Raw genomic sequence first — 57,671 nt, 5'->3', positions numbered from 1 at the left:
CAACATGGTGATCATCTACTCGGCGCTCCAGGGCGTGCCCCGTGAGCTCTTCGAGGCCGCGCGTCTGGACGGCGCCTCGGAGCTGCGGATCGCGCTGAGCATCAAGGTCCCCTTCGTGCGCGGCGCGCTCGTCCTGACCGCTCTGCTGTCGATCATCCAGATGCTGCAGATCTTCAACGAGCCCGCACTGTTCCGGAACGTGACCCCGCAGACGGTCAGCGACAGCTTCACCCCGATCATGATCATCTACAACCAGGCGTTCAACGCCGCCAACTACCACTACGCCGCTGCCCTGTCGGTGCTGCTCGCCGTGATCCTCGGTGTCGCGTCCTTCCTCTTCTACCGGCTGACCTCGAGGGAGGCGGACTGATGGCGCTGACAGACAACCGTAAGGAAAACGGCACGGAGACAGCCGCCGTGCCACCCCGCGGGCGCACCGTGCGGCGGCGTACCCGTCCGGACCCGGCCGCGCGTTCAAGGGGCGGCCAGCGCTTCGTTCTTCTCGGCCTGGTCCTGGCCAGCGTCTACAGCCTGTTCCCGGTGTACTGGCTGATCATCGCCGCGACCAAGGACCGCGTCGGGCTGTACCAGAGCAACGGGCTGTGGTTCTCCGACTTCCACCTGTGGGACAACCTGCAGCAGGTGTTCACGTACGAGGACGGCATCTTCCTGCGCTGGACCGCCAACTCGTTCCTGTACGCGGGGGTCGGCTCCCTCGGCGGCACCCTCATCGCCCTCGCCACGGGCTACGGGCTGGCCCGCTTCGACTTCCCCGGGCGGGGCGTGGTGTTCGCGGCCGTGGTGGGCTCCTTCCTCATCCCGATCGCGCTGCTCACCCTGCCGCTGTATCTGATGTTCTCGGCGATTGGCCTGGTCGACACCCCCTGGGCGATGCTGATCCCCTGCCTGATCAACCCGTTCAGCGTGTATCTGGCCAAGGTCTACACCGAGGCCACGATCCCCTTCGAGCTTCTGGAGGCCGCCCGCATCGACGGCGCCGGTGAGCTGCGGATCTTCGTCAGCATCGTGCTCCGGATGATGACCACGGGCGGCGCCACGGTGTTCCTGCTCGCCTTCGTGAACACCTGGAACGCGTTCTTCCTCCCGCTGACCGTGCTGCGCGGCGAGGAGAACTGGACGCTCAACCTGGGCCTGTACAACTGGACGGGCAAGCGTCTGGAGTCGGGCGTGGACCTGACCAGCCTGGTCCTGACCGGTGCACTGCTGTCCATCGTGCCGATGGCCGTCATGATGGTCGCCATGCGCCGCTACTGGCGGACCGGCGTCACGCTGGGAGCCCTCAAGTGACCCTGGACCGCAACCCGTTTCATGGCCGGCCCTGCCGGGCCGTAGGCGAAGCCTTGGTTGTTCGAGGTTTCGAAGCCTCGGTACGGGCGCAACCCTGTGAATTCCCTCTTCTTCACGCGGAGTTGAGGCGGGTTTAGTGTAGGTAGCGGTTGCTACGCGGCGCGTGTGTCCGCCGCGCGAGCGACGCGTTCGACGATTCGCCGGCCCTCGGGACGGGGCCTGGGAGGTGGAACCGCGATGGTGCGTGGCGGGAGCACGACGACCGGGCCGACGTTGGCGGTCGTGGCCCGCGAGGCCGGGGTGTCGGTGCCGACCGCGTCCAAGGTCGTCAACGGCCGGGAGGACGTGGCGCCCGAGACGCGTCGCCGGGTCACCGAGGCGCTCGACCGGCTCGGCTATGTGCGCAGACCCCGGCTGGACACGACGAAGTCACCCGGCATGGTCGACCTCGTCGTGCACTCGCTGGAGAGCTCCTGGTCCGCCGCGGTACTGCACGGCGTGGCGGAGGCGGCGCGCGACGCGAGCCTGGAGGTGGTGGTCTCGGCGGACCTGACCCGCACCTGGGGCAGGCGGCCGGAGCGCGGCTGGCTGGACAGGATCACCGCCCGCGGCTCGTCCGGGGTGCTCTTCAACCTCGCCGAGCTGCCCCCGTCCCAGCATGCGTGGCTCGAGCAGCACCGCATCCCGTTCGTGATGATCGAGCCGGTCCTCGAGCCGCCTCCCGGTGTGGTGTCGGTGGGCGCGGCCAACCGGGACGGCGGCGTCATGGCCACCGAACACCTCCTCTCCCTCGGGCATGAGCGCATCGCCGTCATCGGCGGCTACCAGCGCAAACTGTGCAGCAGCGCGCGTGTCGCCGGCTACCGCTCCGCGCTCGCGGCGGCGGGCGTGTGCCACCGTCCCGAGTACGTCCGCTACGGCGACTTCGACGAGGTCGTCGCCCGGCACCGGATGCTCGAGCTCCTCGACCTGCCCGAACCGCCGACCGCCGTCTTCGTCTGCTCGGACAAGATGGCTCTCGGTGTGTACGAGGCGCTGGCCCTGCGCGGTCTGCGGGTTCCGGACGACATCAGCGTGGTCGGCTTCGACGACCTCCCCGAGGCGCGCTGGGCGACGCCGGCCCTCACCACGGTGCGCCAGCCGTTCTCGGAGATGGCCGCCACGGCGGTACGCCTCCTGGTGCGGCTGATGGCGGGCGAGCACCCGGAGAGCCCGCGCACGGAGCTGCCGACGCGGCTGGTGCGGCGCGCGAGCACGGCTCCGCCTCGCACGGGGTCCGAGCCGCGTCGCGGCTGATGCGGGCGTCTCACTCCACGCTGGCCGCAGTGCCATGACTCCAGGGTGCAGGGCGGGCGTTGACTCTGCAGCAACCGGTTTCTAGATTGAGCCCGTGTCACGGCTGCCCGACGATTCGGCGACCGGGGCCCGGCGAAAGGACGCGTATGTCTTCGGGGCAGATTCACCACTCGCCTTCGAGGCAGATTCACAACCCGGTGCTGCCCGGATTCCATCCGGACCCGAGCATCCTGCGGGTCGGCGCGGAGTACTTCCTGGCCACGTCGACCTTCGAGTGGTACCCGGGGGTGCCCGTGCACCGCTCGACCGACCTCGTGAACTGGGAGCCGATCGGTCACGTCCTGGACCGCCCGGATCTGCTCGACCTGCGCGGAGTCGCCGACTCGGCCGGGGTGTGGGCGCCCTCGCTGTCGTACCACGACGGCCGTTTCTGGCTCGTCTACACGATCGTGCGGACCGTCGGCAGCCCGTACAAGGACGTCGACAACTACCTGATCACCGCGCCCTCCATCGAGGGCCCCTGGTCCGAGCCGGTCTTCCTGAACTCCTCCGGATTCGACCCGTCCCTCTTCCACGACGAGGACGGCCGGACCTGGCTGCTGAACATGCACTGGGACCACCGTGACGGGCACCCGTCCTTCGCGGGGATCCTGCTCCAAGAGTACGACTCCCACAAGAAGGCCCTGATCGGGCAGCCGCGCACGATCCTCACCCACGACGAACTCATCGAGGGTCCCAACATCTACCGCCGCGACGGCTGGTATTACCTGATGCTCGCCGAGGGCGGCACCGGCTGGAACCACGGCATCCTGATGGCGCGCTCACGCGAGCTGACCGGTCCCTATGAACTCGATCCCCAGGGCTCGCTGCTCACGACCCGGGACGTTCCGGACTGGCCGCTGCAGAAGGCGGGACACGGGGAGCTGGTCGAGACACCGGACGGTGAGTGGTACCTCGTCCACCTGGCATCCCGCCCGGTGCAGACGCCCGACGGACCCCGCTGCGTCCTCGGCCGCGAGAGCTGCCTGCAGCGCGTGACCTGGACGGACGACGGGTGGTTGCGGCTCGCCCACGGCGACAACCGGCCGCAGGTGGAGGTTCCGGCGCCCACGGGGGTGGAGCCGGGACCGGTCGTCGCGCCCGCCGTGCGCGACGACTTCGACACCCCGGCTCTCGGAGTGGAGTGGAGCACTCTGCGCGTCCCCGCCGACGACTCCTGGCTGAGCCTGACGGAGCGCCCCGGGTGGCTGCGGCTGCGCGGCCGGCAGAGCCTCCACTCGCGTTTCGACCAGAGCCTCGTCGCCCGGCGGCTCACCTCGGTGCACTGCGAGGCCACCACGGCCGTCGGCTTCCGCCCGTCGCACTTCTCGCAGCTCGCGGGCCTGATCTGCTGGTACGACACCACCACCCACTACTACTTGCGGATCACCCACGCGGAAGGGCGCGGACGCGTTCTCGGGATCACCGTGACCGACGACGGCCGATACCACGAGATACCCGACGCCGGCATCGATATCGACGCATGGCCGCAGGTCCATCTGCGGGCCTGCTTCGACGGTGCCGAACTGCGGTTCTCCGCCTCGCCCGATGGGTCCGTGTGGCAGCGGATCGGCCCGGTCCTGGATGCCACCAAGCTGTCCGACGACTACGGTGACCGGCTCAGGTTCACGGGCGCGTTCGTCGGCGTCTGCGCCCAGGACCTCGGCGGCACCCGCACCGAGGCGGACTTCGACTTCTTCGAGCTGCGGGACCTCCCGTGAGAACCCGAGCCACGTCGGCTCTTTCAAGGAACAGTGAGGCCATGTACCGGGACCCCGTACACGACGGAGCGACCGACCCCACGCTCATCCGGCACCGTGCGACCGGCGAGTGGTGGATGTTCTACACCGCGCGCCGCCCGGATCTGGAGTGCGACGGTGCCGAATGGGTGCACGGCACCGACATCGGCATCGCGACCAGCACGGACGGCGGCCGCAGCTGGACGTATCGCGGAACGGCCGAGGGCCTGGAGTTCGAGCCGGGCCGCAACACGTACTGGGCGCCGGAAGTCCTGTGGCACGACGGGACGTACCACATGTTCGTCTCCTACCTGAGCGGCGTACGGTCCGACTGGAGCGGCGACGCGCAGATCCTGCACTACACGTCGCAGGACTTGGCCCGGTGGGACCTCGCGTCCGTGCTCGACCTGGGCAGTGAGCGGGTGATCGACGCCGCCGTGTACGGACTGCCCGGCGGCGGCTGGCGGCTGTGGTTCAAGGACGAGCGCGACGGCAGCCGCATCCACGCCGCCGACTCGCCTGATCTGTACTCCTGGAAGCGGCGCCCCGGCCCGGCGGCGGCCGGCGACCAGCCGCAGGAGGGGCCGAGCGTGTTCCGGCTGGCGGGCTCGTACTGGATGGTGACCGACAACTGGTCGGGCCTGTCCGTGTACCGCTCCCAGGACCTCGACACGTGGTCGCGGGAGCCGTACCAGTTGCTCGCGCCCCACGGCCATCACGCCATGGCCGTCGAGCAGGGCGACGATCAGGCGCTTCTGGTCTACTTCAGCCATGTCGGCGACGAGCACGACAGACATGCCGCCGAAGAGCGCCGCTCCGTCGTCCGTGCGAAACCGCTGACCGTCCGCGACGGGCGGCTGGTCTGCGCCCCGGGCACCGCCGCCGACGCCGCCTTCGCCCAGCTGCGAGCGGAGCTCACGCCGCCACTGCGCGGCGGCGCGCGCCCGGGAGCCCAAATGCCTGAGTGGGCGCGGCGCGAGAGCGCGAATGCTTGAGTGGCTGCGGTGCGAGGGCGCGGGATCAGCCGTTGGGCAGGATCACGGCGCGGCCGTTGATCTTGCCCGCGTGCAGCCGTTCGTACGCGAGGGGTGCCTCGTCGAGGGAGAACGTCTCGGTGTGCACGGAGAGGGCGCCCGCCCGGGCCAGTTCGATGACCTCGAAGAGCTCGCCGCGGCTGCCCCAGTAGGGAGCGGTGACGGACACCTCGAAGGGCAGGTGGCCGAAGCCGACGGGAAGCCCGGCCCCGCCGATGCCGACGATGGTCACATCGGACTCGACGGCGGCGACGGCACCGGCGGTCTTCACGGTGGGCTCCACGCCGACGCAGTCGAAGACGGCCTGCGCGCCGACACCACCGGTCAGCTCGCGCACCGTCGCGGCGGCCTGCGCGTCGGACAGTACGGCTTCGTGGGCGCCGACGGTGCGGGCGAGGGCGAGCTTGTCCTCGCTGACGTCCAGGGCGATGACGCGCGCCGCGGTCATGGCGCGCAGCAGCTGGATGGCCACGTGCCCGAGTCCGCCGGTGCCGATGACGACTGCGGTCGAGCCGGGGACCAGCTTCGGCAGCGACCGCTTGATCGCGTGGTACGGGGTCAGTCCGGCATCCGTCAGCGGCACGGTGGCGACCGGGTCGAGACCGCCGATCGGCACCAGGTGCCGCGCGTCGTCGACCAGCATGTACTCGGCCGTCGAACCGGGAGCGCCGAGCCCGGGCGGGAAGAGGCCCAGCTCGCCGGCGCGCAGGCAGTAGTTCTCCTTGCCTTCGGCGCACTTGGCGCAGGTCCCGCAGCCCCACGGGCCGTACACGGCGACGGCGTCGCCCTCCGCGAGCCCGGTCACGCCCGCGCCCAGCGCGGCCACCGTGCCGACGCCCTCATGGCCGAGCGTCATCGGAAGCTCGTACGGGAAGCCCTCGGCGGGCCACTCCATCACCGCGATGTCGGAGTGGCACACGCCCGCAGCGGTGACCTTGAGCAGGACCTGTCCGGGACCCGGCTCGGGGTCGGGGACGGTGACGACCTCCGGGGCCGCGCCTATCTCCCGGTACTGCAGTGCCTTCATGATTCGACCTCTTCGTCCACGGTCAGTTCGTTGTCCGGTCCGCGGTCAGTTCGTTGTCCGCGGTCAGTTCGTTGTCCGCGGTCGGTTGGTTGTCCGCGGTCGGTTGGTTGTCTGCGGTCACTTCGCGATCGGTCGCTCCGGCCGCCTGTGTGATGAGGGCGTCGTAGGCCTGGTTCACCCACGCCGGAAGGCCCCGGGCGTCCTCGTGCTCCTGGCGCGCCCAGGTACGCAGGGCCGCGGTGAGCACTCCTGCGGCCGCGCCCACCACGATGGCGGGGCGCAGGTCCTGGCCGGGATCGGCGCCGAGCCGTTCGGCGATGATCGCCACGGACTCGTCCTGGGCGTCGACCCGGATGCGCTCGTAGGCCGCGAAGAGCGCCGGCTCGGTGTCCGCGAGCCGCAGCAGCGCCTGCCACCGCGCGTAGGGCTGCCCGCCGAGCGTCTCGCGGGCGGCGAGCCACTCCGCGACGGCGTTGCGGTAGGCGACGAACGGGGGCTCTTCGGCCGGGCGGGCGCGCAGGGCGGCGTTGATGTTGTCCCCGTCCGCCCGCGTGAAGTCGAGCGCCGCGTCTTCCTTGCCCTTGAAGTGGCGGCTGAACGTGCGCCGGGTGACGTCGGCGCGTTCGGCGATCGCCTCGACGGTGACGGCCGCGAGGCCGCGCTCGAGGATCAGATCGATGGCCGCGGCGGCCATCGCCTCCCGGGTCTGCCGGGCCTTTCGCTGCCTGCGGTCCTCGACCGGAGGCGTGCCGCCTGTGGTGCGGCTGGAGGGCTTCATCGCCGTCATGCCTCGATCATACTCCCGAATGTCCCAAGGGGACATGAGTCCCCTCAGGACTCGTGTCCCGCCGGGACATCCGCGCGATAGGCTCGAGCACGAAGATCCGACCTCGGGGAAGAGACAACAGAGGAAGAGACTGCTGTGCGCAGCAACAGATTCACCAACCGGGCCGTACTGATCACAGGAGCCGCTTCGGGCCTGGGGCAGGCCACCGCGCTCCAGCTCGCCGACGAGGGCGCACGGCTGGCGCTGGTCGACGTGAACGAGAAGGGGCTCGCCGAGACCGCCGCGGCCGTCGAGAAGTCCTCCCCCGGCACCGAGGTGATCACCGTCACCGCGGACGTGTCCTCAGAGGCGGACGTCGAGCGCTACGTCGCCCAGACCCTGGCCGCCTACGGCCGCATCGACGGCTTCTTCAACAACGCTGGCATCGAGGGCAAGCAGAACCTGACCGAGGACTCCGGCTCGGACGAGTTCGACCGGGTCCTGTCGATCAATCTACGCGGTGTCTTCCTGGGCCTGAAGCACGTCCTCGCCGTCATGAAGAAGCAGGGCTCCGGCAGCGTGGTCAACACCGCCTCCGTCGGCGGCATCCGCGGCGTCGGCAACCAGTCCGGGTACGCCGCGGCCAAGCACGGCGTCGTCGGCCTCACCCGCAACTCGGGCGTCGAGTACGGCCAGTTCGGGGTGTCCGTCAAGGCGATCGCCCCGGGCGCGATCATGACGCCCATGGTGGAGGCGTCGCTTCGGCAGCTCGACCCGGAGAACCCGGAAGAGGCCGGCAAGCAGTTCGTCAGCGTCAACCCGATGAAGCGCTTCGGCAGGCCCGAGGAGGTCGCCCATCTGGTCGCGTTCCTGCTGTCGGACGACGCCCAGTTCATCAACGCGGCGGTCATACCGATCGACGGCGGGCAGTCCTACAAGTACTGAAACATCGGCGTGCGGCGCACAGGAGCAGGACACGCCATATCGAACGTAAACGCAGGGCTCATGGCGGGTATTCGAGCTACCCACCATGAGCCTTTTTGCTTTTAGTCGAGATCCGCCAGCAGCGCGGAGCCGCAAGCCTTTCTCGACGCATATAGGCCGAATCGCTATCCGCCTCCTTTCCGTGAAAGGAGCAGAAATCAGCACGGGGTGACCTGTGGCGTCCCAGCCGACGCCGCCCGCCCCGGCCCACCTCACCGTCGGAGCAGTCCCCCGCGCCACCCGCATGCAGTAATGCGATTCAAGCCCGCCCGCCCTGCACCGAGGCGGCTGCGATGCGAGGAACCCGACGCCGACGTGACCCCGTGTCGCGCCGCGCGGCCGGGTCGAGTGGCACCCCGACCGTGGGCGACGGAAACTGGATGCAATGGTCTCGTGAAGAAATTCACGACCTCGCGGCTTCCGAATTTCTTTATCCGCTCATCGCTCAGCGCGAGGACACCGAGCGTCGGTCACACCGGCCGATGGTGATCGTAATTTCCTCAAGGAGCTTGCATGGTAGAGAAGTCTGCCAGGGTCCTGACGCCCGGGCCGGATGAATCTGCGGTCGTCAAGCACGGGACGACCGGCCCGCTGTCGGACACTGAGAGGGAATTCGCCGAGGTACTGGCCGGCGTCGTGCGCGTCGATCGGGTGCCGGTCGACAGTCATTTCTTCAATGACCTCGGTGCTAATTCGTTGGTTATGGCTCAGTTTTGTGCACGGGTGCGGAAGCGGCCTGATCTGCCGTCCGTCTCGATGAAGGACATCTACCGTCACCCGACGGTCCGAAGCCTGGCAACGGCGCTGGCCGACGCCACTCCTGCCGATGTGGAGCCCGCCCCCGCCAGTTCCTCGGCCCCGGCCCCGTCGGAGGCTGTGGCACCGGCGGGCACGCTGCAGTACACCGTATGCGGAATTCTGCAGCTCCTGCTTTTCCTGGGATATTCCTTCCTCGCCGCGTTTATCGCGACCCGAGGCTACGGCTGGATATCCGACGGCTCGGATGTGACCGAGATCTACCTGCGGTCGGTAGTGGCCGGCGGCGTCGGCTTCGTCGGTCTCTGCACCTTCCCGATCGTGGCCAAATGGATCCTCATCGGCCGGTGGAGAACACGTGAGTTCCCGGTCTGGGGTCTGACCTATGTGCGCTTCTGGACCGTCAAGGTGCTGCTCCACGCCAATCCGATGGTCTTCCTCGTCGGCAATCCCCTGTATGTGCTGTACCTGCGGGCGCTCGGCGCACGGATCGGCAAGGGCGTCACGATCCTCTCCCGCACCGTTCCGGTCTGCACCGACCTGCTCACGATCGGTGCGGGCACGGTGATCCGCAAGGACTCGTTCTTTCTCTGCTACCGGGCGCATGCCGGACGCATCCAGACGGGACCGGTCACGCTCGGCCGGAACGTGTTCATCGGCGAGAAGACCGTGCTCGACATCGACACGTCGATGGGCGACGGGGCGCAGCTCGGCCACACGTCCTCATTGCACAGCGGCCAGGCGGTCCCGGACGGCCAGCGGTGGCACGGCTCCCCGGCACAGCCCACGGAGGTCGACTACGTGAGGATCCCGCCCGCCCGGTGCGGCACGCTCCGCCGGGCCGGCTTCGGCCTCGTCACCCTGCTCCAGCTGTTCCTGCTCGGCGTACCCCTGACGGTCGGCGGTGTGTACATGCTGTTGACACAGGTCCCGGCGCTGAGCGACCGGCTGGGCCCGGGTGCGGCGGGGCTCGCGTCGGCGGATCTCTATCTCGATGCGCTGGTCGTGTCCTCCGTGCTCTTCTTCGGCTTCGTCGTCCTGGGTCTGGTCGCGTTGTTCACCGTCCCGCGCCTTATGAACCTGTTCGTCAAGCCGGACAAGGTCTATCCGCTGTACGGCTTCCACTATTCGACGCACCGGGCGATCGCGCGCATCACCAACATTAAGTTCTTCAAATGGCTCTTCGGTGACAGCTCCTACATCGTCCACTATCTGCGCGGCCTCGGATACGACTTGTCCAAGGTCGAGCAGACCGGGTCCAACTTCGGCACGGAAGTGCAGCATGAGACCCCGTATCTGTCCTCGGTAGGCAGCGGCACGATGATCGCCGATGGCCTCTCCATCGTGAATGCCGACTTCTCGGGCACGTCCTTCCGGGTGTCCCGTGCGTCGATCGGCCCGCACAACTTCCTCGGGAACAACATCGCCTTTCCCTCGGGGGCGAAGACAGGCGAGAACTGCCTCCTCGCGACGAAGGTGATGATTCCGCTCGACGGGGAGGTACGCGAGGGGGTGGGGCTGCTCGGCTCACCGTGCTTCGAGATTCCGCGTTCGGTGGAGCGCGACTCCCGGTTCGACCACATGCGGACGGGCGACGAGTTGCGTCGGAACCTCGCCGCGAAGAACCGCTACAACATCCGGTCGATGGTCTTCTTCCTGCTCGTGCGGTGGTTGTACTTCTTCGTGCTCACGGTGATCGCCCTCGCGGACTTCGATTTCTACGACTCGTTCGGGCACGTACTGATCGCGGCATTCCTGGTGTTCTCCCTCGCGTTCACCCCTCTCTACTTCGTACTGGTGGAGCGCGCCATCCTGGCATTCCGCGGTCTGCGACCACAGTTGTGCTCCATCTACGACCCGTACTTCTGGTGGCACGAGCGCCTGTGGAAGGTGCCCGACGAATACCTCAACGTGTTCAACGGCACCCCCTTCAAGAACGTGATCTGGCGCCTGCTGGGAGTCCGGCTGGGCAGCCGGGTCTTCGACGACGGCTGCTATCTGACGGAGCGGATGCTCACCACCATCGGGGACGACTGCACCCTCAATGCGGGCAGCAAGATCCAGTGCCATTCGCAGGAGGACGGCACCTTCAAATCCGACCACAGCACGATCGGCGACGGCTGCACCCTCGGTGTCGGCTCCCACGTCCACTACGGCGTGACGATGGGCGACGGTGCAGTGCTCGCGGCCGACTCCTTCCTCATGAAGGGCGAGGAAGTCCCACAGCACGCACGGTGGGGTGGGAATCCGGCCGCGGAGATGCGAGACGCCTCCGGTCAGGCTGCAGCACTGATGCGGAAGGGATAGCGGATCCGTCTCGCTCGGCGGGCTCGACTGGCTGGACAGCACGCCCGGCCCGCCCGTTCTGAACGGGAGACGACGACAGCGCAGCCGCCGGATCGGCGGCGACGACAACGGTGGCAACGGTGAGCTGAGAGGGACGGATCGATGGCAACGCGAGTGGATGCTGACCGGGAGTTCTGGCGCGGTGTGCTCCTCGCCGGTGGATCCACCACGATCCCGCGGTGGACACTCCATCCGGTGCCGGGCCTCGGCGAGCACGAGGCCGCCGTCCCGGACGATGTCGCGGCGGCACTGCACCGGCTGGCGGAGGACCTCTCGGTGCCGCTCGGCTCCGTGCTGCTGGCCGCCCACGCCAAGGTGCTCGCCGCGTTGTCCGGCGAGCCCGAGGTCACAACCGGCTACACGGCCGACAGGGGAGGCCGGCCGTTGCCCTGCCGGCTGACCACCGAGGCCGACTCGTGGCGAGCGTTGCTGCTGGACACCCATCGAGTCGCGTCGGAACTGCTGTCGCACAAGGACTTTCCGGTCGATGAACTCCGGCGCGAGCTCGGCCTGACCGAACCGTCGATCGAGACCGTGTTCCAACCGCCTGCGGCCGGAGATACGGGAGATACGACTGCAGCCGGCGGCGATCTCTCCGGCGACGGCCATCTCACCGAAGACGGCGATCTCTCCGGAGACACCGTGCTGTGGGTCGGCTTCTCACACCACAGTGACCGGCCCATGCTGCGCCTGCGGTACCGGACCGACGCCCTCGACGCGGACTGCGCCGCCAGGATCGCCGGCTACCACCTCACCGCGCTCGCACTCATCGCCGCGGATCCCGATGCCGAGCATCGGCGGCAGAACCTGCTCTCCGCCGAGGAACTCCGGTTCCAGATCGAAGGGCTCGCGGGGCCGCGCCGGAGCCTGCCCGACGCCCGGGTGCACGAGCTGTTCGAGCAGCAGGTGCGCGCACACCCGGATGCCGTCGCCGCCCTGCACGGCGACCGGCAGTGGACCTACCAGGAGCTCAACTCCCGTGCCAACCGGCTCGGCCGGGCCCTGCTGGCGCGAGGACTGCGGCGCGAAGGCGTGGTCGCGGTGGTGACCGAGCGGAACCTGGACTGGATGGCCGCCGTCCTCGCCGTCTTCAAGGCCGGGGGCGTCTACCTGCCCATCGAGCCGCATTTCCCGGCCGACCGCATCGCGGCCATGCTGTCCCGCGCCGAGTGCGGGCTCGTGCTGACCGAACCCGGCAGCACGACCTCCCTCGACGAGGCCCTGCACGCGCTGCCGGGCGTCCAGAAGCTCATCATCGGCGCGGCCTACGACGAGGCGCCGCCCGGCCATGCGGACGACGACCTCGACGTCCCTGTCGCGCCGGACCAGCTCGCCTATATCTACTTCACCTCCGGCTCCACCGGTGAGCCGAAGGGCGCGATGTGCGAGCACGCCGGCATGCTCAACCACCTCTACGCCAAGATCGACGACCTGGAGATCGCCAGGGAGCAGGTGGTCGCCCAGACAGCGCCCCAGTGCTTCGACATCTCACTGTGGCAACTGGTCTCCGCGCTCCTCGTCGGCGGGCGGACCCTGATCGTCGAGCAGGAGGTGATCCTCGACGTCGAGCGGTTCGTCGACAAGATCGCCCGCGGCCGGGTCTCCGTGCTCCAGGTCGTGCCGTCGTACCTCGAAGTCGTCCTGACCTACCTGGAGCAGCACCCGCGCGAGCTGCCGGACCTGCGGTGCGTATCGGTCACCGGCGAGGCGCTGAAGAAGGAACTCACGCAGCGCTGGTTCGCCGCCGAGCCCGGCATCAAACTGGTCAACGCGTACGGCCTGACCGAGACATCGGACGACACCAACCACGAGGTCATGGACGGGGTGCCGGACCGGGAACGCGTCCCGCTGGGCCCCCCGGTGAACAACGTGCACGTCTACGTCGTCGACGAGCACCTGAACCCGGTGCCGCTCGGCGCTCCCGGGGAGATCGTCTTCTCCGGCGTCTGCGTGGGCCGCGGGTACGTCAACGACCCCGACCGTACCCAGCAGGCGTTCATGCCCGATCCGCACCGCGAGGGCGCGCGGCTCTACCGCAGCGGCGACCACGGACGCTGGCTGCCCGAGGGCAAGCTGGAGTTCCTCGGCCGCCGCGACACCCAGGTCAAGATCCGGGGCTTCAGGATCGAGATCGGCGAGATCGAGAACACCCTGCTGCAGGTGCCCGGTGTGCGCGACGGTGCGGTGGTGGTCGCCAAGCGGGCCGACCAGAGCAGGCACCTGGTGGCCTTCTACTCCGGCCCGCAGGCGCTCCCCGTCGACGTGCTGCGCGACCGGCTGGGTGAGTCGCTCCCCGAGTACATGGTGCCGTCGGCGTTCCACTGGCGGGAGAGTCTGCCGCTGACCGCCAACGGCAAGATCGACAAGAGGGCGCTGGCGACGCTGGCGGGAGAACTCGACGTCGTGGAGGAGGACCACCAGGCGCCGGGTACGCCGACCGAGCAGCGGCTGGCCGCCGCCTGGGCGACGGTGCTCGGCATCCCGCAGGCGCAGATCGGCCGCCGGGACCATTTCTTCGACCGGGGCGGCACTTCGCTGTCGGCGGTGAAGCTGGCGATCACCCTGGAGCGTGCGGTGTCCCTCAAGGACGTCACCCGTCACCCGGTCCTCGCCGATCTGGCCGCGCTGGTCGACGGCAGGGCGGATACCGATGGCAGGGACCGGCGCTCCGGGCTGCTGCAGTCGCTGTCGGAGCCGGACGGCGCGCCGGCCGGCGCCCTGGTGTGCTTCCCCTACGCCGGCGGCAACGCGGTGAACTTCCAGCCGATGGCCAAGGCGCTGCGGAGCAGCGGGATCGCGGTCTACGCCGTGGAGCTGCCCGGTCACGACGTGGCCGCCGAGAGCGAGCCCTTCGCTTCGATGGCGGACGTGGTGGAGCAGGTCGTCGCCGAGATCACCGAGCGTGGCCTGACCGGGGTCATGCTGTGGGGCCACTCCTCGGGCACCGCCTTCGCCGTGGAGACCGCCAGGCGGCTGCAGGAGCGCGGGGTGGACGTGCAGCGGGTGTTCCTCGGTGCGCAGTTGCCCGGCGATGCCGCCGAGCGGCGCGACGCCATCGCCGAGCTGACGGGGCAGAGCGACACCGAGATCGCCTCGAGGCTGAGCACGGACCGCGGCTACACCGAGCTCCACGAGCTGGATGCGCAGCGCGCCGGGCATATCGGCGCCGCCTACCGGCACGACTGCGTGTCCGCACACCGCTACTTCGCCGACGCCCTCGACTCGCCCCCGGCGGTGAAACTGTCCACGCCGGTCACCGTGGTCGTCGCCGCCGACGACCCGGTCACGGCGGGGTACCCGCGCCGCCACCGCGACTGGCAGCTCCTGGCCGACCACGTCGACCTGCACGAACTCGCCGAGGGCGGCCACTACTTCCTGCGTACCTGTCCGAGCGAGGCGGCACAGGCCGTGCTGCGCACCGCCGACCTGCTGCCTTCTTCCTGAGCGGCACGCTGAAAGGAAACGACGATGTCCTCCACATCCCCGGAGTCGGTGCTCGACGTGGACTTGCACCCGGGCAGACCCCCGATCCTGCGGGCCGACGCCGCCGGCGACGCGCCGGGCTGGGCGGCCGGGCACCGGGACGCCCTGCGCGCCGTCGTCGCCGAGCACGGTGCGGTCCTGGTGCGCGGCCTCGCGCTGCGCGACGCGGCCGGGACCGGTGCCGTCTTCAAGCGGCTGAGCACCGGCCTGATGGCCGAGCGGGAGGCCTTCGCGCCCCGGCGGACCTACGGCGACGGCGTGTACTCCTCGTCGCAGTGGCCGCCGAACCAGCCGATGTGCATGCACCACGAGCTGAGCTACACGCTCGAGTTCCCCGGTCTGATGATGTTCGCGTGTCTCACCGCGCCCAGCGGGGGCGGGGCAACAGGTGTGGCCGACGCGGCGACCGTACTCGACGCGCTGCCCGCCGAGTTGACTGAGCGGTTCGAGCGCGAAGGCTGGCTGCTCACGCGCAGCTACAACGACGAGATCGGGTCGTCCGTCGCCGAGGCGTTCGGCACCGACGACCGCACCGCCGTCGAGGACTACTGCCGCGCTAACGCGATCGACTTCGAGTGGCAGCCCGACGGAACCCTGCGCACGCGCCAGCTCCGCAGCGCCGTGGTGCGCCACCCCGTCACCGGCCGCCGCTGCTGGTTCAACCAGATCGCGTTCCTCAACGAGTGGACGCTGGCCCCCGAGGTCCGCGAGTACCTCGTCGAGGTCTACGGCGCCGACGGGCTGCCGTTCAACACGCGTTTCGGGGGCGGCGATCCGATCGGCGAGGACGTGGTGCAGCTGCTCAACGAGGTCTACGAGGCCAGCACCGCGCGCGAGCCGTGGCAGGCCGGCGACCTGATGCTCGTCGACAACATCCGCACCGCACACAGCCGGGAGCCGTTCGAAGGAGAGCGCGAAGTGCTCGTCGCGATGGCCGACTCGGTACGCCTGTCCGACTGTTCTCCGACCGTCGAGGTGACCGCACGATGACCACCACTGTCCGTCACGCCGCCATGGAGTCCGCCATGCCCGAGCCGCCCCCTGTGCGACCGTTCGCGGTGATCTCCGGTGCCCAGGTCCAGAAGGTGCTGGAGGGCCGCGAGAAACAGCTCGTCGAGCTGGTCGAGGCCACCTACCGGCTGCACGGCGCCGGAGATTCGGTGAACCCGCCGTCGTACTTCCTGCGTTTCCCCGACCGGCCGTCCTCCCGGATCATCGCGCTGCCCGCATCGATCGGCGGGCACATCGGGGTGGACGGACTGAAGTGGATCTCCAGCTTCCCGGAGAACGTACAGGCGGGCATCCCCCGGGCTTCGGCCGTGCTGATCCTCAACGACCGGGACACCGGCTATCCGTTCGCCTGCCTGGAAAGCTCCATCATCAGCGCCACCAGGACGGCCGCGTCGGCGGCGCTGGCCGCGGACCGGCTCACCCGGAACCGCCCTCGGCCCACGCGCGTCGGGTTCTTCGGCGTGGGTCTGATCGCCCGCTACATCCACACGTTCCTGGCCGCGAACGGCTGGTCGTTCGACGACATCGGCGTGTACGACCTGTCCGCCGACAGCGCGGCCGGCTTCCGCTGCTACCTCGAGCAGTCGGGCAGCACAGGCCATATCACCGTGCACGACAGCGCCGAGCAGCTGATCCGCATGAGTGACCTGGTGGTCTTCGCGACCGTCGCCGGCAAGCCGCATGTCACCGACCCCGCATGGTTCTCGCACCATCCCGTGGTCTTGCACGTGTCGCTGCGCGACCTCGCGCCGGAGATCATCCTCGCCTCGGCCAATTTCGTCGACGACGTCGAGCACTGCCTGAAGGCCGAGACGTCGCCGCATCTGGCCGAGCAGCTCACGGGCAACCGGGACTTCCTGCAGGGCACGTTGGACGACGTGATGTCCGGGAAGGCGGAGGTGCCGACGGACCGGCCGGTGGTGTTCTCGCCCTTCGGCCTCGGGGTACTCGACCTCGCGGTCGGCAAGTACGTCTACGACGAGGTGACCCGCTCCGGACAACTGCACGTCGTCGACGACTTCTTCCACGAACTGCGCCGATACGGATGAACGGCCGACGGCCTTCAGCGACAGCTTCGGCGTCCGAAGCGCGGTTCCCGCCTTCACCGACGCGCAGGGCTCCTCCGGCCTGCTCGGTTGGACACAGGTCTCGCCCAGCAAGCGTGACGCCCAACGCCACAGCGGATGGATGTTCGGAAGAGTCCTGCTGCATATGAGGAGGCCATCGTGCCAGTCATATCCGCGCCCCATGCCTTTAACGAATCACAGCTCTATGTCGACCTCCGCCCCATCTTCGGGCGTTCCCTCTACTTGAAGTGCGAGGGCTTCAACTTCGCAGGCTCGATCAAGTTGAAGGCCGCGACCGAGATGGTGGAGACCGCCGAGCGAGAGGGAGTCCTCAAGCCGGATTCGATCCTGGTCGAGTCCTCGTCGGGGAACCTCGGCGTGGCGCTGAGCATGATCGCGGCGAGCAAGGGCTACCGGTTCCTGTGTGTGACGGACTCCCGCTGCAACCTGTCGACCAGGCTGCTGATGGAGGCATTGGGCAGTGAGGTGCACATCATCGCCGACCTGGATGCCAACGGCGGCTTCCTGGGCGCGCGCATCGACTACGTCCGTGCGCTGTGCGACTCCGATGACCGATACGTATGGCTCAGTCAGTACACCAATCCGGGCAACTGGAAGGCGCACTACCGGAAGACGGCACCGGAGATAGCGCAGCGCTTTCCGCAGCTGGACGTGCTGTTCGTCGGGGCCGGCACCACCGGGACCCTGATGGGCTGCGCACGCTACTTCCGTGAGTGGCACCGGCCGGTGCGGATCATCGCTGTGGACAGCGTCGGCTCGGTGATCTTCGGTGGTGCGCCGGGCCGCCGTATGATCCCGGGCCTCGGCATGAGCATGCGTCCACCGCTCCTGGACGAGTCCTATGTGGACGAGGTGATCCACGTCGAGGAGACGGACGCCATCCGCGCCTGCCATCGTCTGGCCAGACGCGGCTTCCTGTTCGGCGGCTCCACCGGCACGGTGGTCAGCGGCGCGATGCGCTGGCTGGCCGAGAACGACATGCGTGACGTCACCGCGGTCGCCATCGCCCCGGACCTCGGCGAGCGCTATCTCGACACCATCTACCAGACCAATTGGCTGCACGATCTCTACGGGGACAACGTGCTCGACCCCGATGAGCCCGGCGAGGATTCGTGGGCGGCCGACGCCGCGCCGACGCGGTCGAGGGGCGGGCGCCCGCACCTGGGGACCGGCGACAAGGAGGGTAGCCCGCGCCATCGGCACCGGGACCGCGAGTGATCAGGTGCATGTCGAGCACCGGCCGTCGCGCCCGGGCCGCCCGGACGCGTCCGTGACGAGCAACGCATCCCAGGCTGTGCTCTGCCCTCGGGACGCCCGTTGTGCAAAGCGTTTTGCATCTCTACCTTGTGCCGCATGACCCAAGGGATGAGTGCCAGTGCGTCGCCAGGACGCCTGCTGGTGACCGGCTGCGACGTGCTGCGCGTCCCCGCCGACGGCGAGTGCGATGTCCTGCGCGGGCAGGACATCGTGGTGGCGGACGGTGTCATCGCGGAGGTACGTCCCGCTGCTCCGGTCCGCCCGGCGCCCGGCGACGACGTGGTCGACGGCCGTGGCCTGCTGGCCGTCCCCGGTCTGGTCAACGCGCACACGCACAGTCCGATGGTGCTGATGCGCGGCGCGGCCGAGGACGTGAGCGTCGAGGCGTGGTTCAACGAGCGGGTCTGGCCGATGGAGAGCAACCTCACCGCGGCGGACGTCCGGCTCGGTGCCCGGCTGGCCTGTGCGGAGATGATCCGCTCGGGTGTCACGACTTTCGCCGACCACTACTTCTTCCCCGAGCAGATCGCCGAGGCGGTCGGGGAGACCGGGCTGCGGGCGGACATCGCGCCGACGTACTTCAGCAGCCGGGGGCAGGAGGCGCTGGAGGAGACGGTGAAGTTCGCGGAGACGTGGCACGGTGCCGCGGACGGGCGCATCACGGTGTCGCTCGGCCCGCACGCCCCGTACACCGTGAACGACACGGACCTGCGGACGCTGGCCGGGCATGCCCGGCGGCTCGGGCTGCGGACGCATATCCACGCCGCCGAGCACCTGGAGCAGACGCAGTCCAGCCTGGAGCGCCGCGGCAGCACGCCGATCGGTGTGCTGTACGAGACGGGGGTGCTGGAGGCCGGCGCCCTGATCGCGCACGGCTGCGGCATCGTCGAGCAGGACCTGCCGCTGCTGGCCGAGTTCGCAGCGACGACCGGTGTGGCCTGCTGCCCCAAGGTCTATCTGAAGCATGCACTGTCCCCGCTCACGCCCGTCCGGGAGCTGCTCGACACCGGGGTCGCGGTGGCGGTGGGCACGGACGGCGCCGCCGGTCACAACACCCTCGACGTCTGGGAGGCGCTGCGCCTGGTCGCGCTCACGCAGAAGCAGGCGGTGCGGGACGCCACCTGGATGACCGTGTCCGGCACGCTGCGGCTCGCCTTCCGCGGCGGCGCCCGCGCCCTGGGCCTGGCCGAGCGGGTCGGGGCACTCGAGCCGGGCATGCGGGCCGACATCGTGCTGACCGACCTGTCCGGACTGCACTGCCGTCCGCTGCACGACCCGCGCGCCGCGCTCGTCTACAGCACCCGCGCGAGCGACGTCCGTACGGTCGTTGTCGACGGCCGGGTCCTGATGCGCGACGGCGTGCTGCTGACCGTCGACGTCCCCGCCCTGAGGGCGGAGACCGACGCCCGGGTGGCCCGGATCCTCGACACCTCCCACGGAAGGGCGGTGCAGCACTATGACCCGTGACCCCCATGGACCCGACAGCGGCAGATCCGCGGTCCGCAGGCCCGCGTCCATCAAGGACGTGGCCGCGGCCGCCCGCGTCAGTCCGACCACGGTCTCCCATGTCCTCAGCGGCAACCGGCCGGTCAACGAGCAGACCGCCGCGCGGGTGCGCAGCGTCGTCAACCGGCTCGGGTACGTCCCGGCGTCGCTGGCCCGCAGCCTCCAGGCGGGCTCCACGTCGGTGATCGGCCTGATGATCCCCGACATCAGCAACACGTTCTTCGCCGAGCTCGCCAAGGGCGCCGAGGACGCCGCGCACGACCTCGGCTACGGCGTGATCCTGTGCAACACGGAGTTCGACGCGGAGCGCGAGGACCGCTATCTCGGCATGATCCGCAGCCGGTTCATCGACGGCATGGTGTACGCCTCGGGCTCGCCGCCCTCGCGGCGGCGGCTGGAGGCGCTGATGGGCCGCTTCCCGATCGCGCTCGCGGACGAGGAGGTCGACGGGCTGGAAGGCGCGCTCATCGCCACCGCCGACCACGAGGCGGGCGGGCGGCTGGTCGGGGAGCACCTCAGAGAGCTCGGCCACCGCCGGGCGCTGATGGTGACCGGTCCGCGCGAACTGAAGAGCGGTGTCGCCCGCGCCGGAGGCTTCGTCAAGGCCTTCCAGGGGCACGTCACCGAGCGGGTGGGCGACTTCAAGGAGCACTCCGGCTACCGCCTCGTCTCCGAGCTCCTCGCGGCGGGCGATCCGGACTTCACGGCCGTGTTCGCGGCGAACGACCTGATGGCCTTCGGAGCCCTCACGGCCCTGCGCGAGGCGGGGTTGTCGGTGCCGGGGGACGTGTCAGTGGTCGGCTTCGACGACATCCGGGCGGCCTCGCTGGCCCATCCGTCCCTGACCACGGTCCACCAGCCCGCGTACGACGTGGGCCGCACCGCCACCGCGCAGCTGCTCCAGTACGTCTCCCGGGGCGAGGTACCGCCCGCATCGCGGCACACCCTGCCCGTCGAACTCAAGGTGAGGGCGAGCACGGCGCCGCCCGCCCGCTGACGACCCCGGCCGTCCTCGCTCTCGTCCTGAACTCCCGGCCCGTACGCGTAGTCCTGGCCGTACCTGTCACCACCTGTTGCTGCCGACCCGCTCTCTCCTCCTGCGGGCCGGTTGATCCCTTACACCCCGAAAGGACGGTTCCGCATGCCCAGAGTGCTCGTCGTAGGCGAGTCCTGGTTCACGTACACGGTGCACCAGAAAGGCTTCGACGTCTTCCACACCGCGGAGTACACGGAGGGCGGAGGTGTGTTCCTCGACGCGCTGCGCTCTCGCGGCCATGACGTGACGTATGTGCCGTCGCACGAGATCCCGACCCGCGTCCCCGGCTCGGCCGACGGCTTCGACCGGTTCGACGTGGTGGTCATCAGCGATGTGGGTGCCAACAGTTTCCAGCTGCCGCCCGAGACCTTCGGCCGCTCGGTCCCCGCCGCCGACCGGTCGGAGCTGGTGCGCGCCTTCGTCGAGCGGGGCGGCGGCGTGCTCATGATCGGCGGCTATCTGACCTTCAGCGGGATCGACGCCCGCGCGCGCTGGGGACGGTCCCCGCTGGCGGCCGCCCTGCCGGTGGTGATGGAGGACCGGGACGACCGGGTGGAGCTTCCGGCCGGAGCCGCGCCCGAGGTCGTGGGCGACCACGGGATCGTACGGGGGCTGGAGAGACTCTGGCCCGCGCTGCTCGGTCTCAACGAGGTGACGGCGAAGCCGGACGCGTCGCTGCTGGCCGAGTGCGCCGGGCATCCGCTGCTCGTCGTGGGCGGGCACGGCGCGGGCAGGTCCGCGGCGTTCACCTCTGATGTGGCGCCGCACTGGGCGCCGCCGCCGTTCCTGGCGTGGGAAGGCTACGCGGAGCTGTGGGACCGTCTGGTGCGCTGGCTCGCCGGATCGGACCTGTGATGGCGACGCCCCACATCGCCGCCGGGCCCGGCGACCTGGCCCCACTCGTGCTCATGCCCGGCGACCCGAACCGGGCCCGGCGCATAGCCGAGACGTTTCTCAATGACGCCCGGCTGGTCACCGACGTACGCGGCATCGTCGGCTACACCGGCAGCTACCGGGGCGAGCCGATGTCGGTGCTCGCCTCGGGCATGGGGATCCCGTCCATCTCGATCTATGCGACGGAGCTGTTCCGTCACTACGGCGTCCGCAGGATCGCCCGGGTCGGCACGGCCGGTGCGATCACGGCCTCGGTGTCCGTACGGGATGTCGTCATCGCTTCCGCAGCCCACACCGACTCCAGCGTCAGCAGGCTGCTGGTGGAGGGCATGACGCTCGCACCGGCCCCGTCCTACCGGCTGTTGCGCGCGGCGGGCGACGCAGCCGAGCGGCTGGTCGCGGAGTCCGCCGGCGGCGCGGTGCACATCGGTCCGGTCTTCAGCAGCGACCACTTCTACCTCGACCGGCCCGCCGTCTTCGACGCCCTGGACCGCCGGGGCACGCTCGCGGTCGAGATGGAGGCGGCGGGACTGTTCGCGGTGGCGTCCGCGGAGGGCGGCGAGGCCCTCGCGGTGCTGACCGTCACCGACCATCTGCGCACGGGCGAGGCCCTGTCGTCCGGGGAGCGGGAGACGTATTTCACACGGTCTCTGCGTATCGCGGCAGAGGCGTTGCTCGGCCCCTGAAGTTTCCCGACCAGAAATACAACAGCAACACATCACTCATAGCCAAAACGTTTTGCACAACTTACTGTCGGGCGCAGCCGGACAGGAAAGAAATCCGCATCATCCGAATCAAGCGAATGGGAGGTCGATGATGAGATCCGTGAAGGGCACCGCCCTGGTGATCGCGAGTATGGTCGCGCTGGCGGCGTGCGGGAGTTCGGGCGGGGACGGCGAGAAGTCCGGCGCTCAGTCCTCGGGCAAGCCGCGCATCAAATTGGTGATCAACGGCGGGCTGGGCGACAAGTCGTTCTTCGATTCCGCCTACGCGGGTCTCAAGAAGGCGCAGAAGGACCTCGGCTACGAGCTCAAGGTGGTGGAACTCGGCTCCGACCGCACCAAGTGGGAGCCCGGTTTCGAGGATGCCGCCGCGGCCGACGACTACGACATCCTCGCCGCCGGCACCTTCGACGTCACCGACTACATCGGGAAACTCGCACCGGAATACCCGGACAAGAAGTTCTGGGTCTTCGACGCCCCCGTCGACTACACCGGCAAGAACGGCACCTGCTCCAACAAATGCGAGAACGTGTACTCCGTCACGTTCAAGCAGAACGAGGCCGGTTATCTCGCCGGATTCCTCGCCGAGGAGCTGGTGGCGGCCAAGTCCCTGAAGGGCACCGAAAACCTGTCGAAGGTAGGTGTGATAGGTGGCGTCAAGATACCGGTCATCGACGACTTCATCGTCGGCTTCAAGGCGGGATTCAAGGACGCGGGCGGCAAGAAGTCGGATGTCCTCGTGCAGTACGTCGGCGGTGACAAGCCGTTCGGCGACCCGGCCAAGGGCAAGGAGATCAGCACCGCGATGTACGGCCAGGGCGCCGCGCTGGTGTGGCCGGTCGCGGGCCTGTCCGGGCTCGGCACCTTCGAGTCGGCGGTCGCCGAGAAGCGGTACACGTTCGGCGTCGACTCCGACCAGTACCAGACCCTCGCTGACGACGCGCAGAAGAACACGGTCGTCACCTCGATCCTCAAGAACGTCGGCAACGCGCTGTACAAGGCGGCGCAGGAAGACCAGTCGGACGCGCTGAAGTACGGCGCCGTGGACAGTGTCGGCCTCAAGGACGACGCCGTCGGCTACGTGGCCGACGACCACTTCGAGGAGCTGGTGCCGGAGAAGATCCGTACCGCGCTCGAGAAGGCCGCCGACGAGGTCAAGTCCGGCTCCGTCACGGTGCCCTCCGCCTTCTAGGCGTACGACGATGCACAAGGCATGGGAGCGGTCCGGGCCGGCCATCGGCGCCCGCGCGGTGACCAAGACGTACGGCAACGGAGTCCGCGCCGTCCGCGGTGTGGACCTCGATGTCCCGGTCGGTGAGATCCGCGCGATCGTGGGCGAGAACGGCGCCGGCAAGTCGACGCTGATGAAGATGTTCTACGGCCTGGAGCAGCCCAGTTCGGGAGAGGTCCTGGTCGGGGGGCGGCCGCGCGTGCTCGGCGGCCCGGCCTCGGCCATCGGTCTCGGCGTGGGGATGGTGCACCAGAACCTGATGCTGGTGCCCTCTTTCACCGTCGCGCAGAACGTCGTGCTCGGCGTCGAGCCCGGCCGCCGCGGCCGCGTCGACCTGAAGGCGGCGGCCGAGACCACGGCCCGCCTCGCGGAGGAATCCGGGCTCGCCGTCGACCCGAATGCCCGCGTGGACGAGGTGTCGGTCGGGATGCGGCAGCGCACCGAGATCCTCAAGGTGCTCCATCGGGGTGCGCGCGTGCTGATCCTGGACGAACCCACCGCCGTCCTCACCCCGCAGGAGACCGAGGACCTCTTCGCGGCCGTCCGGCGGCTGCGCGACGGCGGGATGACGGTCCTGTTCATCTCGCACAAGCTGCGCGAGGTACGGGAGATCAGCGACCGGGTCAGCGTGATGCGCGCCGGTTCCCTCGTGGGAACCGTCGACACGTCCGACGCCACGGAGCGGTCGCTGGCCGCCATGATGGTCGGCCGCGATCTCTCCCTCGACGTGGACCGGGCTCCGGCACGCCGGACGGGCGTCGCCCTGCAGGTCCGCGACGTGCAGTACGCAGCGCCCACCGGGCAGTCCCTGGACGGCATCGGCTTCGACGTCGCCGCCGGGGAGATCGTGGGACTCGCCGGTATCGAGGGCAACGGGCAGACGGAACTGGCCGAGATCCTGGCAGGGCTGCGGCGCCCCACCTCCGGCGCGATACGCGTCGGCGGGACCGGCACCGCCGGGCTCGACGTGGCCGGTCACCGCAGGGCCGGCATCGGCTACGTACCGGAGGACCGGCTGCGCAACGGCGCCGCACTGGACGAGTCCATCGCCGACAACCTCGTCGTCGACCGGCACGACCGCGCGCCCCTCGCCCGACGCGGGCTGCTGCGACCGCGCGCCGTACGGGCCCACGCCGAGCAGCTGATCGAGGACTACGCGATCCGCACCCCCGACGCGTCCGTCCCGGTGCGGGCCCTGTCGGGCGGCAACATGCAGAAGGTGATCGTCGCCCGTGAACTCTCCGCAGCGCCACGGCTGTTGATCGCCTCACAGGTGACACGCGGCGTGGACATCGGCGCGATGCGGTTCATGTACGAGCGGCTGGGCGCCGCCCGCGACGCGGGCGCCGGCGTCCTGCTGATCTCCGCGGACCTGACCGAACTGCTCGCTCTCGCCGACCGGTTGCTGGTCATCAAGGACGGCCGGCTGGTGGCCCGGTTCGACGACACGAGCGGCCTCACCGAGAAGCGGGTGGGCCTCTACATGCTCGGCGTGGAGCGCCACGACCACGACCACATCACCACCGGCCTCGAGGAGGTGGACGCGGTATGACCGGCACCCTCGTCGAGACCGAGGACCGCCGCCAGTACAAGGCGACCCGGCGGCGCGGCCTGACCGTCGACCTCAGCATGACCCTGGCCACCATCCTGGCCGCGCTGGCCATCGGCTTCCTCGTCATGCTGCTGACCGGCAACGACCCGGTAGGGGCGTACGAAGCGATGCTCACCGGGCCACTGGAACGCTCCTTCCGCGTCGGACGCTGGCTGGAGGACGCCACCACGCTGACCCTGCTGGGCCTGTCGGTGGCCATCCCGTTCCGGGCCCGGCAGATCAGCCTGGGCGCCGAAAGCCAGCTCTACGCAGGTGCGCTCGCGGCGGCCGCCGTCGCGGTCTTCCTGCCGCTGCCGCCGGTCGTCGCCGTGATCGTCCCGCTCGTCGCGGCCGCCGCAGCCGGTGCCGGGATGGGCCTGGTCCCGGGCGCGATGAAGGCCCGGCTCGGCGCCAACGAGATCGTCGCCACGCTGATGCTCAACGCCATCGTCGTACGGGTCTACGACTACTTGGTCAACGGCCCGTTGAAGGAACCCGGCAGCAGCGCCGTGCACTCGAAGTCCATCCAGCAGGACTCGGCGCTCACCCCGCTGAGCGACTGGTTCGGGATACCCCTGGGCCGGGCCAACGTGGGCCTGCTGCTCATGGTGTTCACGGCTGTCGCCCTGTGGCTGCTCATCACCCGCACCCCGCTCGGCTACCGCATCCGGATGACCGGTTCGAACCCCGAGTTCGCCGAGTACGGCGGCATCCGCGTGCCGCGCGTCATCGAGTGGAGCTTCGTCATCGGCGGCGCCGTCGCCGGTCTCGCCGGAGCCCATCTCGTACAGGGCGTGTACGGCCGTCTGGAACCGGGCCTCGCCGGAAGCCTCGCCTTCGAGGGGATCGTGGTGGCCCTGCTGGCCCGCAACAACCCGCTGGTGGTCGTGGTCGCCGGCCTCTTCTACTCCTACCTGCGTGCCGGGGGAGACATCATGGAACAGCAGACGGACGTCGGCACCGAGATCGTGGTGGTCATCCAGGCCGTCATCGTGCTGCTCGTCACCGCCCAGGCCCTGCCCGACCTGCTCAAGCGGCGGCTCGCCCGCAGGGAGGTGGCGGGCCGATGAGCGCGGTCCTCGACGTCGTCCTCAGCAGCGCGTTCCTGGCCGCCGTGCTGCGGGTCTCCACCCCGTATCTCCTCGCCGCCTTCGGCGGACTGGTCGCGGAGCGGGCCGGGGTCAGCAACATCGCCCTGGAGGGCCAGATGCTGAGCGCCGCCTGCACCGGCGCGCTGGTCGCCGGGTACAGCGGGTCGGTCGCTCTCGGCGCGCTGTGCGGAGTCGGTGTCGCGACGCTGCTCGGGCTGCTCCTCGCGGCGCTGCGGCTGGAGCTGGGCGCCGACGTGATCATCGCCGGAATCGGCCTCAACCTGCTGGCCTCGGGCGGCACCGCCTACGCGGTGTTCACGCTCCTCGACGACAAGGGCGGCACCTCCGGCCTGAAGAGCGGAAGCCTGCCCGCAGTACCCCTTCCGGGCATCGACAGCATCCCCCTCCTTGGCGATGTGATCAGCGGCCAGAACATGGTCACCTGGCTGGCGTTCCTGACGGCGCCCGTCATCGCCTGGCTGTTCTACCGGGCGCGCTTCGGCTTCCATCTGCGCGCGGTCGGCGAGATGCCGGACGCCGCGGCGTCGGTGGGCATCCCCGTCCGGCGCGTGCAGTACACGGGCCTCGCCCTCAGCGGCGCCCTCGCCGGTCTCGCCGGAGTCTTCCTCAGCATGGGCTATGTGTCCTTCTTCGTACGGGACATGACGGCGGGCCGCGGCTTCATCGCACTCGCCGCCGTCTTCCTCGGCGGACTGCGGCCGTGGGGCGTGTTCCTCGCCGCACTCGGCTTCGGCGCGGCGGAGGCGCTGGCCGTACAGCTCGGCACGCTCGACGTACCGCCGCAGCTGGTCTCGACGATTCCGTACGCGATGACGCTGGTCGCGCTGGCGGTGTACGCGTGGCGCCGCAGGAGGCAGGCGGGCGTGGAGGTGGCCGCCTCGGTCTGACACCCGGTTTCCGGGCGCTCCCCCATCCAACCGAATTTCCCTGACGCCGTATCGACATGAGCACCGTGCGGTGACGATGCCGCACGCCCTCATCACCCCTCATCCGTCACCCCCATCTCGTCATGCCCTCGTCTTCTCATCCCGAGAGACCCTCACGACCTGGAGCACCGCATGCGACACAGACACCGGGCACGCCGCAAACGGGCCCTGCTCGCCGCGCTCGCCGCCACAGCCCTGCTGGGCGGCCTGACCCTCGCGAACGGTTTCGCCACGGAGACGGAAGCGGCGGAGCGGCCGGACGTCCGGCTGCTCGACACAGTCAAAGTCCCTGCCGGAACCACCGAGTTCGGCATGCCTTTCGGCGGCCTGTCCGGCATCGACTACGACCCGGAATCCGGTGAGTACGCGGCTCTGAGCGACGACCGCTCGGAGAACGGCAAGGCCCGCTTCTACACGCTCCGCCTGCCACTGGACGACAGCGGCTTCGCCGACGGCAAGCCGGAGCTGGACGACCTGACCGTCCTCGAGGACACCACCGGCGAGCCCTTCGCCACCAAGGCCGTCGACCCCGAAGCGATCAGGTGGGCGCCGGACCACAAGAGCATGCTGTGGACCAGCGAAGGTGCCTCCTCCTCCGGCCAGCCCGCGTTCGTCCGCGAGACGTCCGCCTCCGGCGCGTACGTACGCGATCTGCCGCTCCCGAAGGCGTACGCCCCGGTCAGGTCCGACTCGGGCACGCTGACCGCAGGCGTCCGCAACAACCAGGCCCTCGAAGGCCTCACCTACTCCCCCGACGGCACCAAGGCCGTCACCCTCACCGAGAACGCGCTCGTCCAGGACGGCCCGGCCGCGAGCCTGACGGCGAAGAGCCCGTCCCGGCTGCTGGTCATGGACGCCGCGACCGGTAAGCCGGAGGCCGAGCACGTCTACGAGGTCGACCCGATCTCCGACGCGCCGACCGCCCCGCTGCCCTCCCCCGTCGGCGTGTACTCGGCGGACCGCGGGGTCTCCGAGATCCTCGCGATCAACGAGACCGACTACATCACCGTCGAGCGCTCCTTCGCCTCCGGCGTCGGCTTCTCCATCCGCCTGTACTGGACGAGCACCATCGGCGCCACCGACGTGAGCGGCAGGGACGCCCTGTCCGGCGACGAGAAGCCCATGCCGAAGAAGCTCCTCTACGACTTCACCACCTCGGGCACCGACGCCGACAACGTCGAAGGCATCACCTGGGGCCCGAAACTGCCCGACGGCTCCCGCTCGCTCGTGCTCGTCGCCGACGACAACTTCGGCTTCAACGGCAGCGTCACCACGTTCCATCTGCTGTCCGTCCGCCCGGACCTGCTCGCGACCCGGACACCGGACGTGAACAGGGACGGCACCGTCAACGCCAAGGACGTCGCCGCCATCCCGCACGCGGGCCGGGCGGGCGACCTCGACGGCAACGGCAAGACGAACGCCCGGGACGTCAAGCTGTGGACCTCGTACACGCACGACTTCCCCACGGCCCAGGCACGGCCGTCCACGGCGACCATCCAGTTGCTGTCCTTCAACGACTTCCACGGCAACCTGGAGCCGCCGTCCGGCCGTGACGCCACCCTCGGCACCAAGCTCGACGCGAAGTCGACGCAGGTGGGCGGAGCCGAGTACCTCGCGACACGGCTCAAGCAGCTCCGCGAGGGCACCGAGGGCTCGCTGACCGTCGCCGCGGGCGACATCATCGGCGCCAGCCCCTTCCTGTCGGGCCTCTTCCACGACGAACCGACCGTGGAGTCAATGGAGAAGCTGCACCTGGACGTCACCAGCGTCGGCAACCACGAGTTCGACGAGGGCACCGACGAACTGCTGCGCATCCAGAACGGCGGCTGCCACCCCGACGACGGCTGCTACATCAAGGAACAGCCGTACGACGGCTCGGAGTTCCCCTGGCTCGCCGCCAACGTCGTCGACCACTCCACCGGCAAGCCCCTCCTGGCGCCCACCTGGGTCAAGAAGGTGGACGGCGTGAAGATCGGCTTCATCGGCATGACCCTCGAGGGCACCCCCGAGGTCACCGGCCAGTCCGGCATCACGTCCGTGCGTTTCCTGGACGAAGTCGAGACCGCCAACGCGTCCGCTCGCCGGCTGCAGAAGCAAGGCGTCGAGGCGATCGTCGTCCTGCTGCACGAGGGCGGTGTGCAGGCCGGCTCGTACGGTCAGTGCGACGGGATCTCCGGGCCGATCGTCGAGATCGCGAAGAAGCTCGCCCCCTCCATCGACGCCGTCGTGACGGGCCACACCCACCAGCCGTACATCTGCTCGATCCTCGACCCGGAAGGCAACCCGCGCTCCGTCACGTCGGCGTCGTCGTTCGGCCGCGTGGTCACCGAGACGCGGCTGCCCGTCGACCGGCGCACCGGAGACGTCGTACGCGACCAGGTCGCCGCGATGAACCACCTCGTCACGCGCACCGGCCCCAAGGACGCCGACCAGACCGCGGTCATCGCCAAGTGGAAGGAGCTGTCGGCACCCCTCGCCAACCGGGTCGTCGGCCGCGTCACCGGCGACATCACGCGGTCGGAGACCCGCGACGCCGAGTCCGGCCTGGCGAACCTGGTCGCCGACGCCCAGCTGGCCGCGACCTCGTCGGCCGACCACGGCGGTGCCCAGATCGCACTGATGAACCCGGGCGGGGTGCGCGCGGACCTGACGTACGCGTCGTCCTCGGGCGGTGAGGAGCCGGGCGAGATCACCTACGCGGAGGCGTTCGCCGTACAGCCCTTCGCCGGATCACTGGTGTCCATAGACCTGACGGGAGCTCAGATCGAGCAGATCCTCGAAGAGCAGTTCAACGACACCGGCACGCGCGCGCCCACCCTCATGCTGGGCGTCTCCAAGGGCCTGACGTACTCCTTCTCGCGCAGCGCCCCGGTCGGCGACCGCATCGACCCGGAGTCCGTCAAGCTCAACGGCGAGACGCTGAAGCCGGACGCCACCTACCGGGTCACCGCCAACACCTTCCTCGCCGCAGGCGGCGACGGGTTCACCACCTTCGCCCAGGGCACCGACCTGGTCGGTGGCGGGGACGACATCGCGGCCCTGACCGACTACCTCACAGCCAACAGCCCGGTCGCACCTCCCGGCACGGACCGGGTGGCCGAACTGCCGTAGCTCCCGACGTACGTATCGGAATACGTGGTTCTGCCGACGCTTTCAGGCACGCGTCTCTGAAAGCGTCGGCATCCGTGTCAGCACCTGGAGCGGGGGGACATGCAGCGAGCGCACGGCAGTTGGCGCGGGGCGCGGCCGCGCTCGGAGCGGTGGTCAGCCTTGCCGTCGCCGGGTGGTTGACCTGGCTGCTCCCCGGACCGGAGTTGTCGGCCATGCTGGGCGTGGGGCCCGTGGACGGCGTCATGGCGATCGCCGAGCGCCACGACGCCCACGATGCGGAGGCCAACTCGGCCGGCACCGACTGCACAGGGTGGTACGCGCCACGCGGGGCGGGCGAGCCACGGACCGGTGTCGTGCTGCGTCCAGCTCGATACGGGCCGTCACCTGATCGTCTTTCCTTCCACGGGATGCCGGGACGGCGACCGTACCAACTCCGCGACGCGGACCCTGCGCTCAGCCGGCGGCTGACGCCTCTGCGCTTTCCGGAGTCTCCTCGCCGTCCTTGTAGGCGAGGAAGTCGTCGACCATCCGGTGGAACAGGGTGGCGAGCTGCCTCAGCTCCTCGGGCGACCACGCGGCCAGCGCCGCCTCCATACTCCGGCGACCGGCATCGCGGATGCGCTCGACCGCATCGCGGCCGAGGGAAGTGAGCTGGATGAGCTGAGCGCGGCGGTCGTCGGGGTCCGGGACGCGGGTCAGGTAACCGGCCTTCTGCAACTGCTGCACCTGCCGGGTGACATGGGACGCCTCCACGGCCAGCCGCGCGGCCAGCTCGCTGGGGCGGAGGGGCTCGGCATCGTAGATCTGCCGCAGGAGCGCCACTGCGGCACGGTCGAGCGGCACTCCAGCCCGGGCCATGAGGCGGTCGTGCTGCCGGACTCGGCTGGTCAGATACACGATGCGGCTGAGGGCTCGCTCGATCTCGGCCACATCCGTCGAGACGGGAGTGGTTGGTCGCGGCGCTGTGGGCATACCCCCATCCTACATTACTTGCTTGACTCAAGTAATACGGCCGTGCTTACGTGAGTGAAGCAATCAAGCTGTGAGCCTCGCCGTCCCGCCCGCAGGCGACACCTGCATGGCGCCCTCTCCGGCCCAGCACAGGGAGCGCCCGGGCGCGCACAGAGCAACACGGGCAAGACACCGCACGACAACAAGGAGCACCGCATGAGCAGCACCGGCCTTCAGGGGCGCGGCGTCATCGTCACCGGAGCGGGTTCGGGGATCGGCCGGGCCGCGGCCCTGAAGCTCGCCGCCGAGGGCGCGAAGGTCCTCGCCGCGGACCTGAACCGGGACGGCGCCGAGGAGACCGTCAAGGCGGTCGAGGACGCGGGAGGCGACGCCCGCGCGGTCGTCGGTGATCTCAGTGACCAGCAGGTGGTCGACCATGTCGTCGCCACGGCCGTGGAGGCGTTCGGCGGCATCGACGTGCTGGTGAACAACGCCGGCATCATGGACCGCATGTCGGCTCTGGGCGAGACCGACGACAGCGAGTGGGAGCGCGTCATACGGATCAACCTGACCGCTCCGTTCCTGCTGACCCGCGCCGTGCTGCCGCACATGCTGTCCGCGGGCAGCGGGTCGATCGTCTTCACCGCGTCCGAGGCCGGCCTGCGCGGCAGCGCCGCCGGCGCGGCCTACACCGCCTCCAAGCACGGCATCGTCGGCCTGGTCAAGAACCTCGCCGTCATGTACCGCAAGCAGGGCATCCGCGCCAACGCCATCGCCCCGGGCCCCACGATGACCAGCATCCAGGTCGACGCCAGCGCGGAGGCCCACGGCCCCGCGCTGATCGGCCAGTTCATCGGCGCCAACATCGGCCGGATGGGCACCGCCGAGGAGCAGGCCGACGCCATCGTCTTCCTCGCCTCCGACGCCGCCGCCTTCGTCAACGGCGCCATCCTCCCCGTCGACGACGGCTGGGCCGCCGTCTGAAGCAACGCACGGCACTCGGGGTCGGTACGGCACGGCGCCGCCGTGGCCGTACCGGGCCCCTCCTCTCGATCGGCAGGCTGTGTGCGGGCCTTGCCGTGATCGTGCGGGGTGAACGTTTCTTCAAGTGCGTGGCTGTCCCGAGGCCAGCGCCTGCCAGGCCCGGGCGGCGAGGGTGTCGGCGCCGCACCTCTCGGCGAGCTCGAAGCCGCGGCGCAGTTCAGCGGGGTTGCCGGTCAGCAGGCCGTACTCAACGCGCGCGAGGGCGTGTTCGTACGTCGACGGTGACGCGGCGAGGCGGGCGACGGCCTGGGCGAGGAGCGGTGCGGCGGCGTCCGGGTCCGCCACGGCGGCGGCGCAGCGCAGGGATTCGCCCACGGCGGTGTCGGTGCCGAAGCGTTCTGCGTGCTGCCGGGCCCGGGCGGCGAGCGACGCGGCGCGGCCGGGGTCGTCGCGGGCGAGGGCCCGGGCCAGTTCGAGGGCCCATGGGGCGCACACGGTGTTGTGGCGGCCGCGTGCCTCGAGTGCGGCTCCGGCCGCCTCGAGCTCCACGACCGCGTCCTTCGGGCGCCCCTGGGCGAGCAGCAGCCGGGCGCGGACGGTGCGGACGTCGGGACACACGACCAGGTCGGGGTACGGGGGTGCGAAGTCGTACTCGTCGGCGATCCGCTGGGCCTCTTCGGTGCGGCCTCGGGCCAGCAGGGTGTCGATGAGCCTGCATGCCGCGTCCCAGTGGACCGGCAATCCGGCCCCGACGCGGTCGGCGTGGCGCAACCCCTCGCGCAGGAAGGTTTCTGCTTCGGCCAGCCTGCCGCGGCGCCGGTGCACGCCGCCCATGAGCGTGTACACCAGGGCCAGGTGAACGCCTTTCCAGCCGGATATCTCGTACGAGAGCAGGGCCTCGGTGAAGAGGTCCTCGGCCCGGTCCAGCTGGTCGGTGTAGGTGCAGTTGATGCCGATCAGCACGGGGTATTCGCAGCCCCACTCGGTGTCCGTCCAGCCGAGGCCGCGGGGCGGGCGGCCGCCGTCGAGGGCGCGGTCGCAGAGGGATGCGACATGGCCGGCGTCCTCGCCGCGCAGCATCGCGTCGAAGGCGCGGACGGTGAGCAGGGCGCGTTCGGCGTTGGTGCTGCCCGGCAGGTGGTCGGCGAGCGCGGCCAGCCGCCGTGCGCGGCCCTGGCCGTCGTCCTCTTCCCCGCGGCACGCCTCGTACATGAAATGCGCCGCCTGCAGGCGTAACCGGCCGAGTCCGGGCGGAGTGTGGGCGAGCGCCGCCTTGACGGAGGCGGCGGCCTCGCGCATCTCGTTGTTGTGGGCGAGGGTCTGGGCGAGACGGCAGGTGGCGTCGACACGCAGGTCGTCGTCGAGCCCTGGCAGATCGAGTGCGGCGCGCAGGTGGCGCACCGTGGTCGGCAGCGAGGTGTGGAGGGTGGCGCAGCCCAGTTCGTAGTGGACCTGGGCGCGCAGGCGCCCGTGCGGGGGCTCGCGCAGGGCCCGCTCCAGGCAGCGCCGGGCGGCGTCCGGGGCGCCGACCGCGAGGTGTTCGGCGGCAGCTGCGCGCAACTGCTGTACGACCTCGGGGTCGTCGTCGGGCTGGACCTCCAGGAGGTGGCGGGACGCTGCTGCCGGGCCGAGGCCCGCCTGGGTGGTGAGCCAGGCGGCGCTGCCGTGCATGGCGGTGCGGGTGGCCGGCGGGATCGCGCGGTACACGGCGGTGGCGATCTGGGAATGCACGAACTCCAGCGGATCGCTGGCCGTCAGTATGCGAGCGTCGCGCAGCCTGGCCAGGCAGTCGGCGGCCTGCGCCGCTCCCAGCCCGGCCAGGCTCTGGACCAGTTCCAGCGAGATGTCCGTGCCGAGTACGGCTGCGGCCCACGCGAACCTGGTGGCGTCGGCGCCGAGCTGCTCGAGTCTGTCGATGAGCCCGCGTCCGCGCGCCGTGGCGCCGATCCCGCGCAGCAGATCCGCTGATTCCGCCACGGGCTTGATGTCACGGGAGCGGACCTTCTCCAGCAGTTCGACGGTCTCGTACGGGTTGCCACCGGTGACCGCCCATACCTCGCGGCAGAAGGATGCGTCGGCGCCTGTGCCGAGCGCGTCGCGCACCAGTTCCGCGGTGGCCTCCGGAGTGAAGGCCTGCAGGGTGACGCGCATCCGTGCGGCCTCTCCCACGGCGGTGAGATGCCCGAGCTCGCTGCCGTAGAGCTCCGGTGGGCGGTGGGCGACGACGATCAGCAGCGGCAGCCCGGACACGCCCGCGCTGAACGACGACAGCCAGCACAGCGATTCGGTGTCGGCCCAGTGGGCGTCGTCGACGATGAGGACCAGAGGGCCGTGGCTGCACGCGAGACGGCCGACCAGCCGGCCGAGTCCTTCGCATACGCCCTGCGGACAGGTCGGCGGACCACTCGCGGGGGCCAGGCCGACGGCGGGGCCCGCGATCTCGTAATCCTCGGCGAGGAGTTCGCGCGCCTCTTTCGCGCTGAGCCCGTCGAGTACGGGATGCAGCAGTTGCCGTACGAGGTGGAAGGGCAACGACGTCGTCGCCTGGCTGCCGCGGGCCGACCACACCGTGCAGCGATTCTCGGCCGTGGTGCGCACCGCGCCGAGCAACGCCGTCTTGCCGACGCCCGCCTCTCCCGTATAGACGAGCACGCCGCCTTCCGGGCGAGCGGGGCAGAGGAGGGTGTCGACGGCTCGGGCGGCCGCGGCAAGCTCCAGCTCGCGCTCGAGCAACAGGGGCGGCCTGGGCGGCGTCGGCGGCTGAACGAGCGGAGTGGCGGTCATGCTGTCCCAACGAGGCCGGTGCGGAAGGACGTTGTGGGGATTCTGAGAGTAGCCCGGCAAGGCGGTGTGAGGACAGGGGTGTTGCGTTGGGGGCGGACTTGGCGTAGTGGCGCTTGAGGGCGGTTGCCCTGCTGACCGCCGCGCTCGCAGACGTCGTCTCAGTCGCCCAGCACCTCGCGCACCCACGACAGTTGCTTGCGTACGTGCACGGCGTCGCCGTGCTCGTGACCGTTGAAGGGATACGTGTGTATCACGCGGGGCGGGGCGCTGCCGGTCAGTTCGCCGTAGCGGTTGAAGGCGGAGTACGCGCCGCTGGGCGGGCAGACCGTGTCGCGCAGGCCGACGCCGAAATGGGCGGGAGCCTGGGCGCGGCGGGCGAAGGAGGCGCCCTCCATGTAGGAGAGGGTGCGCATGGCAGCGTCGACAGCCTCGCGGTGTACCGAGAGATAGGCGGTGATCTCGCCGTAGGGAGGGGCGTCCGTGAGGTTCAGCGCGCGGTGGATGCCGCACAGGAACGGGGCGCTCACCGCCACCGCCGCCAGGTCCGGTACGAGTCCGGCGACGGCCAGGGCGAGGCCGCCGCCCTGGCTGTTGCCGACGGCGGCCACGCGCGCGCCGTCCACGCCCGGCAGCGTGCGCACGGCCGCGACCGCGCGCACCGCGTCCGTGATGAGCCGCCGGTAGTGGTAGTCGTGCGGTGAGAGCAGGCCGCGCGCGGCCGGTCCCGGGCCGCCGGGCGCGGAGGCGTGCGGGTCCGGGGTGGCTCCGCCGCAGCCGTACTGGTCGCCCTGTCCCCTGTTGTCCATGAGCAGGTGCGCGTATCCGGCGGCGGCCCAGGTGAGCCGTTCGTGCGCGAGGCCGCGGCCGCGCCCGTAGCCCGCGTACTCGACGACGGCGGGCAGGACACCCGACACCCCGGCGGGGCGGCTGTACCAGGCGCGCACCGGTTCACCGGCGAATCCGCGGAACGTCACGTCCCAGCTGTCGACCAGCCGAAGGCCGTTGTCCACGGGTTGCACCGAGACAAGCGGCTCGTCTTGTTCCGCCTGCTTCAGGGTGTCCTGCCAGAAGGCGTCGAAGTCGGCGGGCTCGTCGAGTGCGGGACGGTGTCGCTCCAGCTCGTCCGGCGGGAGGTCGAAGGCGGGCACGGCACCTCGCAGGCGATCGGGGACGGCAGGCAGTCGTCCGGTCGTTACGGCCACTGATCAAAAATTTCCGGAAGACAGTAACAGCACTGCCCGGAATCCGACCCGGCCGTGACACGTTTCAATTGGGGCACGATCTGCTCAACATCCCTGCTTGTGAGCACCATTGACAAGCGCGCGGAGCCACCCCTAAGTTGCCGCCACGTTACCGGAAAGCTTCTGAAAACGTATCGGTCTCAGGATCCCTGTGATCCCAGATGCCTCCGGACGTGCCCGCCTGTCGCGCACCACCCCCTTCCCACCTGGGCCCATAGGGCCCGTCAGCCCGTCCCGCACACGCCCCGGAGGCCTGAGCATGAGCACCTCCACCGCCCTGGATCCGCCGAACGGAACGGAGGATCCACCGCCGCCCGGTCCGGCGACCCCGCCCCGCCGGCCACTGCCGCCCGCGCGCCGCACGTGGCGGCAGGCGCTGGGCCGCGACTGGCAGTTGTACTCGCTTGTGGTGCTGCCGCTGCTGTTCTTTCTGATCTTCCGGTATCTGCCGATGATCGGGAATGTGATCGCGTTTCGGCGGTTCGAGCCAGGCGGGTCGATCCTGGGTGAGGAGTGGGTGGGCCTCCAGTACGTCCGGATGTTCCTCTCGGACCCCACTTTCTGGCAGGTCTTCACCAACCAGCTGTGGCTGGGCGCACTCACGCTCGTGTTCTGCTTTCCGGTGCCGATTGTGCTGGCGCTGCTGCTCAACGAGGTGCGTACGCGCGCGCTGAAGCGGTTCGTGCAGTCGGTGTCGTACCTCCCGCACTTCCTCTCCATCGTGATCATCGCGGGTATCACGATGCAGATCCTGGCCACGGACGGCCCGGTCAACCAGGCTCTTGAGTCGTTCGGCCACAAGCCGATCCCGTTCCTCCAGGAGCCGGAGTGGTTCCGGACGATCTATGTCGGCTCGGAGATCTGGCAGACCGCAGGCTGGGGCACCATCCTCTACCTCGCCGCACTCACCACCATCGACGACGAGTTGTACGAGGCGGCGCGGATCGACGGCGCCAACCGCTGGCAGCAGACTTGGCACATCACCCTGCCCGGCATCCGGCCCACCATGATCACGCTGCTGATCCTCAACATCGGCACGTTCATGGCGGTGGGCTTCGAGAAGATCCTGCTTCTCTACAACCCGCTGACGTATCCCACCGCGGACGTCATCTCCACCTACCTGTACCGCACGGGTGTGGAGTCCAACAGCTTCAGCTACGCCGCCGCCATCGGCCTGTTCGAGGCGATCATCGGCCTGGTGCTGATCTTCTCCGCCAACCAGCTCTCGCGTCGCACAGTGGGGACGAGCCTGTGGTGACCCTGTCCAGCAACAATCTGCGCCGCGCTCCGCGCCAGCGCACCTCGGTGCACCAGCCCTCTCGCGGCTACCGCGTCTTCCAGGTGGTGAACGGGCTGATCCTCACCGGGGTCGTGCTCGTGACCCTGTACCCCTTCGTGAACATCATCGCTCGCTCCTTCAGCGCGGAGAACCGCATCCGGGCCGGCGAGGTGAACCTGCTGCCCGAAGGGTTCAATCTGACCACGTACCGCCTCGTGATCTCGGATGGAACGTTCTGGCGGAACTATGGGAACACCGTGCTCTACACGGTCGTCGCCACCGTCATCGCCATGGTGCTCACCACCTGCTACGCGTACGTCCTGTCCAAACAGCATCTGAAGGGGCGCAACGCGCTGATCGGCATCGCCGTCTTCACGATGTTCTTCACGGGCGGCCTGATCCCCAACTACGTGCTCATCACCAGCCTCGGTATGAAGAACACGCTGTGGGCACTGGTCATCCCGAACGCGATCAGCGTCTTCAACCTGCTCGTGATGAAGGCCTTCTTCGAAAGCCTGCCGACCGAACTCGAAGAAGCCGCGCAGATCGACGGGCTGAGCACCTACGGAATTCTGCTCCGCATCGTGCTGCCGCTGTCCAAAGCGGTGATCGCGACGATGGTGCTGTTCTACTCCGTTTCCTTCTGGAATTCTTGGTTCGGCGCATTCCTTTACATGGACAGGTCCGAGCTGATGCCGGTAACCGTCTATCTGCGCAACATGATCGCCGGCGCGACCGGCGGCGGGAACGTCGGCGCTGGCGCGGAGCAGCTCACCCAGGTGGGAGCGAACATCCAGTCCGTCACGATCCTGCTCACGGCACTGCCCATTCTGGCCGTGTACCCGTTCGTCCAGCGCTATTTCGTCTCCGGCGTCACGCTCGGCGCGGTCAAGGGCTGACACGAGTCAGCTCGGCCCTCGGCCAAGAAAAACACCCCCGCATACGGAAACAAGGGAGTATCCGTGAACAACACCGGACAGCTGTCCCGGCGCAGCCTGCTCGCCGCCGCGGCGTTCGCCGGCCTCACCACCCTCGTCGGCTGCGGAAGCGGCGACGACTCCAGCGATGACCCGAAGGACCTCTCCAAGAAAGAGGTCGGGGCGATGAAGAAGTACGGCGTGGGTGACCAGTTCAAGGCCACCAAGCCGCTCACCTTCTCGCTTCTCCACCTCGACAGCCCGGTCTACCCGCCCAAGAAGAGCTGGCTCTTCTGGAAGGAGCTGACCAAGCGCACGGGCGTCACATTCAAGACGACCGGCGTCCCGTACAGCGACTACGAGAAGAAGAGAGGCCTGCTCATCGGCGCGGGTGACGCGCCCTTCCTCATCCCCAAGACGTATCCGGGGCAGGAGATCCCGTTCGTTGCTTCCGGGGCCATCCTCCCGGTCAGCGAGTACGTGCACCTGATGCCCAACTTCCAGGATAAGGTCAAGAAATGGGGGCTGGAAGGTGACATCGACTCCATCCGGCAGGCGGACGGCAAGTACTACCTGCTGCCCGGCATTCACGAGAAGGTGAAGGTCGGCTACTCCCTGGCCCTGCGTACCGACATCCTGGAGAAGGAGGGCCTCGATCTGCCGACCACCTGGGACGAGGTCCACCAGGTACTCAAGGCCCTCAAGGAGGCCTACCCCAAGGTCTATCCCTTCTCGGACCGCTGGAACCAGCCCGAGCCGGGCGGGGCGCTGCTCAACTTCCTCGCGCAGTCCTTCGGTACCAAGGGCGGCTGGGGTTACAACAATTACTACTTCGACTCCAAGGCGCAGAAGTTCATTTTCACCGGCGCCATGGACGAGTACCGCCAGATGCTCGAGTACCTGAACAAGCTGGTGTCCGACGGCCTGGTGGACCCGGAGAGCTTCACGCAGTCCGACGACCAGGCCAAGCAGAAGCTCCTCGCCGGCAAGTCCTTCGTGATCAGCGCCAATCCGCAGGTCCTCGCGGACGAGTACCGCTTCAACCTGGAGAAGCAGGTCAAGGGCTCGTCCATCGCGATCATCCCGGTGCCGATCGGCCCTGCCGGCCCCGTGGTGCGGGGCACCCGTCTGGAGAACGGCATGATGATCTCCAGCAAGGCCCTCGAGAGCGAGAACTTCGTCGCGATGATGCAATTCGTCGACTGGCTGTGGTACTCGGACGCCGGTCAGGAATTCGCCAAGTGGGGGGTCAAGGACGTCACGTACACCTCGTCCGGACCCGGCAAGTATGCTCCCAAGGACGGCATCAAGGTCCAGGCCATCAACCCGGATGCGAAGAAGGACATCCAGAAGGACTACGGGTTCTCCAACGGCGTCTTCGCCTACGGCGGTAACTGGTCCCTGGTCTCTTCCTCCTTCGCGGATGACGAGAAGGAGTTCGAGGACTCGATGGCCCAGCGCAAGCTGCTGCCCATCGAGCCGGCCCACCCGCTCAAGGCCTCCGAGCAGGAGCAGGCCACCCTCTGGGAGACCCCGCTGAGGGACCACGTCAGGCAGAACACCCTCAAGTTCGCCCTCGGCAAGCGGAAGCTGTCCGAGTGGGACGCCTACGTCGCCGAACTGAAGGCCAAGAACATGCAGCAATTCATCGACCTGCACAACAAGGCGTATGAACGCTTCAAGAAGGAGAACGGCTGACCATGACGGGCACGGCCATGCGTCACCGCATACCGGACCAGCCGGCCGGACGGTTCTCCGAAGCCTGGCGCTTCTGCGTCGGCACCGGTCGTATCGAACTCGCGCTGCGCCGCGACTACCAGGACTCGCTCGCCCTCCTGCAGCGCGAGATCGGATTCCGGTACATCCGGGGCCATGGCCTGCTCAGCGACGGGATGGGCGTCCACCGGCCGTACGAGTGGGAGGGCGCCCGTCACGTCCACCACTCGTTCACGTACGTCGACCAGGTCGTGGACGCGTACCTGGAGCTCGGCATCCGGCCGTTCCTCGAACTCGGCTTCATGCCGGGCGAGCTGGCCTCCGGGGACCAGACCGTCTTCTGGTGGCGCGGCAACGTCACCCCGCCCCGCTCCCACAAGGAGTGGGCGGGGCTGGTCCGTGCCACGCTCACCCACCTCGTCGACCGGTACGGCATTGACGAGGTGCGCACCTGGCCCATCGAGGTGTGGAACGAGCCGAACCTGAAGGCCTTCTGGCAGGACGCGGACGAGTCGGCGTACCACCGGCTCTACGAGGTGACCGCGCAGGCGGTAAAGGAGGTCGACGCATCGCTGCAGGTCGGCGGTCCGGCGATCTCGCCGGGTTCCGACGAATGGATGGTGCGGTTCGCGGAGTTCGCCGAGCAGCGGGAGGTGCCCGTCGACTTCGTCTCCCGGCACGCCTACACATCGGGCCCGACCCAGCAGGTGCCGTTCGGCGTCCACCAGACGCTCGCCCCGGCCGGCCGGCTGCTGGAGCAGTTCGCGACCCCGCGGCGTCAGCTCCAGGGCACCCGGTTCGCGGACGTCCCGGTCCACATCACCGAGTTCAACTCCTCATACCGGCCGGACAACCCGATCCACGACACGGCCTTCCATGCTGCCTATCTCGCTCCGGTGCTGGCCGCGGGTGGGGACCTGGTCGACTCCTTCTCGTACTGGACGTTCAGCGACATGTTCGAGGAGGTCGGACCGCCCACCGCGCTCTTCCACGGCGGCTTCGGGCTGCTCACGCACCGGCAGGTGAAGAAACCGACGTACCACCTGTACGCGTTCATGGCGCGGATGGGGCAGGAGCTGCTCGCGCGCGGGGATGATCACTTGGTGACCCGCCACGCCGACGGCCGGATCACCGTCCTGGCCTGGGCGCCCGTCGACCCGACCGGCGAGACGGCCGGACCGGACCGGCACACCCTGCGCCTGTCCGTCCCCGTCGGCACCCGCCCGCGCGGCGAGGCGTTCGTCCGCCGCTCCACCGTGGACGAGGAGCACGGCAACGCCTATACGGCCTGGCGGCACATGGGCAGCCCGCGCTCGCCCCGGCTGGAACAGCTCGACGTGCTACACGAAGCCGCCGAGCCGGGCCGGAGGCACCTGCGGGTGCCCGTCGAGGGCGGCCGCGCCGACCTGGACCTCACGCTCGCCCGCCATGAGGTCACCCTGGTCGAGGTGACCCCGCTGGACGACGAGACGCCGTCATGGTGGGACGAGCGCCGCCTGCTCGGACGGGAGGAGCCTCGATGAGCGCCTCGCAGACAGCCGGCCGTCGTGCCTTCGGCGAGGGTCCGCTGTCGCGCGCGGCGGCCCTCGTCCACACCCTCGTCACCGTCGAGGTGCTGCTGCTCGCAGCCGCCTCCCCCGGCCTCGCCGCACTGCTCCTCCTCGGCCCCGACCCGTCCAACCTGCCACTGGCCGCCGTCTGTCTGCTGCCGCTCGGCCCCGCCCTGTCCGCCGCGCTGTACGCGCTCCACCACCGCAGCCGCGACCTCACCGCACTGCACCCGGCCCGTGCATTCTGGCGCGGCTGGCGGCTCAACGCCCTGCCGGTGCTGAAACTGTGGGGGCCGCTGCTCGCATGGCTCACCGTCATCGCTGTATCGCTCGCCCACTTCCATGCCACGGGCCTGCCGGGCTGGTGGGCGGTGCTGCTTGCGGTGATCGGCGTGGCCTCGCTGCTGTGGGGCGCGCACGCGCTCGTCCTCACCTCCCTGTTCGCCTTCCGCGGCCGCGACACCGCGCGCCTCGCCGCGTACTTCCTGTTCCGGCACGGCAGGGCCACCCTGGGCGCGCTGTCGCTGCTCGTCCTGACCGGAGGGCTGACCGTGCTGCTCACCGAGGCCCTGCCCGCCCTGCTGGCCGCCCCGCTGTTGCTGTCCCTGCTGCACACGAGCCGCCCGGTGATCGCCGAAACCCAGGAGGATTTCACCGCATGACCGAGCCCCGACCCGGAGACTCCGCGAGCCCGGGAAAGCTCCCCCGCACCGACAAGATCCCGTACGGCGGCGACTACAACCCCGAGCAGTGGCCCGAGCCAGTCTGGGATGAGGACCACCGCCTGTTCGACCAGGCCCGCATCGACACCCTCACGGTCGGTGTCTTCTCCTGGTCGCTCACCCAGCCCGCCGAGGACACCTACGACTTCACCGTCCTCGACCGCATCCTCGACCGGGCGGCCGCCGAGGGCCGGCGCGTGTGCCTCGCCACCGGCACCGCCGCCCTCCCGCCGTGGCTGGCCCGCGCCTACCCCGAGGTCAACCGCACCGACTTTGAAGGCCGCCGCCACGGCTACGGCCAGCGGCACAACTTCTGCCCCAGCTCACCGGCGTACCGCCGGCTCTCCACCGCGCTCGCGGGCCGCCTCGCGGAGCGCTACGCCGACCACCCGGCCCTGCTCGCCTGGCACATCAACAACGAGTACGGCGGGGCCTGCTACTGCGATCTGTGCGCCGGCGCGTTCCGGGGCTGGCTGCGCGAGCGGTACGGCAGCCTCGACGCGCTCAATGAGGCGTGGTGCACGACGTTCTGGTCGCACCGCTTCACCGACTGGTTCGAGATCGAGCCGCCGAGCGCGCTCACCGAGCACTGGCGCGGCCCCGACCACACCGCCTTCCAGGGCATCACCCTCGACTACCAGCGCTTCATGACGGACGCGCTCCTCGGCTGCTTCCGAGCTGAGAAGGAGGCGATCCGCCGCCACGATCCGGAGACGCCGGTCACCACCAACTTCATGGGCATGTACCGGCCGCTGGACTACCACCGCTGGGCGTCCCACCTCGACTTCGCCTCCTGGGACAGCTACCCGCCGCTCGACGCCCCTCCCACCATGGCCGCCCTCGGACATGATCTGATGCGCGGCCTCAAGGACGGTGCGCCCTTCTGGCTCATGGAGCAGACGCCCTCCACCACGGCCTGCCGCGACGTGAACCCGCTCAGGCGCCCCGGTGAGCTGCGTCTCGCCACATGGCAGGCCGTCGCCCACGGCGCGGACACCGCCCTCTACTTCCAGATGCGCGCCTCGCGCGGAGCCTGCGAGAAATACCACGGGGCGGTCATCGGCCACGCCGGACGGGACGACACCCGCGTGTTCCGCGAGGTCGCCGAGGTGGGGCGGGAGCTGGAGGAGCTGGGGCCCGTCACGCTGGGCGCCCGCACCCCCGCGCGTACCGCCCTGCTGTTCGACTGGGACAGCTGGTGGGCCCTGGAGATCTCTGACGGGCCGTCCCGGCTGGTGCGCTACCAGCAGGTCGTCCACGCGTACTACCGCGCCGCCCGCGAGGCAGGCGCGGACGTGGACGTCGTCCCGGTGACCGCCGACCTCACGCCGTACGACGTGGTCCTCGCGCCCGCGCTGCACATGGTCAAGGGCGACCTCGCCGGCCGCCTGGAGGCCGCCGCCGCGCGCGGCGGCACGGTCCTGACGACCTTCCTCTCCGGCCGCGTCGACGAGTACGACAACGCCTTCCTCACCGATGTGCCCGGCCCGCTGGCCGGTCTGATGGGCGTGCGCGTCGACGAGTGGGACTCGCGCCCGGCCGACGTCGTCAACCCGATCGTGCTGGGCACGGGCGACGAGGCGCTGACCACCGACGCGCGCCTGGTCTTCGAGATCGTGCTGCCGCAGGGCGCCGAACCCGTCGGCACCTACCAGGACGACTTCTACGCGGGAACCCCGGCCGTCACGCGTCACCCGTTCGGCGAGAGCGGGGGCGAGGGCTGGTACGTCGCGACCGCGCTCGACCAGCCCGGTGTCGACTGGGTGGTGCGCCGCGTCCTGGCCCGCCACGACCTGGTCGGCCCCTACGCCGGCCACTCGTCCGTCGAGACGGCCACCCGCACGGCGCCCGACGGCACCCGTCTGTTCTTCCTGCTCAACCACGCGGCGGAAGCGGTGTCCGTGACCGCGCATGCGACGGCCGTGGACCTGCTCACCGGCAAGCAGGTGGAACGCGGTGAGGCACTGAAGCTGGACCCGCGTGGGGTGTCCGTCCTGCGCCTTCAGTAGTTCCACGATTCGACCTGGGGCTGGGCCGCTCGGCCCAGCCCCATCAAGCACGCATTGACCAGGGGTTTTCGTGACTGCACCCATACCCGTACCCGCGTTGCCCAGCGGCGTCGATCCAGCGTGGCTGCCGCCTGCCGCGTTCCGCCCGCTCGGCTCCCGGAGGACGCTGATCTCCGGAACGGGACCGCTGGTGGACACGGTGCACGGTGAAGTGGCGGGCGCCAGCGATCGGTTCGGAGGTCAGGTCCTACGAGACGGGCAGGAACCGGGAGCGTCGTACGACCTAGTGCTCGAGCTGGGCGACGACGACTCGGACGAGCTCGGCGACGAGGGATTCGCACTCGTGCGGGCCGACGGCGTCACACGCGTGACGGCGGCAGGTCAGCGCGGGCTCCTCTACGGCCTGTTCCACGTGGTGCGGCTCGGCGAGGCCGCCTTCCAGGGTGAGCGGGCGCGCGAGCTGCACCGGCCCGCGCTGGCGCTGCGGATGCTCGACCACTGGGACAACGTCGCCGTGCATCCGGTGATGGGCCAGGTGGAGCGCGGCTACTCGGGCGGCTCGCTGTTCTGGCAGGACGGGCGGGCCCGGGGCTCGCGGGAGGAACTGGAGCGCGTGCGCTGCTACGGCAGGCTGCTGGCGGCGAGCGGGATCAACGCGATCGCCGTCAACAACGTGAACGTGCACGGGGCCGAGGCGCATCTGCTGACGGACCGTATCGGCGAGGTGGCCGCGATCGCCGACGCGCTGCGCCCGTACGGCATCCGCACCCACCTGTCCGTCTCCTTCGCCGCGCCCGTCGTGCTTGGCGGACTGCCCACCGCCGACCCGCTGGACGAGGCGGTACGCGACTGGTGGGCCGAGGTGACCGGACGCGTGTACGAGGCGATACCCGACTTCGGCGGGTACGTGGTGAAGGCCGACTCGGAGGGCCAGCCGGGCCCGTTCACCTACGGCCGCAGCCACGCCGAAGGCGCCAACTTGCTCGCGGCCGCCCTCGCCCCGCACAGCGGGACGGTGCACTGGCGCGCCTTCGTCTACAACCACCGGCAGGACTGGCGGGACCGGTCCACGGACCGGGCGCGGGCGGCGTACGACCACTTCGCGCCGCTGGACGGCGCGTTCGCGCCGAACGCAGTGCTCCAGGTGAAGCACGGGCCGATGGACTTCCAGACGCGCGAGCCCGTATCGCCGGTGATCGGCGCGATGCCGGACACCCGGCTCGCGGTCGAGATACAGGCCACCCAGGAGTACACGGGACAGCAGCGGCACGTGTGCTGGCTCGGGCCGATGTGGAGCGAGGCGTTGCGGTTCCGGCCGGAGGGGCAGGAGGGGCCGAGCGTCGGGGATCTCGTGCGCGGCGGCGGGCTGGTGGCGGTGTCGAGCGCCGGCGACGACCCGTACTGGACGGGGCATCCGCTGGCGCAGGCGAATCTGTATGCGGTGGGCCGGCTGGCCTGGCGGCCGGACGCGGATCCGCGCGCCGCACTGGACGAGTGGATCGAGCTGACGTTCGCACCGGAGGAGACCGCTGATCCCGCGCGGCTGCGCAGCGGGCTGCACGCGGTCCTGGACGGCTCCTGGAGGACGTACGAGAAGTACACGGCGCCGCTCGGCGTCGGCTTCATGGTGCAGCCGGGCCACCACTACGGGCCGAGCGTGGACGGCTACGAGTACAGCCCCTGGGGCACGTACCACTTCGCCGACCGCGACGGGATCGGAGTCGACCGGAGCCAGGCGACCGGCACCGGGTTCGCGGGGCAGTACGCCAAGCCGTGGGCGGAGGTGTACGAGTCGCCTGCGACCTGCCCGGACGAGCTGCTGCTCTTCTTCCACCACGTGCCGTACGGGCATGTGCTGCGGAGTGGTGAAACGGTGATCCAGCACATCTATGACACGCACTTCGACGGCGTGGCGGAGGTCGAGGAGGCACGCCGGGTGTGGGCCGGGCTCGCGGACCTGGTGGAGCCGGCGCGCCACGCGCGGGCGGCTGAGCGCTACGAGGAGCAGCTGCGCAGTGCCCGCGAGTGGCGCGACCACATCAACACGTACTTCTTCCGGAAGTCCGGGGTGCCGGACGCCCGGGGGCGCCTGATCCACTGATTGGGTGCCCGGGTTTCCCTGAGGGCACGACCCCCGCGTTTCTTCTCGCGTTTTTTCGGCGCCTCTTGACGCCGTGCCGCGTTCCATACGTCCCTTTTGACGGCAATGCTGTCCCTTGCTGCCCGCACCGCAGTGATCATCGACCAGGCGGCGGGGCAGGGCAGCGCCGCCGAGGTGTGGCGTCGGGACGACCGGGAGGTGGGTGGTGGCCGCGGGTGCGACTCGGGCGTGGTGGTCCCGGCTGGCCGCGCAACCGACCCGTGCCGCCGTCCTGGCCCTGGCGCTCTTCATCGTCCTGGGTGCGGCCCTGCTGATGCTCCCGGCCGCCACCGCGCCCGGCAGAAGCACCACCGTGCTGACCGCCCTGTTCACCTCCACGGGAGCGGCCAGCGGCGGCATGGCCATCGTCGGCACCGGCAGCCACTGGAGCGCGTTCGGCGAGGGCGTGGTCATCGCCCTGATCCAGATCGGCGGGTTCGGGATCATGACGCTCGCCTCCCTGCTCGGTCTGCTCGTGGCGGGCCGGCTGCGGCTCACTACGCAGCTCAGCACGCAGGCCGAGACCGGGTCCTTCGGCGTGGCGGACATCCGCCGGCTGCTCCTGGGCATCGCGAGCACCACGCTCGTCATCGAGTTCGCCCTGGCCGCGTACCTGACGACGCGTTTCCGCTTCGGCTACGGCGAAGCGCCCGGCGAAGCCGTACACCACGGCGTCTTCTACGCGATCTCCGCCTTCAACAACGCCGGTTTTGGGCTGCGCGACGACAACCTCGTGGGATATGCGCACGACGGCTGGATCATCGTGCCGATCGCCGTCGTCTGCCTGCTCGGCGCCCTCGGATTCCCCGTGCTGCTGGAACTGTTGCGGGTCGGCCGGACGGGCGTACGCGGCGCGGTCAGGCACCGCTGGTCCCTGCACACCCGGCTCACGCTCGCCACGTACGCGGCCCTGCTCGTCGTCGGCACCCTGTTGACGTGCGTCCTGGAGTGGAACAACCCGGGGACGCTCGGCCCGATGGACTCGGGCGACAAGCTGCTCAACGGGTTCTTCGCCGCCGCCAGTGCGCGCACCGCGGGCTTCAACACCGTCGACACCGGAGCCATGCACCCGGCCACACTGCTGGGCATCTGCGTGCTGATGTTCATCGGCGGTGGCAGCGCGGGCACCGCGGGCGGCATCAAGGTCACCACGTTCGCGGTGCTGGGGGCGGCGATCCTCGCCGAGATCCGCGGGCGCACCGCCGTGGACGTCATGGGCCGCCGGATCCCGGAGGCGGCGCTGCGCCAGGCCCTCACCGTGGCACTCCTGGGTGTGGCGCTCGTCATGTCGGGCACGCTGGCCCTGCTCACCATGACGGCCGAACCGGCCGAGGCGGTCCTGTTCGAGTCCGTGTCCGCCTTCGGCACGGTCGGGCTGAGCACCGGCATCACCGGCGACCTTTCGGCAGCGGGCCAACTCACCGTCATCGCCCTCATGTTCGCCGGACGCCTCGGCCCGATCACTCTCGCCTCCGCACTCGCCCTCCGCGCGCGTGACCGCCGCTACACACTTCCCGAGGAGCGACCCGTCATTGGCTGACCACCTCAGACACCCGCGCCTGCGCCGGCGTCGGCACCCCGCCCCCGGGGAGCGCCCGGCCGGCGACTCCAAGGTCGCCGTGCTCGGCCTCGGCCGCTTCGGCCGCTCCCTGGCCCTGGAGCTGATGCGGCGCGGCTGGGACGTGCTCGGCATCGACTCCGACACCGGCATCGTGCAGAAGACGGGCGACGAGCTCACGCATGTCGCCGCCGCGGACTGCACCGACCCCCAGGCCCTGGAACAGCTCGGGCTCGGGCAGTTCTCACGGGCGGTGGTCGGCATCGGCACCGACCTGGAGGCCAGCATCCTGGCCACGTCCAACCTCGTCGACGCGGGAGTGCCCAACATCTGGGCCCGGGCCACCACCCGCCAGCACGGCCAGATCCTCGAACGCATCGGCGCCCACCATGTCGTCCTGCCCGAGCACGAGATGGGCGAGCGCGTGGCGCACCTGGTCACCGGCCGCATGATGGACTTCATCGCGTTCGACAGCGACTACGCCCTGATCAAGACGCTTGCCCCGCGGATCGTCGGCGGGGTGCCGCTCGGCGAGAGCCGGGTGCGCAGCACGTACGGGGTGACGATCGTCGGCATCAAACGCCCCGGCGCCGACTTCACCCATGCGACCGCGGAGACGGTCGTCCAGCCGGGTGACGTCATCATCGTCACGGGGAAGACGCGGGCCGTGGAGGCGTTCGCGGAGCTGGAGTAGGCCGGTACGGCGCCGGGGTGGACGCGGCACGAAAGCCGCCGCGCAAGGCGTGCGGCGGCATCACGCAGCGGGTTCACTTCGTTCCATGACAGGCCGCAGGATGCCCCCCGGCCCGCGCGGGAGGCGCGGTCGCCTGCTCGTCGTACGGATGGCTCCGGAGGAGAGGTACCGGGCGGCGGCTGAGCGCCTCGGAGCGAGCCCAGCGGGCAGGCTGTGGAGTCGGCTGAACGCCATCGACTTCCTCGGGAACTCGTTCCAGCTGGCCGCCCTCGCGCTGATGTGCTTCTTCCCCTTCCTCATCGTCGTCGCCGCGGCAGCGGGGCGTGACGCCGCCGTCGTCGCCAAGTGGCTCGGCCTGAACCACGACGCGGCGCAGGCCGTGGCGTCCCTCTTCACCCCCGGCAAGGCCACGAGCACACTCACTGTGGCGAGCACCTTCCTCCTGGTCCTCGGGGCCATGGGGGTCGTCGGCGTCCTGCAGAGCTGGTACCAGAGGGCTTTCGAGGTCCCGGTCGGGGGATGGCGGGCCGTCGTGGCACGGCTCTACTGGCTCGCGTCCCTGGTCGCTTACGCGGCGGTCCAGGCCGTCGTCGGCCGAGCGCTCGGCGGGGCGGTCGGCGGGCCGCTGCTGCAGACCCTGTACGGGCTCGTCCTGGCGACGCTCTTCTGGTGGTGGAGCATGCACGTGCTGCTGACCGGAGCCGTCCGCTGGCGCACCCTCTTCCCGTCGGCCCTGGCCACCGGTGTCTGCTGGACGGGCCTCGGGGTCGTCTCCGCCTTCCACTTCTCCTCGGCCATCGTGGTCCACGAAGAGAAGTACGGCCCCATCGGCGTCGTCATGATCATCCTGTCCTGGCTGGTGGCGGTGGGCGTGGTCGTCCATCTGGGAGCGGTCGTGGGCCGTCTGTACGTCGATCGGCGGTCGCGACGTCACCACGGGGCATAGTCTGTGCAGACGCCGGACGCCGGAGGCCGCGTGCGAGCTCACCTCGTTCGCCGCGCACCGCCCGCGCCGGGCAGGAACCGGGCGCATTCGCGCCAGGGTACAGATGGTGCATGGCGGAGTAGTACAGGGACACTTGGCGTCATGGCTGGCCGTCGGCCGCAGGTCAGCACCTTGCGAGCGAGCGCCCGTTCAGTGCGTCGCAGCAGCTCATGAGCCGACGCGTCCCTGTAGTGCGAGTACGTCAAGGGGCGCCGGTTGTGCTCGGGGACAGGTCCTGCAGGCCCACGACCCGCAGCAGTTCGAGCCGCTCGTGCGTCTCCGTGCCCGGCCGCGCCGAGTGCACGACGAGCAGCTGGTCGTGGCCGTCGCCGAGCAGCACCTCGCAGTCCAGGTCGAGGACACCGACCACGGGGTGCAGGACGCGTTTCGGCGACGGACGGCGCACCACCACCTCGTGCGACTCCCACAGTTCCTGGAAATCGCGTGATGTGGCACGGAGTTCGGCCGTGAGGGCGGCCGGGCCCGGGTCGTCGGGGCGTGCCGCGGTGACCGCCCGCAGGCTCGCCACGTGGGCGCGGGCGTGCGACGCGTGGTTCTCGGGCGGGAACAGGGCCCGAGTGGCCGGGTCCGTGAACCAGCGGCGGATCACATTCGTCCCGGTGTGGGCGCCGGTCAGGGCCACCGACATCGTGTTCTGCGCGAGCACCTCGCCCCAGTCGCTCAGCACCGCAGCCGGGAGATCGTGCAGCCGGTCCAGGATCAGCAGCAGCCCCGGCCGGACGTGACCGGAAGAACCGCCGGGCCGGGGCGGCTCCTGGCCCGCCAGATGGAACAGGTGGTCGCGCTCGGCGTCGGTGAGACGTAGCGCGCGGGCCAGGGCGGTGAGCATCTGCCGCGAGGGGTGGGAGCCGCGGCGCTGTTCCAGGCGCGTGTAGTAGTCCGTGGACATTCCGGTGAGCTGCGCCACCTCCTCGCGGCGCAGCCCCGGCGTGCGGCGCCGGGGGCCCGGTGTCAGGCCCACGTCGGAGGGGGCCAGGCGGGTGCGGGCGCGGCGCAGGAAGTCGGCGAGTTCGGCTCGGTTCACCTGTTCAGGATCGCTCGGGACCGGGCTCGTATCCAGGGAGTGCCGGTCCCTGGATAACCGCGTCTCTCCCGCTGTCCCCACCGCTCCCGCACGCTTCAGGCATGGCTACGACAGCGAGGAGGCGGCCATGCTGACACTGGTGACGGGTGTGACGGGGAAGGTCGGGCAGCGGTTCGTGCCGCGACTGCTGCACAGCGCGCCCCAGGGCGACCGGGTGCGGGTGCTCGTGCGGGACGCGGCACGGGGCGAGCAGTTCGCCGAACTGGGCGCGGACGTGGTGGTCGGCGACCTGCGGGACGCGGACGTGCTGGGCAAGGCGACGGCCGGGGCGGACGCCGTGGTGAACGTCGCCGCAGCCTTCCGCGGAGTACCGGACGAAGAGGCATGGGCGGTCAACCGCGACGCCGCCATCGAGCTGGGGCGGGCCGCAGTGGCTTCCGGCGTGCGGCGATTCGTGCAAGTCAGCACAGGGCTGGTGTATGGCACCGGGCGCGGCAGGCCGCTGGTCGAGGACGATCCGGTGGTGCCGGGAGGCCTGTTGTGGGGCGCGTACCCGCAGTCCAAAGGGGAGGCGGAGCGCGCGCTGCAGGCGATGGACGGTCTCGACGTACGGATCGGCCGGCTGCCCTTCGTGTACGGCGACGGGGATCCGCATCTCGCCGATGTGATCCGCCTGGCTGCGTCCTGGGCCGCCACACAGCGCCTCCACATGGGCCATCACGCGGATGTCGCCCAGGGCCTGCGACGGCTCCTGTACGCGCCGCAAGCGCACGGCGTCTACAACATCGCCGACGACGCCCCGGTCGACACGGTCGACCTCCACCAGCTCAACGGCGTGCCGGTGCCGCGGGAGGCATACGACAAGGTGGACCCAGACCCTTGGTACGGCATCATGTCGACGGCCCGCATCCGCCACGAACTGGGCTTCCGCCCGTTCTTCCCGTCGGTCTGGGCGGCGAGGGACGCGGGCGCCCTCTAGCGCCACAGGGACACTTCAGCTCGTGAGCTGCTACGGCGCGCTGAACGGGAGCTCGCTCGCAATGAGGGCGGCCCGCTGGCCTCTCGACTGGGGCCCTCAGCCCTGCGCGAGCCCGGGCGACTGAGCGATCTCCCGCTCGGCGGCGTCGATGATGCCGAGCACGGCCGCTGACGCCGCCGCGGGATCGCCGCGTTCGACGGCGTCCACGACGGCGCGATGGGCCGGGAGCGAGGCTTCGACCGCCCCGGGAGTCTGCGTGCTCACCACGAAGCTGTGTTCCAGGGCGATGTCGATCGCCCGGCCCAGCGAGCCGAGCAGACGGTTGCCGCTCGCGTCGAGCAGGGCGCGGTGGAAGGCGATGTCGGCCTCGACATAGCCGCTGCGCCCGGGCCGGGCCGCCGCGGCCTCCATGGCCGTCAAGGCGTCGTACAGGGCTCGTACGTCACCGGGGCCGGCCCGTTCGGCCGCGAGCCGGGCGGCCTCCGGCTCGACGATCCGCCGCAGTTCACCGGTGTCGCGCAGCAAGACGGCCGAGTCACCGGCCTGTTGCCAGCGCAGCACGTCGCGGTCCAGGTGGTTCCAGTGCTCGGGTGGCAGCACGCGCGTGCCCGTGCGCGGGCGGACGTCGAGCATCCCCTTGGCGACCAGGGCCTTGACCGCCTCGCGCAACGCGCCCCGGCTGACGCCGATTTCGATGGCGAGCACGTCCTCGACCGGCAGCGGCTTCCCCGGCTGCCACGCACCGCTCACGATGCGCCGGCCGAGCTCGTCGACCACGCGCTGATGCATGGTCCGGTACTGCACCACGATCTCTGCACACCCCCTGGACGAGTTTCATCGAATCATTTAATGATTGCTGTCATGTTACGTGGCCGCCAGTCCGACCGGACGAAGAGAGGCGTTCCCCAATGACGCACGCGGACGACGAGATCGGCACGCCCCACCGTGCCGACGCACCCTTCCCCATGAACAGCCGCCACCTGCCGATGCCCGAAGTACGGACGCTGCCCGCCCCGCCGCGCAAGACGTGGCGCATCATCGGCCCGGGCATCGTCGCGGCCGGAGTCGGCCTCTCATCGGGCGAGTTCATCCTCTGGCCGTACATCGCATCCCAGGCCGGGCTGGTTTTTCTGTGGGGGGCGGTCGTCGGCGTCGTCACCCAGTGGTTCCTCAACATGGAGATCGAGCGCTACACGCTCGCCACCGGAGAGACGGCCATCACCGGCTTCAACCGCTACTGGCGGCACTGGGGCGCGGTGCTCGTCGGGCTGACGTATGCGGCGAACCTCTGGCCGGGCTGGGCCACCGGCTCGGCCACCATGCTCTCCTACGTCTTCGGCGGCGAGCCGACCGTCATCGCGGTGTGCCTGCTGCTGCTCATCGGCGCGATCCTCACGCTCGCGCCCGTCGTCTACACCGCGCTGGAGCGGCTGCTGTTCGTCAAGGTCGCTCTGATCGTCGGGTTCTTCGTCCTGGCTGTGATCTTCGCGATCAAGGCGGCGAGCTGGAAGGAACTGCCGGAGGCCGCCACCCACATCGGCCAGTTCCCCAGCGAACTCGGCGTCGCCGTGCTGATGGGAGCGCTTGCCTACGCCGGGGCGGGCGGCGGGCAGAACCTGTGCCAGAGCAACTGGATCCGCGACAAGGGCTTCGGCATGGGCCACTACGTGCCCCGGCTGGTCAGCCCGGTGACCGGCAAGGAGGACGCCGGTTCCGGTTCGGCCGCCGGATACGTCTTCGTGCCGGAAGGCGAGAACCTCCTGCGGTGGAAGCGCTGGTGGCGCTTCGCCAACACCGAGCAGGCCGTGACCTTCGGCCTCACCACCATCGTCACCATCGTGCTCGCCTCGCTGCTGGCGCACTCCACGCTCTTCGGCACCCAGGGCCTCTCCAACGACGTGAGCTTTATCCGGGAAGAAGGCGAGGTGCTGCAGTCGCAGGTGGGCGGCTGGTTCGGCGTGCTGTTCTGGCTGATCGGTGCGTTCTCCCTGTTCAGCGCGGCGACCGGCATCGTCGACTACACCAGCAGGCTCACCGCGGACGTCCTCAAGTCGACGTACATGCGGGACTCGCGCGTCCCCGAGAGCCGGCTGTACTTCTGGCTCGTGTGGGGCCTCGTCGCCATCGGCGTCACCATTCTCGCGCTCGGCGTCGACCAGCCGCTGGTCCTGCTGGTGGTGTCCGCCTGCGTGGCCGGACTGATGATGTTCGTCTACTCCGGGCTGCTGCTCTACCTGAACCGCAAGGCGCTGCCGGCGCCGCTGAAGGTGCGCAGCTACCGGGCGGCCGCCCTGGTGTGGGCGGTCGGGCTCTTCGGCGTGCTGTCGGTTCTGACGGTACGGCAGCAGATCGAGAACCTCTTCGGCTGACGCCAGCCGACCAGGCGTGTAACCGCGAACTGACCGACACGACCACCACAGGAGTACCTACATGACGGACGGGAAGCAGACGGAACGCCGTAGCCAGGCCTGGTTCGGCGCCAGTGGCCGCAGCGGGATGGTGTACCGGTCCTGGATGCGCAACCAGGGCTTCGGACCCGAGGTGTTCGACGGGCGTCCGGTCATCGGCATCGCGACCAGCGCTTCCGAACTGGCCCCGTGCAACGCCCATCTGACGCGGGTCGCCGAGGCGGTCAAGCGCGGGGTGTGGCAGGCGGGCGGCTTCCCACTGCAGTTCCCCACCATGGCCACGGGCGAGACGCTGATGCGCCCGACCGCGATGCTCTACCGCAACCTCATGGCCATGGAGGTCGAGGAGCTGATCCGGGCCAATCCGCTCGACGGCGTCGTCCTGCTGTCGGGCTGCGACAAGACGACGCCCGCCATGCTCATGGGCGCCGCCAGCGTCGACCTGCCCGCCCTCATGGTCACCGGCGGGCCGATGCTCAACGGCAAGTACCGGGGCCAGGACGTCGGGTCGGGCACGCACGTGTGGAAGTTCGAAGAGGACCTGAAGACCGGCCGGATGACGCAGGAGGAATGCTTTTTCGCCGAGGGCTGCATGGCCCGCTCCAACGGCCACTGCATGACCATGGGCACCGCCTCCACGATGGCGTGCATGGCGGAGGCGCTCGGCATGCAGCTGCCGGGCTCCGCGACCTGGCCCGCCGTCGACTCCCGGCGGATGGAGACCGGGCAGGCGGCGGGGCGGCGCATCGTGGAGATGGTGTACGAGGAGCTGCGGCCCTCGCAGATCCTGACCCGGGAGGCGTTCGAGAACGCCATCCGTGTCAACGCGGCCATCGGCGGCTCCACCAACGCCATCATCCATCTCACCGCCATCGCCGGGCGCGTCGGCGTCGCCCTGACCCCCGAGGACTTCGACACCCTGGCCCGCGCGGTGCCGACGCTGGTCAATCTGATGCCCAGCGGGAAGTACCTGATGGAGGACTTCTGCTATGCGGGCGGGCTGCCCGCCGTCCTGGCCGAACTCCTCCGTGGCGGACTGCTGCACGGCGAGCAGATCACCGTCACGGGTCGCAGCATCGGCGAGAACGTGGCGGACGCGGAGCGCATCGGTTCCGACGTCATCACCGGCCTCGACGCCCCGTTCCAGCCGCCGGGCTCCGGCACCGCCGTCCTGCGCGGCAACCTGTGCCCCGACGGCGCGGTGATCAAGCAGTCCGCCGCCTCACCGCACCTGCTCACCCACCGCGGCCCGGCACGCGTCTTCGACTCCCCCGAGGCGTACCACGCGGTCGCCGACGACCCGGATCTCGACGTCGACGAGAACACCGTCATCGTCATCCGCAACGCCGGCCCCAAGGGCTACCCGGGCATGCCCGAGGTCTCCAACGTCCCGCTGCCCGCGAAGCTGCTGAAGGCGGGCGTCACCGACATGGTGCGCATCTGCGACGGCCGGATGAGCGGGACCGGATACGGCACCGTGGTCCTGCATGTGGCGCCCGAGGCGGCCGTCGGCGGGCCCCTTGCACTGGTACGCGACGGGGACCCGATCGTCCTCGACGTTCCGAACCGCACTCTGCGCCTGGACGTGGACGACGCCGAGCTCGAGCGGCGCCGGACCGCGTGGAAACCGCCCGTTCCACAGCACACCAGCGGCTACGCCTGGCTCTACACCCAGCACGTCGAACAGGCCGGCCAGGGCGCCGACTTCGGCTTCCTCCGCGGGTGCCGCGGCCATGACGTACCCCGCGACTCCCACTGAGCCGTGCCCAGCGACACACCCTCGACTCCTGGAGAAGCACCGTGGAATCGGCAGTAGCCCGCCCCCGCCCGGCCCTGACACCCGAATCCGTCCTGCCGGAAGACGCAGGCCAGGCCACCCTCATCGCGCGCGTGCACGAGCCGGAGTGGGGCGGACCGTGTGTGGCCGCGGTGCGCGGCGAGCACGTCGTCGACCTGACCGCCGTCGCACCCACCGTCTCCGACCTGCTGGAACGCGACGACGCGGAGACGATCGTGCGGGAGGCGCCCGGCGGACGCACGTGGCGTCTGGCCGAGCTCCTTGACGCTACCGCCGCGGGCCGCCGGGACCGCCCGCACCTGCTCGCGCCCATCGACCTGCAGGTGATCAAGGCCGCGGGCGTCACCTTCGCCCGGAGCCTGCTGGAGCGGGTCGTCGAAGAGCGCACGGGCGGCGATCCGGCCCAGGCCGCCCGGGTGCGGATGCGCATCGGCGAGCTCGTGGGCGGCGCCGTCGACCACATCCGCCCCGGGTCGCCGGAGGCCGAGAAGGCCAAGGAACTGCTGGTCTCCGAAGGGCTGTGGTCCCAGTACCTGGAGGTCGGGATCGGCCCGGACGCGGAGGTGTTCACGAAGGCTCCGGTGCTGTCCGCGGTCGGCACGGGAGCCGAGATCGGCGTGCTCGCCGCCTCCGTGTGGAACAACCCGGAGCCGGAGGCCGTACTCGTCGTGGACTCACGCGGCCGGGTACGCGGCGCAACCCTCGGCAACGACGTCAATCTCCGGGACGTCGAGGGACGCAGCGCGCTGCTGCTGTCCCGCGCCAAGGACAACAACGCCTCATGCGCGATCGGCCCGTTCGTCCGCCTGCTCGACCGCGGCTTCGATCTGGACGCCGTGCGCGGGCTGGACATCGACCTGCGGATCGACGGCCGGGACGGTTACGTCCTGCACGGCAGCAGCTCGATGCGTGAGATCAGCCGCGACGTGCTGGACCTCGTCGCCGCCGTGCACGGGGCGCATCACCAGCACCCCGACGGCTTCGTGCTGTTCACCGGGACGCTGTTCGCGCCCACCGAGGACCGGCACGCACCGGGGGCGGGCTTCACGCACGAGCACGGCGACGTCGTGCGGATCTCCAGCCCGCGGCTGGGTGCACTGGTCAACACCGTCACCTCCAGCGAGCAGGCCGCACCGTGGGAGTTCGGTCTGCGCGCGCTGATGCGCAACCTGGCGGGGCGGGGCGTGCTGTAGGGCCGGCCGCGTCGGGCCCGTCCGCGTCGCGCCCGCCCGCGGCGGGCCTGCGCCCGGCCCTGCGCCCGGTCCACCGTACGTCCCGATCCCCCCACCATGTCCCGTTCTTCGCAGGAGGTCCTCCGTGCACGCCCCGAGCCACACGTACGGCACCGGCACGGCCGCGGCGCTGGCCGCCCTCGCCGCGCAGCTTCCGCCGCACGCGCTGGTCACCGAATCCGACGTACTCGACGCGCACCGCACCGACCACGCCCCGTTCTGCCCCAGCGGCTCCCCCGCCGCGCTCGTGCGCGCGCACAGCACGGAGGAGGTGTCCCTCGTTCTGCGCACGGCGGACGAGCACCGCATCCCCGTGGTCCCGCAGGGTGCGAGGACGGGGCTCGCCGGGGGCGCCAACGCGGTCGACGGCTGCATCCTGCTGTCGGTGGAGCGCATGGACCGCATCCTGGAGATCG

General features: G+C 70.0%; 43 protein-coding genes (2 of these 43 cut by a window edge). 36 read left to right on the top strand and 7 right to left on the bottom strand.

The genetic code is table 11. The features are described 5' to 3' along the window. The 5 genes from STSP_RS14775 to STSP_RS14755 all read left to right on the top strand — a co-directional run. On the top strand, positions 1 to 370 hold the 3' portion of the coding sequence (locus STSP_RS14775) for a carbohydrate ABC transporter permease (RefSeq protein ID WP_067277246.1). 515 nt of this gene lie to the left of the window's left edge; 370 of the gene's 885 nt are visible here — the last part of the coding sequence; its start codon lies beyond the left edge, outside the window; it ends in the stop codon at positions 368 to 370. Continuing rightward, positions 370 to 1,308, top strand: coding sequence for a carbohydrate ABC transporter permease (locus tag STSP_RS14770; RefSeq protein WP_232789639.1), 939 nt, complete (start codon positions 370 to 372; stop codon positions 1,306 to 1,308). Before STSP_RS14775 ends, STSP_RS14770 begins: the two co-directional genes overlap by 1 nt. Before the next feature lie 237 nt (positions 1,309 to 1,545). Then, positions 1,546 to 2,604 carry a LacI family DNA-binding transcriptional regulator gene (locus STSP_RS14765; protein WP_067277243.1) on the top strand — a complete coding sequence of 353 codons (1,059 nt, stop codon included), beginning with the start codon at positions 1,546 to 1,548 and terminating at the stop codon, positions 2,602 to 2,604. A gap of 146 nt (positions 2,605 to 2,750) precedes the next feature. Then, the gene (locus STSP_RS14760; protein WP_067277241.1) at positions 2,751 to 4,364 is read left to right on the top strand and encodes a glycoside hydrolase family 43 protein; all 1,614 of its coding nucleotides are present in this window, start codon (positions 2,751 to 2,753) and stop codon (positions 4,362 to 4,364) included. A 41-nt stretch (positions 4,365 to 4,405) separates the two neighbouring features. Continuing rightward, positions 4,406 to 5,377 (top strand): glycoside hydrolase family protein, encoded by a 972-nt coding sequence (locus tag STSP_RS14755; protein ID WP_067277239.1) that lies wholly within the window; start codon positions 4,406 to 4,408, stop codon positions 5,375 to 5,377. A 25-nt stretch (positions 5,378 to 5,402) separates the two neighbouring features. Here STSP_RS14755 and STSP_RS14750 read toward each other — a convergent pair whose 3' ends face one another. Continuing rightward, complete coding sequence (locus STSP_RS14750; RefSeq protein ID WP_067277236.1) at positions 5,403 to 6,443, bottom strand: NAD(P)-dependent alcohol dehydrogenase; 1,041 nt, start codon at positions 6,441 to 6,443, stop codon at positions 5,403 to 5,405. 22 nt (positions 6,444 to 6,465) lie between these two features. Beyond that, positions 6,466 to 7,230 carry a TetR/AcrR family transcriptional regulator gene (locus tag STSP_RS14745; protein ID WP_078067174.1) on the bottom strand — a complete coding sequence of 255 codons (765 nt, stop codon included), beginning with the start codon at positions 7,228 to 7,230 and terminating at the stop codon, positions 6,466 to 6,468. Positions 7,231 to 7,365: 135 nt separating this feature from the next. On the opposite strand from STSP_RS14745, the gene STSP_RS14740 reads away from it, so the two are divergent. The 15 genes from STSP_RS14740 to STSP_RS37060 all read left to right on the top strand — a co-directional run bounded on the left by STSP_RS14740 (position 7,366) and on the right by STSP_RS37060 (position 30,263). After that, positions 7,366 to 8,154 carry an SDR family oxidoreductase gene (locus tag STSP_RS14740; RefSeq protein ID WP_067277232.1) on the top strand — a complete coding sequence of 263 codons (789 nt, stop codon included), beginning with the start codon at positions 7,366 to 7,368 and terminating at the stop codon, positions 8,152 to 8,154. Positions 8,155 to 8,706: 552 nt separating this feature from the next. After that, positions 8,707 to 11,256, top strand: a complete 2,550-nt coding sequence (locus tag STSP_RS14735; RefSeq protein WP_067277230.1) for a Pls/PosA family non-ribosomal peptide synthetase — start codon at positions 8,707 to 8,709, stop codon at positions 11,254 to 11,256. Positions 11,257 to 11,397: 141 nt separating this feature from the next. Next, positions 11,398 to 14,739, top strand: a complete 3,342-nt coding sequence (locus STSP_RS14730; RefSeq protein WP_067277229.1) for a non-ribosomal peptide synthetase — start codon at positions 11,398 to 11,400, stop codon at positions 14,737 to 14,739. A 24-nt stretch (positions 14,740 to 14,763) separates the two neighbouring features. Continuing rightward, entirely contained in the window at positions 14,764 to 15,768 is a 1,005-nt protein-coding gene (locus tag STSP_RS14725; RefSeq protein WP_067277227.1) for a TauD/TfdA family dioxygenase, read from the top strand. Further along, positions 15,765 to 16,838 (top strand): 2,3-diaminopropionate biosynthesis protein SbnB, encoded by a 1,074-nt coding sequence (gene sbnB, locus STSP_RS14720; protein WP_408646291.1) that lies wholly within the window; start codon positions 15,765 to 15,767, stop codon positions 16,836 to 16,838. Before STSP_RS14725 ends, sbnB begins: the two co-directional genes overlap by 4 nt. A 177-nt stretch (positions 16,839 to 17,015) precedes the next feature. Beyond that, positions 17,016 to 18,095, top strand: a complete 1,080-nt coding sequence (gene sbnA, locus STSP_RS14715) for a 2,3-diaminopropionate biosynthesis protein SbnA (RefSeq protein WP_067277224.1) — start codon at positions 17,016 to 17,018, stop codon at positions 18,093 to 18,095. 135 nt (positions 18,096 to 18,230) lie between these two features. Next, positions 18,231 to 19,601, top strand: coding sequence for an amidohydrolase (locus STSP_RS14710; RefSeq protein WP_232789638.1), 1,371 nt, complete (start codon positions 18,231 to 18,233; stop codon positions 19,599 to 19,601). Further along, a complete protein-coding gene (locus STSP_RS14705) occupies positions 19,591 to 20,637 on the top strand; it encodes a LacI family DNA-binding transcriptional regulator (protein ID WP_067277219.1) in 1,047 nt (348 codons plus the stop codon). Before STSP_RS14710 ends, STSP_RS14705 begins: the two co-directional genes overlap by 11 nt. Before the next feature lie 144 nt (positions 20,638 to 20,781). Further along, on the top strand, positions 20,782 to 21,531 hold the full coding sequence (locus STSP_RS14700; protein ID WP_067277216.1) for a glutamine amidotransferase: 750 nt from the start codon (positions 20,782 to 20,784) through the stop codon (positions 21,529 to 21,531). Continuing rightward, entirely contained in the window at positions 21,531 to 22,256 is a 726-nt protein-coding gene (gene deoD, locus STSP_RS14695; RefSeq protein WP_067277214.1) for a purine-nucleoside phosphorylase, read from the top strand. Before STSP_RS14700 ends, deoD begins: the two co-directional genes overlap by 1 nt. A gap of 130 nt (positions 22,257 to 22,386) precedes the next feature. Further along, positions 22,387 to 23,484: a BMP family lipoprotein gene (locus STSP_RS14690; RefSeq protein ID WP_067277417.1), complete on the top strand. Its 1,098-nt coding sequence runs from the start codon at positions 22,387 to 22,389 to the stop codon at positions 23,482 to 23,484. A 10-nt stretch (positions 23,485 to 23,494) separates the two neighbouring features. Beyond that, positions 23,495 to 25,075, top strand: coding sequence for an ABC transporter ATP-binding protein (locus tag STSP_RS14685; protein ID WP_067277211.1), 1,581 nt, complete (start codon positions 23,495 to 23,497; stop codon positions 25,073 to 25,075). Further along, the gene (locus tag STSP_RS14680) at positions 25,072 to 26,184 is read left to right on the top strand and encodes an ABC transporter permease (protein ID WP_067277208.1); all 1,113 of its coding nucleotides are present in this window, start codon (positions 25,072 to 25,074) and stop codon (positions 26,182 to 26,184) included. Before STSP_RS14685 ends, STSP_RS14680 begins: the two co-directional genes overlap by 4 nt. Continuing rightward, complete coding sequence (locus tag STSP_RS14675) at positions 26,181 to 27,113, top strand: ABC transporter permease (RefSeq protein WP_067277206.1); 933 nt, start codon at positions 26,181 to 26,183, stop codon at positions 27,111 to 27,113. The genes STSP_RS14680 and STSP_RS14675 overlap by 4 nt, the downstream gene beginning before the upstream one ends. A 171-nt stretch (positions 27,114 to 27,284) precedes the next feature. Beyond that, positions 27,285 to 30,263, top strand: coding sequence for an esterase-like activity of phytase family protein (locus STSP_RS37060; protein ID WP_078067173.1), 2,979 nt, complete (start codon positions 27,285 to 27,287; stop codon positions 30,261 to 30,263). 453 nt (positions 30,264 to 30,716) lie between these two features. Here STSP_RS37060 and STSP_RS14665 read toward each other — a convergent pair whose 3' ends face one another. Further along, positions 30,717 to 31,235: a MarR family winged helix-turn-helix transcriptional regulator gene (locus STSP_RS14665; RefSeq protein ID WP_067277203.1), complete on the bottom strand. Its 519-nt coding sequence runs from the start codon at positions 31,233 to 31,235 to the stop codon at positions 30,717 to 30,719. Positions 31,236 to 31,430: 195 nt separating this feature from the next. On the opposite strand from STSP_RS14665, the gene STSP_RS14660 reads away from it, so the two are divergent. Next, positions 31,431 to 32,198: an SDR family NAD(P)-dependent oxidoreductase gene (locus tag STSP_RS14660; protein WP_067277200.1), complete on the top strand. Its 768-nt coding sequence runs from the start codon at positions 31,431 to 31,433 to the stop codon at positions 32,196 to 32,198. Between the two features lie 120 nt (positions 32,199 to 32,318). Here the strand turns inward: STSP_RS14660 and STSP_RS14655 are convergent, their stop codons facing one another. Together STSP_RS14655 and STSP_RS14650 are read right to left on the bottom strand one after the other, a co-directional pair. Next, positions 32,319 to 34,982: an ATP-binding protein gene (locus tag STSP_RS14655; RefSeq protein ID WP_067277198.1), complete on the bottom strand. Its 2,664-nt coding sequence runs from the start codon at positions 34,980 to 34,982 to the stop codon at positions 32,319 to 32,321. A gap of 158 nt (positions 34,983 to 35,140) precedes the next feature. Beyond that, positions 35,141 to 36,130: an acetylxylan esterase gene (locus STSP_RS14650; protein WP_067277195.1), complete on the bottom strand. Its 990-nt coding sequence runs from the start codon at positions 36,128 to 36,130 to the stop codon at positions 35,141 to 35,143. A 352-nt stretch (positions 36,131 to 36,482) separates the two neighbouring features. Here STSP_RS14650 and STSP_RS14645 point away from each other — a divergent pair, with 352 nt between their 5' ends. The 10 genes from STSP_RS14645 (at position 36,483) to STSP_RS14600 (ending at position 49,754) form a co-directional block, all read left to right on the top strand. Beyond that, positions 36,483 to 37,481 (top strand): ABC transporter permease, encoded by a 999-nt coding sequence (locus tag STSP_RS14645; RefSeq protein WP_067277193.1) that lies wholly within the window; start codon positions 36,483 to 36,485, stop codon positions 37,479 to 37,481. A gap of 47 nt (positions 37,482 to 37,528) precedes the next feature. Continuing rightward, complete coding sequence (locus STSP_RS14640) at positions 37,529 to 38,401, top strand: carbohydrate ABC transporter permease (protein ID WP_067277413.1); 873 nt, start codon at positions 37,529 to 37,531, stop codon at positions 38,399 to 38,401. 63 nt (positions 38,402 to 38,464) lie between these two features. Next, entirely contained in the window at positions 38,465 to 40,117 is a 1,653-nt protein-coding gene (locus STSP_RS14635) for an ABC transporter substrate-binding protein (RefSeq protein ID WP_067277191.1), read from the top strand. A gap of 2 nt (positions 40,118 to 40,119) precedes the next feature. Next, entirely contained in the window at positions 40,120 to 41,658 is a 1,539-nt protein-coding gene (locus tag STSP_RS14630) for a GH39 family glycosyl hydrolase (protein ID WP_232789636.1), read from the top strand. Further along, positions 41,655 to 42,347, top strand: coding sequence for a hypothetical protein (locus STSP_RS14625; protein WP_067277185.1), 693 nt, complete (start codon positions 41,655 to 41,657; stop codon positions 42,345 to 42,347). Before STSP_RS14630 ends, STSP_RS14625 begins: the two co-directional genes overlap by 4 nt. Continuing rightward, positions 42,344 to 44,416: a beta-galactosidase gene (locus tag STSP_RS14620; protein WP_067277183.1), complete on the top strand. Its 2,073-nt coding sequence runs from the start codon at positions 42,344 to 42,346 to the stop codon at positions 44,414 to 44,416. The genes STSP_RS14625 and STSP_RS14620 overlap by 4 nt, the downstream gene beginning before the upstream one ends. A gap of 70 nt (positions 44,417 to 44,486) precedes the next feature. Further along, positions 44,487 to 46,517 (top strand): alpha-glucuronidase, encoded by a 2,031-nt coding sequence (locus STSP_RS14615; RefSeq protein WP_408646290.1) that lies wholly within the window; start codon positions 44,487 to 44,489, stop codon positions 46,515 to 46,517. 205 nt (positions 46,518 to 46,722) lie between these two features. Continuing rightward, positions 46,723 to 48,096 (top strand): TrkH family potassium uptake protein, encoded by a 1,374-nt coding sequence (locus STSP_RS14610; protein ID WP_078067171.1) that lies wholly within the window; start codon positions 46,723 to 46,725, stop codon positions 48,094 to 48,096. Beyond that, positions 48,089 to 48,808: a potassium channel family protein gene (locus STSP_RS14605; RefSeq protein ID WP_078067170.1), complete on the top strand. Its 720-nt coding sequence runs from the start codon at positions 48,089 to 48,091 to the stop codon at positions 48,806 to 48,808. The genes STSP_RS14610 and STSP_RS14605 overlap by 8 nt, the downstream gene beginning before the upstream one ends. An 85-nt stretch (positions 48,809 to 48,893) precedes the next feature. Further along, the gene (locus STSP_RS14600) at positions 48,894 to 49,754 is read left to right on the top strand and encodes a YhjD/YihY/BrkB family envelope integrity protein (protein WP_232789635.1); all 861 of its coding nucleotides are present in this window, start codon (positions 48,894 to 48,896) and stop codon (positions 49,752 to 49,754) included. A gap of 241 nt (positions 49,755 to 49,995) precedes the next feature. Here the strand turns inward: STSP_RS14600 and STSP_RS14595 are convergent, their stop codons facing one another. After that, a complete protein-coding gene (locus tag STSP_RS14595) occupies positions 49,996 to 50,838 on the bottom strand; it encodes a helix-turn-helix transcriptional regulator (RefSeq protein WP_067277174.1) in 843 nt (280 codons plus the stop codon). Positions 50,839 to 50,965: 127 nt separating this feature from the next. Here STSP_RS14595 and STSP_RS14590 point away from each other — a divergent pair, with 127 nt between their 5' ends. After that, positions 50,966 to 51,817 (top strand): NAD-dependent epimerase/dehydratase family protein, encoded by an 852-nt coding sequence (locus tag STSP_RS14590; RefSeq protein WP_067277171.1) that lies wholly within the window; start codon positions 50,966 to 50,968, stop codon positions 51,815 to 51,817. A gap of 96 nt (positions 51,818 to 51,913) precedes the next feature. On the opposite strand, the gene STSP_RS14585 is transcribed toward STSP_RS14590, so the two are convergent. Continuing rightward, on the bottom strand, positions 51,914 to 52,606 hold the full coding sequence (locus tag STSP_RS14585; protein WP_067277404.1) for a FadR/GntR family transcriptional regulator: 693 nt from the start codon (positions 52,604 to 52,606) through the stop codon (positions 51,914 to 51,916). A 119-nt stretch (positions 52,607 to 52,725) separates the two neighbouring features. On the opposite strand from STSP_RS14585, the gene STSP_RS14580 reads away from it, so the two are divergent. The 4 genes from STSP_RS14580 to STSP_RS14565 form a co-directional block, all read left to right on the top strand. Beyond that, positions 52,726 to 54,186 (top strand): Nramp family divalent metal transporter, encoded by a 1,461-nt coding sequence (locus tag STSP_RS14580; protein WP_198547341.1) that lies wholly within the window; start codon positions 52,726 to 52,728, stop codon positions 54,184 to 54,186. Positions 54,187 to 54,247: 61 nt separating this feature from the next. Continuing rightward, positions 54,248 to 55,984: an IlvD/Edd family dehydratase gene (locus STSP_RS14575; RefSeq protein WP_067277169.1), complete on the top strand. Its 1,737-nt coding sequence runs from the start codon at positions 54,248 to 54,250 to the stop codon at positions 55,982 to 55,984. 41 nt (positions 55,985 to 56,025) lie between these two features. Further along, positions 56,026 to 57,216, top strand: a complete 1,191-nt coding sequence (locus tag STSP_RS14570) for a fumarylacetoacetate hydrolase family protein (protein ID WP_067277166.1) — start codon at positions 56,026 to 56,028, stop codon at positions 57,214 to 57,216. A 124-nt stretch (positions 57,217 to 57,340) separates the two neighbouring features. Beyond that, positions 57,341 to 57,671, top strand: partial view of an FAD-binding oxidoreductase gene (locus tag STSP_RS14565; RefSeq protein WP_232789634.1) — the beginning only. The gene runs 1,079 nt beyond the window's last position; only the first 331 of its 1,410 coding nucleotides appear in the window; the start codon lies at positions 57,341 to 57,343; its stop codon lies off the right edge, out of view.

Origin of the sequence: Streptomyces jeddahensis (genome assembly GCF_001642995.1) — a bacterium.
GTDB classification, from domain to species: domain Bacteria; phylum Actinomycetota; class Actinomycetes; order Streptomycetales; family Streptomycetaceae; genus Streptomyces; species Streptomyces jeddahensis.
This window is presented reverse-complemented; position numbering and strand designations above follow the sequence as displayed.

Excerpts from the sequence above, each read along its gene's own strand:
- STSP_RS14705 (WP_067277219.1), top strand. The coding sequence starts at position 19,591 with ATGACCCGTGACCCCCATGGACCCGACAGCGGCAGATCCGCGGTCCGC.
- STSP_RS14710 (WP_232789638.1), top strand. The coding sequence starts at position 18,231 with ATGACCCAAGGGATGAGTGCCAGTGCGTCGCCAGGACGCCTGCTGGTG.
- STSP_RS14770 (WP_232789639.1), top strand. The coding sequence starts at position 370 with ATGGCGCTGACAGACAACCGTAAGGAAAACGGCACGGAGACAGCCGCC.
- STSP_RS37060 (WP_078067173.1), top strand. The coding sequence starts at position 27,285 with ATGCGACACAGACACCGGGCACGCCGCAAACGGGCCCTGCTCGCCGCG.
- STSP_RS14660 (WP_067277200.1), top strand. The coding sequence starts at position 31,431 with ATGAGCAGCACCGGCCTTCAGGGGCGCGGCGTCATCGTCACCGGAGCG.
- STSP_RS14725 (WP_067277227.1), top strand. The coding sequence starts at position 14,764 with ATGTCCTCCACATCCCCGGAGTCGGTGCTCGACGTGGACTTGCACCCG.
- deoD (WP_067277214.1), top strand. The coding sequence starts at position 21,531 with ATGGCGACGCCCCACATCGCCGCCGGGCCCGGCGACCTGGCCCCACTC.
- STSP_RS14665 (WP_067277203.1), bottom strand. The coding sequence starts at position 31,235 with ATGCCCACAGCGCCGCGACCAACCACTCCCGTCTCGACGGATGTGGCC.
- STSP_RS14755 (WP_067277239.1), top strand. The coding sequence starts at position 4,406 with ATGTACCGGGACCCCGTACACGACGGAGCGACCGACCCCACGCTCATC.
- STSP_RS14700 (WP_067277216.1), top strand. The coding sequence starts at position 20,782 with ATGCCCAGAGTGCTCGTCGTAGGCGAGTCCTGGTTCACGTACACGGTG.
- STSP_RS14575 (WP_067277169.1), top strand. The coding sequence starts at position 54,248 with ATGACGGACGGGAAGCAGACGGAACGCCGTAGCCAGGCCTGGTTCGGC.
- STSP_RS14750 (WP_067277236.1), bottom strand. The coding sequence starts at position 6,443 with ATGAAGGCACTGCAGTACCGGGAGATAGGCGCGGCCCCGGAGGTCGTC.
- STSP_RS14675 (WP_067277206.1), top strand. The coding sequence starts at position 26,181 with ATGAGCGCGGTCCTCGACGTCGTCCTCAGCAGCGCGTTCCTGGCCGCC.
- STSP_RS14680 (WP_067277208.1), top strand. The coding sequence starts at position 25,072 with ATGACCGGCACCCTCGTCGAGACCGAGGACCGCCGCCAGTACAAGGCG.
- STSP_RS14590 (WP_067277171.1), top strand. The coding sequence starts at position 50,966 with ATGCTGACACTGGTGACGGGTGTGACGGGGAAGGTCGGGCAGCGGTTC.
- STSP_RS14745 (WP_078067174.1), bottom strand. The coding sequence starts at position 7,230 with ATGACGGCGATGAAGCCCTCCAGCCGCACCACAGGCGGCACGCCTCCG.
- STSP_RS14630 (WP_232789636.1), top strand. The coding sequence starts at position 40,120 with ATGACGGGCACGGCCATGCGTCACCGCATACCGGACCAGCCGGCCGGA.
- STSP_RS14760 (WP_067277241.1), top strand. The coding sequence starts at position 2,751 with ATGTCTTCGGGGCAGATTCACCACTCGCCTTCGAGGCAGATTCACAAC.
- STSP_RS14580 (WP_198547341.1), top strand. The coding sequence starts at position 52,726 with ATGACGCACGCGGACGACGAGATCGGCACGCCCCACCGTGCCGACGCA.
- STSP_RS14685 (WP_067277211.1), top strand. The coding sequence starts at position 23,495 with ATGCACAAGGCATGGGAGCGGTCCGGGCCGGCCATCGGCGCCCGCGCG.
- STSP_RS14690 (WP_067277417.1), top strand. The coding sequence starts at position 22,387 with ATGAGATCCGTGAAGGGCACCGCCCTGGTGATCGCGAGTATGGTCGCG.
- STSP_RS14765 (WP_067277243.1), top strand. The coding sequence starts at position 1,546 with ATGGTGCGTGGCGGGAGCACGACGACCGGGCCGACGTTGGCGGTCGTG.
- STSP_RS14730 (WP_067277229.1), top strand. The coding sequence starts at position 11,398 with ATGGCAACGCGAGTGGATGCTGACCGGGAGTTCTGGCGCGGTGTGCTC.
- STSP_RS14655 (WP_067277198.1), bottom strand. The coding sequence starts at position 34,982 with ATGACCGCCACTCCGCTCGTTCAGCCGCCGACGCCGCCCAGGCCGCCC.
- sbnB (WP_408646291.1), top strand. The coding sequence starts at position 15,765 with ATGACCACCACTGTCCGTCACGCCGCCATGGAGTCCGCCATGCCCGAG.
- STSP_RS14735 (WP_067277230.1), top strand. The coding sequence starts at position 8,707 with ATGGTAGAGAAGTCTGCCAGGGTCCTGACGCCCGGGCCGGATGAATCT.
- STSP_RS14620 (WP_067277183.1), top strand. The coding sequence starts at position 42,344 with ATGACCGAGCCCCGACCCGGAGACTCCGCGAGCCCGGGAAAGCTCCCC.
- STSP_RS14585 (WP_067277404.1), bottom strand. The coding sequence starts at position 52,606 with ATGCATCAGCGCGTGGTCGACGAGCTCGGCCGGCGCATCGTGAGCGGT.
- STSP_RS14625 (WP_067277185.1), top strand. The coding sequence starts at position 41,655 with ATGAGCGCCTCGCAGACAGCCGGCCGTCGTGCCTTCGGCGAGGGTCCG.
- STSP_RS14645 (WP_067277193.1), top strand. The coding sequence starts at position 36,483 with ATGAGCACCTCCACCGCCCTGGATCCGCCGAACGGAACGGAGGATCCA.
- STSP_RS14600 (WP_232789635.1), top strand. The coding sequence starts at position 48,894 with ATGACAGGCCGCAGGATGCCCCCCGGCCCGCGCGGGAGGCGCGGTCGC.